The sequence below is a fragment of the Staphylococcus sp. GW823-FHT05F06 genome (genome assembly GCF_058795495.1).
The window spans coordinates 1-43,237 of sequence record NZ_JBXAHW010000015.1 but is presented as its reverse complement, the minus strand read 5'-3'; the positions used below and the strand labels follow the sequence as shown (position 1 = coordinate 43,237).

The window sequence follows — 43,237 nt, the reverse complement described above, 5'->3', positions numbered from 1 at the left end:
ATAAACAAAATTAACGAGGTGCCTTATGTATAAAGACTATAACATGACTCAACATACTCTACTAATGGAAACTTCAGCTCTTATCCCCGCGAATGATATTTCACGACATGTAAATGATATTGCAAAACAATTCCCGATACTGAATTCGATGAATTCAGACATTATCGTTGCTTAATATAATAAAGTAAAAGCTCAACGAGCTGAAAATAATAAAAAAATTTAAAAAAGACAATTTCTATATTATTTCAATAGAAATTGTCTTTATTTACTTATCGTGGACTTTTTTGTCCCAACTTCTATATTTTTTTATCATCACAATATTATGCCAACTCTGATACATAATCTTATGTTAGAATAGCATATGTAATTTTAAAAAGGTGGCAAAGCTAATGAACAATAAACTAAAAAAAGAAATTATAGACTTTGCTCATTCTATAGGCATTGATAGTATTGGATTTACTACTGCAGATCCTTTTGATGAATTGAAACAAAAATTAGAGGAATACCATGCAAAAGGGTATGCATCGGGTTTTGAGGAATCAAATATATCATTACGTACAGAACCTAAACTAAGCTTACCTAGCGCACGTTCTATTATTGCAATAGCTGTGGGTTATCCTAATAAACTTAAAGGTGCACCAAAAAGTGTTAAAGGTGATCGTAGAGGCATGTTTGCAAGAGCATCATGGGGCCAAGATTATCATAGCATTATGCGTAAGAGACTTGATAAATTAGCTGATTTCATCAAAGAAAAAGTACCTGATGTCGAAATCCAATCGATGGTTGATACCGGTGTATTGTCAGATAGAGCAGTAGCAGAAAGAGCTGGATTAGGATTCACGGGTAGGAATGGATTTGTGATTTCTCCTGAATTAGGGACTTGGTCTTACCTAGGTGAAATGTTAGTAAGTATACCGTTTGAACCTGATGATCCTTTATTAGATAGTTGTGGTGACTGCACAATTTGTGTTGATCGCTGTCCAACAGGTGCACTTGTTGGAAATGGTCAGTTAAATAGCCAAAAATGTATTAGTTTTTTAACTCAAACTAAAGGTTATCTTCAAGATGAATATCGATATAAAATTGGAAATAGATTATATGGGTGTGATACATGTCAACAAGTTTGTCCTAAAAATCGTGGTATTAATACTCAGCATGATGATATTGTCTTGGAACCTGAAATTTTGAAACCACGTCTTGTACCTTTACTTCAAATGAGCAACAAGAAATTTAAAAGTACATATGGGCATTTGGCAGGTGCTTGGAGAGGTAAAAAACCAATACAAAGAAATGCTATTATAGCTTTGGCACATTTTAAAGAAGAAAGTGCTATACCAGAACTAAAAGAAGTTGCATTAAATGATCCAAGACCTATGATTAGAGGTACTGCATATTGGGCAATTGGACAAATTTTAGAGGATGATGCTATATCTTTTATTGATGAGCATTATGAAAATGAGATTGAAGAAGTGCAGCTCGAAATGAAAAAAGGTTTGCAAATGAGGAGAGAACAAAAATGACAAATCATATTGTACTATATCAACCAGAAATACCAGCAAATACAGGAAATATTGCACGTACTTGTGCGGGTACTTTAACCCATCTTCATCTAATTAAACCACTCGGCTTTAGTACGGAAGACAAAATGTTAAAACGTGCAGGACTTGATTATTGGGAGCATGTTAATATTACATATCACGATAGTATTGAGGAATTTTTTGCTAATACAGAAGGTCATTACTATTTATTAACAAAATTTGGTAAACAGACCTACAGCGATTTTAATTTTTCTAATACTAATGAGGATTATTATTTTATCTTTGGTAAAGAAACTACTGGTCTTCCTGAATGGGTTAAGGAGAAATATGCAAAAACAGCTTTAAGAATTCCAATGAGTGACAATATACGCTCTCTTAATCTTTCTAATACTGCTGCTTTACTGATTTACGAAGCTTTGAGACAACAAGATTATCCTAACCTTTCATAATTAACGCTAATAGATAAAGTAAATGCAAGATAAACCCAAGAAATGTTATATTAATTGTGAGCCAATAAAAAATAATAGTTTGATAATTAATACAAAGGGTATACTTTAAATTAAATCGACTTAAATAAAAGAGCAAACTTAGAGGAGTGTAGTTAACATGGCAATGAATTTTAAAGTATTTGATAATAGTGAAAAAGTAGCAGAATATACTGCAGATATTCTACGTAAGCAATTTAATAATAATCCAACTACTATTGCAGGATTTCATTTGAGCAAAGAACATGCACCAGTGTTTGATGAACTTAAGAAAAATGTAGAAAATCATACAGTTGATTTCAGTCAAATAAATATTTTAGATTATGATGATAATCATTCTTATTATGAGGCTTTGGGTGTGCCAACAGGCCAAATTTATTCCATTTCTTACGAAAATGATGCAATTGACTTTATCTCAGATAAGATTAAGACTAAAGAAAATAAAGGCAAACTGACAATGCAAGTCCTTACGATTGATGAAAATGGTAACCTTGACATTAGCGTTCGTCAAGGTTTGATGGAAGCTAGAGAAATTTTCTTAGTTATTACTGGTGCTAATAAACGCGATATGGTAGAAAAACTTTACCGTGAAAATGGTAAGACTAGTTTTGAACCATCGGATTTAAAAGCACACCGTATGGTCAATGTTATCTTAGATAAAGAAGCGGCTGCAGGCTTACCTGAAGACGTAAAAGAGTACTTCACTGCACGTTTTGCATAAAATAAGTTTGTGAGGGATAAATGATGGCGAACAAAAAAGATTCCAAATTAAATTATCATGAAGAAGAAAATGCTATGGTTACCGACTTAGATGATTTAAAAGAATTAGGAAAAGAAATGGAACAGATTTCACAGGAAAATGATGAAGAAAAATTAAATCAATCTCATGATAACGAAGTTCGTTCAGATTTAAAAAAACAGTAAATAGATTTCATAAAAATCCAGTAACTTATCAGTATGTTAAGTTATTGGATTTTTGCATTGTATTATCTTTCACATGATTTGTTGTAAAAATATTCACTCCTTTTGATTGGTTATGATATGATACTTACAGTCATTAACACAAGGAGATTAATTAAATGTTAAGAAAATACTGGATTCACTTTGTCATAGTTACTGTTATAGTGAGTTTGATATCTATAAAAGGTTTTCCACTTGCTTTAGGCGCTTTATACTTGCCACTACTGTTCAAAATTGTACAACTTCAGCTTAATTTATCAAAAGGTCTTATTGATAATGTCAATGTACATACATTTATAAAAAGTAATCAGTCTGGTGTGGTGATCAGTGTGATTTGTTGTCTATTAATAACGGGAGTTTTGACATACACCTTGGATGATTTTTATAATGAATTACCAGGATTTTTAGGTATTTTAGTAAGTATAAGTCCTGTTACTCTCACTATAGGCGTGATACTATTTGTTTTAACTGCAATTGCTATTGTTCAGGCTACTAAAGCAAAATATCAACAATCTAAGAATTAAATAAGTAAGAAATAATTTAATATATGAGTCATAAATGAACATGAAAAAAATCATTTAGGACTCATTTTTATTTTAATAGGAAAAATTTTCTTTTAAATGTAAACGGTTTATTTCAACATTGCTCATACAATTTAAATAGTGCTATACTACAATTAAACAAAGAACAATAGGGGGAGCGATATAAATGTCAGTCAGAATTGAACATGATACATTTGGAGAAATTGAAGTACCAGAAGACAAATATTGGGGTGCACAGACTGAAAGAAGTAAACGAAATTTTCCAGTCGGCAAAGAGCATATGCCTATACAAGTCATTTACGGATTTGCTCAACTAAAAAGAGGTGCAGCCTTAGCAAATCATGAATTAGGAAAATTGAGTGATGAAAAAAAGAACGCCATCGTTTATGCTTGTGATCGTATTTTAAATGGAGAACTAGATAATCATTTTCCACTTGTGATTTGGCAAACAGGTAGTGGTACTCAAAGCAATATGAATGTAAATGAAGTCGTAAGCTATGTAGCTAATGAATACCTTAAGAAACATGGAAGTAAGGAAACTATCCATCCAAATGATGATGTAAATAAATCTCAAAGTTCAAATGATACATTTCCTACAGCTATGCATGTCGCATTGTTCCATGAAGTTGAAACTAAGTTAGAGCCAGCACTTAACCATTTACGTCAAACTTTTAAAGAAAAAGAAGACCAATATCAATCAATCATTAAAATTGGACGCACACATTTGCAAGATGCAACGCCTATTAAACTAGGTCAAGAGATAAGTGGTTGGCGCTATATGTTAGAAAAATGTGAGCAATTACTATCAGAATCAAAAAAGCATATTTTAAATTTAGCAATTGGTGGAACTGCAGTAGGAACGGGAATTAATGCTCATCCAGAATTTGGTCATAAAGTAGCCAAATATATTTCCCAAAACACAGGGTATGCTTTCGTATCATCTGAAAACAAATTTCATGCTTTAACTTCTCATGATGAAATTGTACAATTACATGGAACATTAAAAGCGCTAGCGACAGATTTAATGAAAATTGCAAATGATATTAGATGGCTAGCCTCTGGACCGCGTGCAGGTCTTGCTGAGATTTCAATTCCAGAAAATGAACCTGGATCTTCTATTATGCCAGGAAAAGTAAATCCAACACAATGTGAAATGTTAACTATGGTAGCAGTACAAGTCATGGGGAATGATACGACGGTAGGTATCGCAAGTTCTCAAGGTAATTTTGAACTAAATGTATTTAAACCGGTAATTATGCATAACACTTTACAATCTATTTACTTATTAGCAGATGGAATGAATACCTTTAATAAAAACTGTGCAATTGGTATTCAACCGATAGAAGAAAATATTAATAATTATTTAAATCAATCATTAATGCTAGTTACGGCACTGAACCCTCATATTGGATATGAGAAAGCAGCTCAAATAGCTAAAAAGGCACACAAAGAAGGACTTACTTTAAAAGAATCTGCAATAGAAAGTGGATATGTAACTGAATCACAATTTGAAGAGTGGATAAAACCAGAAGATATGGTAGACCCACATTGATTTTCTAGATTATAAAAATTGCATATAAAAACAAAGTATTTTGGCGAGACTCTTGAGGGAACAGGACAAGCTGAAGCTGTCCCCTAAGAAAGCGACCCAACAATACGAATTATTGTAAATAAACAAGCCAGTAAATGAATTTATAAAAAACTCATTTACTGGCTATTTTGCTAGGAATTATGCCCCAGCCTCTATATTAGTAGTTTGGCAATGAGAAAGATGAAATTAGGTGTTATGTTGACTTTTTTAATAAAACATTCTGTCCTATTTCATTAATTAATAGTTAAAATAATATAGTTTTTAATTCGATATTTAACTTAATGTTAATGATAACATCGACATATTGCTATTTATCATCTAGACTTACAGAAATAATTTCTTGAGTCAGTGGATGAGTAAATTCAATTTGATGACTATTTAGCTCTAATTGTCGTAATGTTGAAGTTCCATAAAGTGGATCCCCAATAACTGGATGGCCAATCTCAGCAAGGTGCACACGAATTTGGTGTGTTCGACCTGTATCTAGTTTAATGTCGAGTTGACATACACCTTCTTTAATCATTTTAGAGTTAATAATGTGAGTGATTGCACGTTGACCTGTGTTGGAAATTCTTCGTTTGTTTGAATGAAATTTATCTTTACCAATAGGCATATCTATCGTTTGTGGCTTAATAGGTAACAACGCTTTGACATTTGCTTTATATATACGCGTAATTTCATTATATTCTAACATTCGGTCTAAGATTTTTTTCATAAGCGGATTTTTAGCAACTATCAATAAACCTACTGTTTCTTGATCTAGTCGATGTATGGGCTCAACATATTCACTATCAACAGTGTAAATCACATGGTTCATAAGTGTGTTGCTCTCTTTTAAATCATTGGGATGCGTTTTAACACCTTTTGGTTTCATGACAATGGCCAAGTCATCATCCTCGTAATAAATTTGAGCATATCGATAACTTGGTAAATAATTACTTACTTCATTAGGGGTTGGTATCTCAACATGATCACCAGTTTTAACATTATTTAATAATGTACCGTACTCTTTATTAATTAAAATTTCTTTAGACATATTCAGTTGATGTAAGTCTTTTTTAGGTAATTTTAAATATTGGAAAATCTCTCTCAATGTATAATCGTTAAATTGTTTAGGTATTGTAAATTTCATTTTTTCCTCCTATAAACTCAGTTCTATCATATCATATATTTGCACGACTCTATAACTTGTTTTATTTTGAAAGTTTTAATAACATCGACATTGTGAGTTTTTAAAAACAAAGAATGAGATGTATAATAATGATAAAATGCTAAATTTGAGGGGATAAAATGGAGAAACCAACTAGACTTGCATTACTTAAGGAAATAGCCGAATTTCTAAATGAAGAAACTGAAATATATAGCATGATGCAAGGAGCTTTGCGTTTACTTATAAATGGGAGCGACTTTTCAACTGGTTGGATTTTCTATATTGATGAAGAGGGGCACCATGATTTAGTTTCCTCTGTAGATTTACCTGAAGCTTTATCTAAAAACCATTGTTACTATTTGACAAATGGTTCTTGTTGGTGTGTGCAAGCATATCAAAATCATAAATTAACTAAAGCTTCTAATATAATAAATTGTTCTAGAATCAATTTAGCTAATCATGCTTATGATAAAGAAACGAATCATATTACTCATCATGCTACTGTTCCATTGCAGTCTGGGAGCGAAAGATTCGGTTTGCTTAACGTAGCATCTCCTAACAAAGAACATTATAGTGAAGAAGACTAAGAACTATTAGAATCTGTAGCATTTCAAATTGGTTCAGCTATAAAGAGAATTCAGCTAACTAATAAAGAAAAAGAAAATGCCAAAATTAATGAACGTAATCGACTAGCTAGAGACTTACATGATTCAGTAAATCAAATGTTATTTTCTTTAAAATTAACGGCTCACGCTGCAAAAGGGATAACTACTGACGAGCAAGCGCAAAGAGCTTTTAAGACTATTGAGGAAACAAGTCAAAATGCAGTAAATGAAATGAGAGCACTGATTTGGCAACTAAAACCAGTTGGATTAGAACAAGGCTTAATTCATGCATTACACTATTATAGTAAAATGTTAGGATTAGATTTGAAAGTTACTATTAATGGACTAATAGATTTATCTAATGATATCGAAGAAAATGTATACAGAATTATTCAGGAAGCAATGAATAATGTTATTAAGCACGCTAAAACTAACAAAGTTTATCTTGATTTATCACAAAATGTTGATTATCTTGAGGTAGATATTAGAGATAACGGTCAAGGTTTTGACACGCAATCAATTAATACGTTTTTATTTAATGGTTTAAAAAACATAAAGCAACGTACACAGTATTTGAACGGTAAAGTTACTATAGAATCAAAAATAAATCAGGGCACTCGGATTTATATTAAAATTCCATTGAAGTTAAAGGAGCATCCTTATGCATAAAGTCATTCTCGTCGATGATCACTATATTGTAAGGCAAGGTTTAGAGTTTTTATTATCAACTGTAGATGATTTATCAGTTTTAAAGGGTTTTAAAGATGGCGCAACATTTTTATCTTATTTAAAAAACAATGAAAGACCGGACATCGTGCTTTTAGACTTAGTAATGCCAGAGATGAATGGTATAGAAATTACTGAAATACTCAAACAACAATATCCTGAAATCAAAGTATTAGTACTTACGAGCTATGTAGATGATGAACATGTTATTTCAGCTATTGATAAAGGAGCTGATGGGTATGAAATGAAAGATGTTGAACCTCAAAAGTTAATTGAGACAATTCATAAAGTTTTGCAAGGTGAACGTATCATACATCCTCAAGCTAAAAGCGTGATTAAGGCCGTATCAAAAAAACCGCATTATACGAATAAGTTATCTAAACGTGAAAAAGAAGTGCTTAAGGAAATGGTTAAAGGTAAAACAAATAAAGAAATTGCAAGAGCATTGTTTGTATCAGAAAAGACAGTAAAAACACATGTGAGTCATATTTTTAGCAAACTAGAAGTCTCCGATAGAACTCAAGCCGCTATTTATGCAATGGAAAATAAATTGATTTAAAAATTACATTGATTTTTATGAGTGTAATTGTGTTAAGTTGAGTTTTAGCCAATAGCACTTACAGCAATTAAATTTCTGCTTGTAGATTAATATCACTGTCTAATTATTTTGATAATTATGCCTATTATAAAAATAGACTCAAAAACGTATTTACTCTTTTATTTTTATTGAAAATATATTAAGATGTAATTTGTGTTTCAAGAAATGTGTATTATTGCAATTTCTTGTGTCCGGATAAAATATTTCCAATGAGAAAGGTAGATAAATAGAATGGATAGACAGAGTTTCACAGATTTAATTCAAACAAAATTTAAGATGGTCCGTATAGAAGCAGGCTATACTCAAGATACAATGGCACAAACCATTGGACTTTCCAAAAAAACATTGGTTCAAATTGAAAAAGAAAGAGTTCTACCAAACTGGACTACATGCGTATCAATTTGTGCTTTATTCAGAGATTCAGATGTATTAAATAGTACATTCGGTTGTGATCCGCTCGAAATTGTACAAACAATTTCTAGAAACCATTGTGCTTATCCAAATCACTCAACAACAAGTGATATTTACTGGAATACTATTGATACACGTAATGGTTTCATTTTACAAAGTAATAAAGTAAGTAACATTTATCGTGTTCTCAATAATGAAAAACAGCCAATCTTTGGTACTTCAAAAATGAGGGAAGCTGAAACTTACTTCAATAGAAATGCTAAAGAAGAATTAATACACGTATAAACATAAATACATAAGTGATAGAAGAATCATTTTATGATTGAATCACTTTGATCTAATATCATAAAAAATATAGGAGCATAAGTGTTAGACGATGAGACAACTTTTTGGTTTCATCGTTTTTTTATAAGTGAGTAAAATGAAATAGTTTTGAAACATTTTCTATTTAAAGGGAGTTTATATGATGCATACCATATTATTAGTAGTTTTTATGATAATTTTAGGAGCAATAATTGGTGGAGTAACTAATATGATTGCAATTAAAATGTTATTTCATCCATTTAAACCGTATTATATTTTTAGGTTTCGTATTCCATTCACACCAGGTTTGATCCCAAAACGTCGTGAGGAAATCGCCAGAAAAATTGGACAAGTTATTGAGGAACATCTTATTACTGAAGAACTAATTCGACAGAAGTTAAATCAACCGCAATCGAGAAATATGATACAGCAATTAATCCATAAACAAATAAGTAAATTAAAAAATGATGATGTGACAATAAAAAAAATAGCTGGATTTTTAGGGATAGATGTTAATGAGTTGGTAGATTATAAATTGACTACTAAATTTCTAAATAAACTAAACTTTTGGTATGAGTCAAATAAATATAGAAAGTTAAGTGAAATATTACCTCAGTCTTTCTTAGATCAATGTAAAGGTCAAATAGAATATATTACTGACTTCCTATGTGAAAGGGCTAGAAATTATTTAAGTTCTGAAAAAGGTGAACGTGATATTTATGAAATGTTAGACACATTTTTCAATGAAAAGGGACGCATCATTGGTTTACTACAAATGTTTATGACAAAAGAAAGCATTGCTGACAGAATTCAACATGAGTTGATTAGACTAACTCAACATCCTCAATCTCAAAAAATAATTACTAAAGTATTAAATGATGAGTATGAAACATTTAAAGATAAGAACTTAGATGAGATCATTAAAGAACAACAATTTAAAAATTATAGTCAATTAGTACTTAATGAATTAAAAACTTATTTAAATCTAAAAGATAAAACAGAGAGACCTATCAAACAAGTTGTTCCGCAGTTTATTCAATTCCTAGAAGATGATACATCAAAACGTATGACTGATTTTATTATTAAAGGTACTTCAAAACATTTAACAAACATTATGAAAAAGATTAATTTACGTCAATTAGTTGAAGAACAGATTAATACATTTGACTTAAAGTATATTGAAAATCTAATTATTGATATTGCCAACAAAGAATTAAAATTAATCATGACATTAGGGTTTATATTAGGAGGTATCATTGGATTTTTCCAAGGAGTGATTGCAATCTTTGTCTAATGGTGACAGATATGTTAAAGTATTCTGTGAGTGGTTAAAAACACAAATTAACTCAAAGGAGTGCAAAGACTTATGGCAGTAAATTTATATGATTATGCAAATCAATTAGAACAAGCTTTAAGAGATAGTGATGAATATAAAGCTATTAAAGATGCATTTGCTAAAGTAAAAGAAAACGAAGAATCAAAAAAATTATTTGATGAATTCCGTGAAACTCAAATGAGCTTCCAACAAAAACAAATGCAAGGGGAAGAAATTCCTGAAGAAGATTTACAAAAAGCTCAAGAACAAGCTCAAGCTATAGAAAAAGATGAAAATATTTCTGAATTAATGAATGCTGAGCAAAAAATGAGCCAAGTATTCCAAGAAATTAATCAAATCATCGTAAAACCTTTAGATGAAATTTACGCTGACTAATAGTTAATCAATATCTACTTTGATTGAGCCTGGGACATAATAATTGTTCCAGGCTTTCTTATTTATATTTTATTATTTTTAAATCCATGGATTCTTCATCGACTGTCAACAAACAGATATGGTAAAATGAAAGAATATAAGGTAAAGTTATTTCTCATCATTCATACTGTAAAATTTTAGTTTATATACTTTATGCATCACATTAATGTATAAACAATCTTGTACATTTTTTCAATTAACTTTGCAGATATTCTAAGGAGAATCAAACTTATGGTTAAATTTATACACTGTGCTGATTTGCATTTGGACAGTCCTTTCAAATCTAAAAGTTATCTTAGTCCAAATATTTTTGAAGATGTCCAAAAGAGTGCATATGAAAGTTTTAAAAACATAGTCGACTTAGCTTTAAAACAGGAAGTCGATTTTATTATTATAGCAGGTGATTTATTTGATAGTGAGAATCGTACATTGCGTGCTGAAGTCTTTTTAAATGAACAATTTGAAAGATTAAGAAAAGAACAAATATTTGTTTATATTTGCCATGGCAACCACGATCCTCTTACTTCTAAAATAACAAGTCAGTGGCCTAATAACGTATCCGTATTTTCAAATCAAGTAGAGACATATCAAGCTATCACTAAATCAGGAGAAACAATTTATATTCATGGATTCAGCTATCAAAATGATGCGAGTTATGAAAATAAAATAGACGCATACCCATCAAGTCAAGGTCAGAAGGGCATACATATTGGTGTATTACATGGAACTTATAGTAAATCTTCGGTGAAAGACCGTTATACTGAATTTAGGTTAGAAGACTTAAATCAACGTTTATACCACTACTGGGCATTAGGACATATACACCAACGTGAACAGTTAAGTGACATGCCAGTCATTAACTATCCAGGTAATATCCAAGGAAGACATTTCAATGAATTAGGAGAAAAAGGTTGTCTATTGGTCGAAGGTGATCATCTTAAACTCACTACACAATTTTATCCTACTCAATTTATTAAATTTGAAGAAGCTACAATTGAAACTGATCATACATCTAAACAAGGACTTTATGATGTTATTCAATCTTTTAAAGATAAAGTAAGAACTGAAGGGAAATCATTTTATAGATTGAACGTACGCATTAATAGTGAAGACATTATTGCACCACAAGATTTAATTCAATTAAAAGAAATGATTACTGAGTTCGAAGAAAACGAAAATCAATTTGTTTTTATTGAAGATTTAAATCTTCAATATGTTCAAAATGACGAAATGCCAATAGTTAAAGAGTTTTCACCAGAATTACTTGATGATGCGTCACTTTTTGATTCGGCAATGACTGATTTATATCTTAATCCAAGGGCTTCTAAGTTTTTAGATGACTATAATGAATTTGATAAAGTTGAGTTAGTCAATCATGCAGAAAGACTTTTAAAGGATGAAATGAGAGGTGAACAAAATGATAATTAAATCATTAGAAATATACGGATATGGCCAATTTGTTCAACGTAAAATTGAATTTAATCGTCAATTTACTGAGATATTTGGTGAGAATGAAGCTGGTAAATCTACTATTCAAGCATTTATTCACTCTATTTTGTTCGGATTTCCTACTAAAAAGTCCAAAGAACCACGTTTAGAACCAAGATTAGGTAATCAATATGGTGGGAAATTATCACTCATTTTCGACGATGGCATTGAAGCAGAGGTTGAGAGAATCAAGGGAAGTGCTCATGGAGATGTCAAAATTTATCTTAAAGATGGTACTATTCGAGATGAAGTTTGGCTAAATAAAAAACTTAATTACATTTCAAAGAAAACATATCAAGGTATATTCTCTTTTGATGTTTTAGGTCTTCAAGATATTCATAAAAATCTAGATGAAGAGCAACTACAAGATTATTTATTAGAAGCAGGTGCACTTGGATCAACTGAATTTACAAGTATGAGAGATAGAATTGGACAAAAGAAAGAAGAATTATATAAAAAATCTGGAAAAAATCCAATTATTAATCAACAAATTGAGCAACTTAAACAATTAGAAAATCAAATTCGAAATGAAGAAAGTAAACTTGATACATATCATCGACTTGTAGACGATAAAGATAAATCATCAAGAAGACTAGAAAATTTGAAGCAAAATTTAAATCAATTATCAAAAATGCATGAGCAAAAACAAAAAGAGGTTGCTCTACACGATCAAACACAAGAATGGAAAAGGTTAGAACAGTCGCTTAATATAGAGCCTATAAATTTTCCTGAAAAAGGGATAGATAGATACGAAACTGCTAAATCTCACAAACAATCACTTGAACGAGATAAAAGTTTGCGAGAAGAAAGATTAAGCATATTAAATAAAGAGGCGGAGTCCATCAATCCAGTAGACCAAAAGTATATTGATTCGTTTAATAGCCTTTATCAACAAGAGACTGAAATTAAACAAAAAGAATTTGAGTTACGTTCAATAGAGAAAGATATTGCTGATAAGCAACGTGAACTAGAAGCTCTTCAATCTAATATAGGTTGGCAAGAAGTGTTTTACGACGCAGACAGTACTGAAGCGATGAAAAGTCATATGAGTGATTTAGTATTAGGCAAGCAAGAACAAATTGCTTATATCAATCAGTTAGAACGTGGACTTGAAGAAAATAAAATTGAAAGAAACTCTAATTCTAATGAGATTAATCAAGTTGAGAATGAGCTTGTTCCTGACGAAACCTTTGAAAAGAAAAAGGAATATACACAACAAGTTTTAGAATTACATGAAAAAGAGAACTTGTATGAAAAGTTAAAAGAAACTTTTGAAGAAGAACAAACACAAAAAAATAAAAGACAAAAGTTTTTGAGAATAGGATTTATTGTTTTGACTATTCTATCAGCAGCACTTTCTATTTTTTCTTTTTTCACTGCAAATCTTATTTTTGGTATAATATTTGCTCTATTAACTGTGATTTTTGTAGTAGGTATCATTTTTTCTAGATCTAAAGCAGTAGATTATAGCACAGCAATAAGTCAGGAAATTAATGATTTAGAAAACCAACTCACGCAACTTGAAAAAGAATATAATCTTGACTTCGATTTAGAATATCAACAACAAGTTCGTGAACAATGGCGTCATGCTAAAAAAAATAAAAAAATACTTGAAGAAAAACATCAATATATCAATCAATCATTAACGACTGCAAATGAGCGATTAGATAGTTTAAAACATAGCATTATTGAAATAAAAAAAGAGTTACGTTTATCAGAAAAACTTTCTGATGAATTAGTGGTTGAAAGTATCTCAACCATTGGTCAAATTAAAGCGCATGATAAATACATTATTGATTTAAATCAACAACGCAATAATCTGCTAAAAGATATCAATCACTTTTATGAACGTGCACAATCTGTAACTGAACCACATTTAAAACTATTTAATCAGATGTCTTTCTTCCATGATGTGAAACAGTGGTTAAAAAATGCAGAAGAACAAAATGAGGCTTGGAATAAAAATCAAACTGAAACGCAATTACTCAATAATGAATTAAAGCAATTGAAGTCACGCTTAAGTGAAACGAATCAAATGATTAAGCAATTATTTGATTATGTTGATGTAGATAATGAAGAAGATTATTATACACATCATCATCATTTTGAAACATATCAAAGTGATTTAAATCGATTTAATGATTTAAATCAATATTTAGAAAATCAAAATTACACTTATGAAATGAGTTCGCAATTAAGTGAGAAAACTACTGCTCAACTAGAAGAAGAAGATCATAGATTGGCTAAACAAGTTGACGATTACAATGATCAATTTTTAGAAATGCAAGCAGAAGTTAGTGATTTAAATGCTCAGATTAATCATATGGAAACAGATAGAACTTTAGCACAATTAAGACATGAATATTATAGCTTAAAAAATAGACTTAACGATATTGCTAAGGATTGGGCAAGCTTAAGTTATATGCAAGCTTTAGTGGAAGAACATATCAAGCAAATAAAAGATAAGCGTCTACCACAAGTGATTAATGAAGCTGTATCTATTTTTAAAAATTTAACAAATGGTACTTACAATATGATTCATTATACTGAAAATCATAAAATACATGTAAAGCATTCTAACGGACAAGTATTTGAGCCAGTTGAGTTGAGTCAATCTACAAAAGAATTATTATATGTGGCTTTACGTATTAGTCTTATTAAAGTATTAAAACCGTATTATCCATTCCCAGTGATTGTAGATGATGCATTTGTTCATTTTGATAAATATCGTAAAGAACGTATGTTGAAATATTTGAGAGAACTATCAGAACATTATCAAATACTTTATTTTACTTGTACAAAAGATCATGTCATACCGGCTAAAGAAGTATTAACTTTAAATAAATTACAGGAAGGCGGGAAAAAATGAGAAATGTAGAAAAATTAAATCCCGGCGACTCAGTGGATCATTTTTTCTTGATCCATCGTGCAACTCAAGGTGTTACAGCTCAGGGTAAAGATTACATGACACTATTTCTGCAAGATAAAAGTGGTGATATTGAAGCTAAATTATGGACTGCTACGAAAGATGATATGCAAACTTTAAAACCAGAAACAATAGTTCATGTCAAAGGTGATATCATCAATTATCGTGGACGCAAACAGATGAAAATACATCAAATACGTCTTGCACAAGCTGAAGACAAAGTGTCAACTAAAGACTTTGTTGACGGTGCGCCAATGTCACCTACAGAAATACAAGAGGAATTATCGCATTTTATGTTAGATATTGAAAATGCTAACTTACAACGCATTACTAGACATTTAATTAAAAAGTATCAAGATCGTTTTTTCACTTATCCAGCAGCTAGTTCTCATCATCATAATTTCGCGAGTGGATTGAGTTATCATGTTTTAACAATGTTGCGTATAGCAAAATCTGTATGTGATATTTATCCTCTGTTGAATAGAAGTCTATTATATAGTGCTATCATTTTGCATGATTTAGGTAAAGTAAGAGAATTGAGTGGTCCAGTGGCGACGACCTATACTGTTGAAGGAAATTTACTTGGTCATATCTCTATAGCAAGTGATGAAGTTGCTGAAACAGCCAAAGAGTTAGGCATTGATGGAGAAGAGGTTATGTTACTTAGACATATGATTTTAGCGCATCATGGTAAAATGGAGTTTGGATCGCCTAAATTGCCTCATTTAAAGGAAGCTGAAATACTTTACTTTATAGATAATATTGATGCTAAAATGAACATGTTTGATAAAGCTTTCAAAAAAACAGAAAAAGGTCAATTTACAGAAAGAATTTTTGGTTTAGAAAATAGACAATTTTATAATCCAACAACACTTGATTAAATTCAGGTTCAATAGTACAAAGTTACTTTTAATGAATAGATAATTTTAAAGAAGTATCTATTCTTAGAGTCTTTGTACTTTTTTAATGTTTTTTAAACAACATGTTATAATAAATTAGTCGCCTAACTTTACTTCTCAGGCGTCGTATGACGAAGGGAAGGAGGTGCATATATGATTTTAGATATCTTTGTACACATCATCACCACTGTTATTAGTGGTTGTATAGTTGCGTTGTTTACGCATTGGCTACGTCAACGTAATGACAAACATCGATAGGCGACATTTTTTAAATTTAGCCACACTAAAAACCCCCTTACTACTGGCATAGTAAGGGGGTTAGTGCATATATGATAGATATCTTTGTTAAGTATATTATAACATGAGTGATGAATATTTCAATTAAGGACAATCAAGTTTGAAAGGAATTAAGAACCTGAATTAGTTAATCCAGAACCACCTTGTGATTGTTGTTGCTGTTGTTGTTTGATTTTATCTGGATCAAGAATAGAATCCTCAATTGCTTTTTTAATATCTCTATCTTTGTAGTCTACTTTATACTCTTTTAATAATTCTTTGTATGCATCAGTTAATAATTTAGGTTTCTTCTGTACCTTTTCTTCGATTAATTTTTGTTTGATATTTGATTTTTCACTATTAAAATCAGTTTCTTTATCTGCTTTTATAATGTGATAGCCATAGTCTGTTTTTACGACTTTAGAAACTTCTCCTTCTTTTAATTTAAATAGTGCTTTTTCGAAGCTATCTACCATTTGACCTTTAATCACATAACCTAATGAACCATCTTTCTTAGCTGAAGAACTGTCCATTGATTCTTTTTTTGCTATTTCTCCAAACTTATTTGGATTCTTTTCCACTTCTTTTTGAATTTTTTCAGCTTTTTCTTTCGCTTTTTTATCTGATAAACCTTCTTTATCGCTAGATTTAGATTTAACTTTAATTAAAATGTGTGATGTTTTTTTAGAGTTTTCTTTGATTTCTTTATCTGATACATTAACTTTATCTAGTAACAATTGTTTCTGATAAGCTGATAATTTCTTCTGTTCTTTATAATCATCAAGTGACATACCTTGTTGTTTTAACATGCTTTCAAATTGATCTTTACCGCCGTATTGTTTCTCTTCTTTTTTAATATCTTTATCAATATCTTTTGTATCTACTTTATCTTTATATTTATCTGCTAAAACTTTGTTTAATACAATGCTAAAAGATGTGTTAGCAATTTGTTCTTTGCCCATTTTTTTCATTACGTCAGCAACTTTAACATCACCAGCTTTAGAAGAAATAAGTGTGTTATCCTTCGATTCAGTTGCATTTGAACCACAGGCACCTAACAAAAGTGCACTTGCTGTTACAGGTACGATAATTTTATTCATTAATTTCATAAGTTGATAGCTCCTTTATGTATTAATCATCGTAAATATAACATATTATTAATCATCAACCAATTAGAAACCCCTTTCCTCAGACTATAGTATGACAAGGAAAGGGGGGTGTAACTACATAATTGATAGCGATTTAATTATGCATATTTTATTTATAAATATAAAGAATGTTGCATCTATTCTTTGTAAAGGATTTAAAAAATCAGTGTTGTATATAAGGATTGTCTACCTTGTTTAAAATATGAAGACCTGATTGATGTTCTTCGACATAATGTCCATCATTTGAAAATAGAAGTATCTTTAAATATAAAATATCCATCATTGAACAGCCTATGTTAAGTGATAATAAAAACATAAAATAATGTCCATATTGAGGTAAATATATACTTAGCATTATAAATATACCAGATAGGAAAAAGATGGGTAGAATGAGATTAATACAAAAATAAATTTTGTGAACAGGCGTATTAACATAAGTATTAAAATATGGTACCCATTTCTTACTAGATAATTTATGGATTTTAAAAGATTTATAATAAGGCAAAAAGAATAAAAGATGTACTATTTTATGAATAGGGTACATGAGCAATATAAACACTATAAGTACAAAAAAATATCTATCTGAGAGTGGTGTATCTAAAAAATAATACATCACTTCATAACTAACTAAAAATGTAAATATTGTCGCAACTAAACTTAAAAATGCAATTCTTTGAATACCGAACCGTGCATGTATATCGATTTGCCGAGTACATAAAAACATAATATATGCCTCTTCTCTATGTTAATATTCGTTACGTATTATCTATGTCTTTTGCTCAATAGTCAATAGATATTGCTGATATTTGTTGGTTTTACTGAGTGAAAAGTTTAAACTATCTAAGATTTAGAAGTAAAAAAACTATGGCTTAGTTGCCATAGTTTTAAACTACTTATCGTTTGAAAGGTTATTACTAATATCTTCGCCACGATTTTGTAAATTTTCAATGTGGCTTTGTAATTTTTCGATGTTTGGATTAATATCAGATTTAAAATTACCAATCAATCCTTTAAACTCTTCGCCAATTGAACTTCCAAATTCAATACTTTCATTCTTGATTTGTGAACCGTAATTAAGAATATCATTGAAGGATTGTTTCATATTCTCTATTTCACGTTGTAATTCTGATTGAGCTCCAGTGGGTTGACTAGCATCAATCGTATGATTTTTTACGCTTTGGTTATCACGATGTCTTAAAGCAACTGCAAATCCTGCAACAGCACCTACACCTAAACCAAATAATATTCTTGAGACTTTCATTATGATTCTCCTCACTTTATTTGTCGGATAATTGTAATAGTTATTTCATACCCAGTATAACAAGAAATATGCATGATTAAGATATTTGTGCTTGAATTTGTGTTGCTATTTTTTGTTTAGTTTCATCATCGATTACATCTTCATGTGTTTCCCATTTATAGCCAAATCCGTCTATATCATTTTCATATCTCGGTATTAAATGGAAATGAATGTGAAATACTGATTGATCGGCATATTCACCATTATTTTGAATAATGTTTAAGCCGTCAGGGTGAAATGCGTTTTTAATTGCATTTGCTACTTTAGGTAAAGCAACCCCTATATGTTTCATTGTTTCTTCATCAGTTTCAAATATATTTGCTGAAGGTTTTTTAGGTACTAATAGCGTATGTCCTTTTGAAACTTGAGATATATCAAGGAATGCATAAACATAATCATTTTCATATATCTTAAAACTAGGAATCTCACCTGAAATAATTTTACTGAATATCGTTTCTGACATAATAATGACACTCCTCTACAAATGTTTGTTCATATTATATCATTCATTTTTTAAAACTACATCATTGTAAAGATTATTTTTAGGTCTATATAATTTTTTTTGATACAATAAAGTCAATGGAGGTGCCTTATGACAGTAAAAGTTGAACATCTTACAGGGGGATATGGAAAAAAACCTGTAATTAAAGATTTGAATTTTGAATTAGAAAAAGGTGAAATTGTAGGTTTAATAGGTCTAAATGGTGCTGGGAAAAGTACTACAATTAAACATATGCTAGGATTGATTAATCCAATGGAAGGCAAATTATCAATTTCAAATATTAAAATTAATGAAGATATTGAAAATTATAGAAGAAAGTTATCTTATATACCTGAATCACCAGTCATCTATGATGAACTAACTTTAGAGGAGCACATTGAAATGACGGCGATGGCTTATCAATTAAGTAGAGAAGAGGCTATGCGTAGAGCTAAACCATTACTTAAAGTTTTTAGATTAGAAAATGAACTTAAAGTATTTCCAAGTCATTTTTCTAAAGGGATGAAACAAAAAGTGATGATTATTTGTGCATTTATAGTTGATCCAGAATTATATATTATTGACGAACCTTTCCTCGGTTTAGATCCTTTGGGGATACAGTCTATGTTAGATTTAATGGTAGAAAAAAGAAATGAAAATCGAACAGTATTAATGAGTACACATATTTTGGCTACAGCCGAAAGGTATTGTGATAGATTTATTATTTTAGATAAAGGTGAAATTGTTGCATTTGGTAATCTTGATGAGTTACGGGAACAAACAGGATTAAAAGATAAAACTTTAGATGATATTTACATCCATGTCACACAAGGTAGTAGTGCTTATGAATAACGAGGCGTTAACTTTGTTTAGAAAACGACAACAAGCTATACGTAAGGAGAAAAACTATTATAATAAATTTATATTTAATGGTCACTTTACAGTTTTTCTACTTATACTATTAGGAGCATTTATATTTGGATATGGCGAATGGTTAAGTCACATTCCTCCCCAAATAGACTATGCACTATTTGCTAGTATAGCATTAGCTGTTGTTTCATTATTCCCAATTCGTACACTCTTAAAAGAAGCGGACCAAATCTTCTTACTACCTTTTGAAAGACACATGAAAAATTATATTAATGCAAGTCTGTTTTATAGTTATATTTCAAGAATCAGTTTACCGTTCATTTTGCTAATCGTATTCTTTCCATTGTTTTATAAATTAAGTCACAATCATTATGGATTTTATATCGCATTTTCTATAAGTACATTGCTATATCCATATTTGGTATTACTCATCAAATGGCAATGGGTTAAATTAAATAAAAATGTGTTCATTATCAACATATTATTATTTATACCTTTAGCAGTAACGCATTACATGATTTTAAGATTTCATAACTATTTAGCTTTTTTAATAATGATTATATTATTTGTAATTTATTTAGTCCTAAAGACTAAAGCAGATCACTATTTACTTCCTTGGGAAAAAGTGATTGCAATTGAACAACAACATCACACAAATTATTATAAATTCGTTAATATGTTTACAGACGTAAAACACCTAAGAGAATCAGCAGTACGTCGTAGTTATCTTGATTTCTTACTACCCGTTCCTAAAGGTGCCAAATTTAATGAGAATCGGATGTATTTATATTTATTTATAAGAAGTTTTGTCAGAGGACGCGATGCTTTTTCTATTATTTTAAGATTAGTTATTATCGCTATTATATTAATGGTATGGTTATCACAACCGGTTGTTTCATTAATTATCGGTAGTTTGTTTATGTATATTATTTTATTACAAATGTCTCAATTTTATACGCAACAAGCATACGGTTTATGGCCTCAAGTTTGGCCTGTATCTGATACAAAAGTTATTGCGGGATATCAGCAATTTTTAAATCGCTTGATGATTATAATCGCTATTACATTTACGATTGTTTATGTAATCAAACACCATGACTTATTCTTTTTTGCTGTATTATTCTTTATAGTAGGCTGGCTAACCATTCGAAATGCAGTTAAAAAATTAAAATATCAAGAAACATTATTACGTGACTAAATCAAATTTAGTTAGAGTAAAATTTATTTTAATTTATTAAAGTCAAAAGAGGGATTGAATGTTTGAAACGATAACGACAGCCGCCATCCTGTATATTGCTACAGCGGTTGATTTATTAGTTATATTATTAATATTTTTTGCAAGAGCTAACAATTATCAACAGTATAAAGATATTTATATTGGACAATATCTAGGGTCATTAACTTTAATTTTTGTAAGTTTGTTTTTTGCTTATGTACTTAACTATGTACCAGATAAATGGATTTTAGGATTGCTTGGTCTTATACCAATTTATTTAGGAATTAAGGTTGCTATATTCGATGATTGTGAAGGGGAAAGAAGAGCTAAAGATGAACTAAATAAAAAAGGATTATCTGAGTTATCAAAATCTGTAGCAGTAGTCACATTAGCAAGTTGTGGTGCAGATAATATAGGATTATTTGTACCATATTTCACTACCATAAATAATTATGAATTAGTTATCACTTTAATCACATTTGTAATCTTAATTTTTATTCTTGTCTTTACCGCTCAAAAATTGGCTAATATACCTGGCCTAGGTGAAGTCATTGAAAGATTTAGTAGGTGGATAATGTCAATAGTCTATATTGGTTTAGGACTATTCATTATCATTGAAAACGGAACAGTTCAAAAACTCTTTCATTTTGTTTTTTTAGTGTAATGAGATTATATTACAACTATAATTCATTCGGTAACTTCCATAGTAAATATGGTGGTTGCCGTTTTTTAATTCAACAAACATAATCAATTGAGATGAGTTTGAGGATGAAATGCCATTTAATTAAAGCTATAGCTAAGAGGTAATACATCATGGCTAAATTAAAGATAGAATAAAATCGGTGTTTTAATCAATGTAAATTAGAATAAGTAAAAGTATTTAACTATATACAAAAAGATGCCTATGACCATATGTAATGTCACAGGCATCTTGTCGTATAAACAATTGCCATAAATAGAAAAATGCACTTAGAAATTCTTTAGAAAATGCAATTTGAAAGATGTAAAAAATTAATGGATATAACAATTAATCAAATTTATTATCTCACTACATCAATCACTCTGCTTAGTATAGTTCCTTTTACAGGCAACAGATTAACCTAAAATTTGATAAATCTCTATCAACGGTTGAAATGTCTTTTAACATCATTCCATATAATTTATAAGTAGACTAAATAACTGTGTTCATATTTTTTGAATATATAATTTGTATTGACGAATTAATGATCTTCTATTGGATATAAATATCTTTCAAAATAGCTGGAATGTTGACCACTAGCACCAAAGTATTGGCTCAATGCATCTTTTGAAAAGTTTTCATTAAATATATCAGAAGCTTTGAAATCTTCATATGCTGTTCGATTTGCAAAACCAAAGTAAATTTTGTAGGTAGACCCCTCAGTGGGTTTTAATAAACGATAGCTTTTAAAACCACCAAAATTACTTAAAGGTACGTCTACGTGTAATAATTTTTTCTCTAGCTGTTGACGGTGATCTTCAGATGTAGGGACAAAAATAGCACTATAAAAATGATGTTCGCTAAATTCACCTGTGCTATCAATCACTTGATATGCACTAGGATGTTTTAAGATTGATTTTCCCTCAGACTCTTCTAAGATTATTGAGGAATCATTAGTGGAAAATTGAAATAAATTACGTTCTTGATGATTAAGTTTAATTTGATTTAAAAATTGGTAAGTCCCATAAGATGTATATAAATACATGGCTCATTCCTCCTTTGTTTAAATTTATTATACGAGCCTACTGTTCTATATACAAATAAAGTTGATTAATTTGTATAAAAAAGTAATTTATTTTTAGATGACAAATTAAGAAAAATCATAAATTATTTAATATTAGTCATGTAATTTAATATCTATCCAACTTTTAGTAAATAAGAGATATCTTATTAAAGAATTTTATCCACTTGGTACAGTCAAATGTAGTGTGTCTTTTTTGTGACATTTAAGCATATTAAAATACTTAATTAAGTGCAATATGCTATCATTGGTAAGAATGATTCAATTGTGGGGGGACTCAAGGGTGCGCAGCAAAAACGATACAATTTTAAAAGCTATAAAAGGAGAAAGTACGTCACATACACCTGTTTGGTTTATGAGACAGGCTGGACGTTCTCAACCTGAGTATCGAAAATTAAAAGAAAAATATTCTCTATTTGAAATCACACATCAACCGGAATTGTGTGCATATGTGACACATTTACCAGTAGATAATTATCAAACCGATGCGGCTGTATTGTACAAAGATATTATGACACCACTCAAACCAATTGGTGTAGATGTCGAAATTAAATCAGGAATAGGACCTGTAATTTCCAATCCTATTCAAACTGTTAAAGATGTAGAAAGGCTATCCCAAATAGATCCTAAAAGAGATGTCCCATATGTATTAGATACAATTAAGTTACTCACTGAAGAAAAACTTAATGTACCTTTAATAGGTTTTACAGGAGCGCCATTTACTTTAGCATCTTATATGATTGAGGGAGGGCCTTCAAAAAATTATAATTTTACTAAAGCGATGATGTATAGAGATGAGGAAACATGGTTTGCTTTAATGAACCATCTCGTCGACATTTCTATTGATTATGTTGTAGCACAAGTGGAAGCAGGAGCGGAAATCATTCAGATTTTTGATTCCTGGGTTGGTGCACTCAATGTGAAGGATTATCGCTATTATATTAAGCCAGCCATGAATAAATTGATTTCTGGCATTAAAGCTTATTATGATGTACCTATCATTCTTTTTGGTGTCGGTGCAAGTCATTTAATTAATGAATGGAATGATTTACCGATAGATGTACTAGGCCTTGATTGGAGAACTACAATAAAGCAAGCTGACAAAATGGGAGTCAATAAAGCAATTCAAGGTAATTTAGACCCATCTGTACTGTTAGCGCCATGGGATGTCATAGAATCACGACTCAAAGACATATTAAATCAAGGTTTAAATCGTGGAAAGCATATTTTCAATTTAGGTCACGGTGTATTTCCAGAAGTTAAACCAGAAACTTTGCGAAAAGTGACTGAATTTGTTCATAATTATACAGCGAAATAGTTTTTAAAGATTTGGTTAGATTCCAAACCTTACTTCATTGATTCAAATTAAAGATTTAAAAGGAAGGTTTTTATTAATGACTAAAACAATAGGCTTATTAGTAATGGCGTATGGTACACCATATAAAGAAAGTGATATAGAGCCTTATTACACTGATATTAGACGTGGAAAAAAACCAACTGAAGAAGAACTGCAAGATTTAAAGGATAGATATGAATTTATTGGTGGGCTTTCTCCTTTGGCAGGAACAACCGATCGTCAAGCCGAAGCATTACTCGAAGCATTAAATAAAGAACAAGATGATGTGAATTTTAAACTTTATCTCGGATTAAAACATATATCTCCATATATTGAAGAAGCAGTAGAGCAAATGCATAATGATGGAATTAAAGAAGCAGTAACAGTTGTTCTTGCGCCTCATTATTCTAGTTTTTCTGTTGGCTCTTATGATCAACGTGCTCAAGAAAAAGCAGATGAATATGGCATCCAGTTAACACATATTAAACACTATTATCAGCAGCCAAAATTTATTAAATATTGGACGGAAAAAATTAATGAAACATTAGAACAAATACCTAATCAAGAACATGATGAAACTGTATTAGTAGTTTCTGCACATAGTTTACCAAAAGGGTTAATTGAAAGAAATAATGATCCATATCCTCATGAATTGCATGAAACAGCGGAAATTCTTAAACAGGAATCTAACATCATCCATGTTGCTGAAGGGTGGCAATCAGAGGGGAATACTGGAACACCTTGGTTAGGCCCAGATGTCCAAGATTTAACTCGTGATTTATATAAGGAACACCAGTTTAAGCACTTTATCTATACGCCAGTAGGTTTTGTTTGTGAACATTTAGAGGTGCTTTATGATAATGATTATGAATGTAAAGTGGTTTGTGACGATATTGGGGTAAATTACTATCGTCCAGAAATGCCTAACACACATCCATTATTTATCGGTGCTATTGTTGACGAAATTCAATCACATATATAAATGAGTCTGTCATCCAAACCTATTAAACAAAACAATTCCTCCATTTTAATAGGGGGAATTGTTTTTATAATTTTTTCTTTTAGAGTCGGTATATGGCGTATTTTAATAAATTTTTAAGCAATTCTGAAAGGAAGCGTGGAAAAGTGAGTAAGAAAGTGGCAATTATTGGAGCGGGAATCACTGGTTTATCTAGCGCATATTTCATTAAAAAACAAGACCCTTCTATTGAAGTAACTATCTTCGAAGCCTCAAATAGAGTAGGTGGAAAGATTCAAACATATAGATCAGATGGTTACACAATTGAGTTAGGCCCTGAGTCTTATTTAGGTCGTAAGACAATTATGACTGATGTGGCAAAAGATATTGGATTAGAAAATGACCTTATAACAAATACTACTGGCCAATCTTATATTTTTGCTAAAAATAAATTATATCCTATTCCTGGTGGCTCAATTATGGGAATTCCTACAGATATTAAACCATTTATTAAAACAAGACTCATTTCACCTATTGGTAAATTAAGAGCGGGGCTTGATTTGTTTAAAAAACCGATAGAAATTGAAGATGATATTTCTGTTGGTAGTTTCTTTAGACAACGATTAGGTAATGAAGTATTAGAGAACTTAATTGAACCACTAATGGGTGGTATTTATGGCACTGATATTGATCAATTGAGCTTAATGAGTACATTTCCTAACTTTAAGGAAAAAGAGGAACAATTTGGTAGTTTGATTAAAGGAATGAAAGACGAAAAAGAACAACGTATTAAGAAACGTCAATTATATCCAGGTGCTCCTAAAGGACAATTCAAACAGTTTAGACACGGATTGAGTTCTTTTATAGAGGCTCTTGTTAAAGATATTGAAAGTAAAGGTGTCCACATACGATATAACACGCCAGTCAAAGATATATTGATTTCGCAAAAAGATTATGAAATTTTATTAGAAGATGACAGTAAAGAGAAATTTAATGGCTTACTTGTAACAACACCACATCAAGTATTTCTGAACTGGTTTAGTCACGATCCAGCATTTGATTACTTTAAAAACATGGATTCTACTACTGTCGCAACAGTTGTTTTGGCCTTTGATGAGAAAAATATTACCAATACGTACGATGGAACTGGCTTTGTTATTGCAAGAACAAGTCAAACGGATATTACTGCATGTACTTGGACATCAAAGAAATGGCCATTTACTACTCCAGAAGGTAAAGTTTTAATTCGAGCATATATAGGAAAACCAGGTGATACTGTAGTAGATGATCACACCGATGAAGAAATAGTATCAATTGTTAGAAAAGACTTAAGCCAAATGATGACCATCTCAGGGAATCCTGATTTTACAATTGTAAATCGGTTACCTAAGAGTATGCCCCAATACCACGTGGGTCATATTAAAATGATTAAAGAAATTCAACAACATATTAAAACAACTTATCCTAGATTACGTGTTACAGGGGCACCGTTTGAAGCTGTCGGTTTACCAGACTGCATACAACAAGGTAAGAATGCAGTTGATGAAATATTAGAAGAGTTATAATAATATAATGACACTTTAATTAGAAGAATGTAATAAGTTAGATTTACGCTATAAATATATGGCAAGGAAACTTATTCGATTTCTTTTTAAAGTGTTTTTATTTACAATAGAATTAATAAAGGAGTGAGAGGAAAGATGACAGACATTATAATTGTACACTCAAAACATGGTAATTCTAAAAATCATTGGTATGAATGGTTAAGGCATAATTTAACTTTGGAAGGGTATGATGTTTCTTTATTCAATCTTGAAGCAAATGATCATGCTCAAATTGATGAGTGGGTTAATGAAATGAAACAACAACTACATATCCGTAAAAAAGATACATATTTTGTGACCCACGGATTTGGCTCAATCGCTGCTTTAAAATTTCTTGAAGAAACGCATCATCACATTGAAGGTTTCTTTAGTATCGCAGGATTTAAAGAAGATGCACAAGATATAGACGAAGATGTAGATTTAAAAGGGGTAACCATCGATTACGATAAAATAAAAGAGCAAGTAGATAAATTTTATGGACTCACGTCTAAAGATGATCAATATGTTTCATACAAGGAAACACAAAGGCTGATGAATTCACTTAATGGACATACACGTGTAGTAGAAGATGGGGGACACTTTTTAGAAGAGGAAGGTTTTGTAACATTTACTTCTTTAATTAACAGAATGCAAGGATATATGACTAGGTAGGATGTTTACACATCTATCCTAGTCTGTACTTTCAAACATTAAATATTATTGATAATAATTCATATCATTTAGTAATTTAAATTATAAAATGATATATGAAGTAATTTTTTACACAAATAAATCGAAAAACGATATTGACTATTATGGCTTAAGTTTATATACTTAATAGGTAATTGTTTAGAGGGCGTTAAACCTTAAGTGTTACATTTATTTTTTAATGACATTTAAAGAAATTGTTAAAATAATTTAAATAAAGTGTTGACATCATTAACTATTTAATGATATGATTAATAGGTAGTCAAAAATAATATTGGCGCGGGATGGAGCAGTTCGGTAGCTCGTCGGGCTCATAACCCGAAGGTCGGTGGTTCAAATCCGCCTCCCGCAATACATGTTTTATTAGGTCTCGTAGTGTAGCGGTTAACACGCCTGCCTGTCACGCAGGAGATCGCGGGTTCGATTCCCGTCGAGACCGCCATTACAATTATGGTTCAGTAGCTCAGTTGGTAGAGCAATGGATTGAAGCTCCATGTGTCGGCAGTTCGACTCTGTCCTGAACCATTCGCTATTTTTGGCGGTTGTGGCGAAGTGGTTAACGCATCGGATTGTGGTTCCGACACTCGAGGGTTCGATTCCCTTCAACCGCCCCATAATCGTATTTCATTAAGCGGGTGTAGTTTAATGGCAAAACCTCAGCCTTCCAAGCTGATGTTGTGGGTTCGATTCCCATCACCCGCTCCATTTTATTTATCCACAGTAGCTCAGTGGTAGAGCTATCGGCTGTTAACCGATCGGTCGTAGGTTCGAATCCTACCTGTGGAGCCATGGCTCCTTGGTCAAGCGGTTAAGACACCGCCCTTTCACGGCGGTAACACGGGTTCGAGTCCCGTAGGAGTCATACAAACAGAAGTGAAATATCGCTTCTGTTTTTTTATTATTATATTCTATCATGGAGAGTTGTCCGAGTTGGCCGAAGGAGCACGCCTGGAAAGTGTGTAGGCGTCACAAGCGTCTCGAGGGTTCGAATCCCTCACTCTCCGTTATTTGTTTGTACCTCGTTAAATCTCGTGAAACAAAACGTTGATTTGACGGGGTTTTGTTATATCTTATTAACTTTCGTTAAACCTCGTAAGTCAAACTAAACGTTCCCGTAACATTCCTCTATATTGTTAAATTGATAAAAACGTCCCCGCAAAATTAAATTACGTTCCCGTTCATATTTTCCAATACATTCACTGTTTTTTCTCTTTCTGTCTGCTCTACTTCATCTAATAGATGCGAAATATGCATCCATAGTAGTTTTAATATTTTTGTAACCTAATCTCTTTGAAGTGTAATAGATAGATACGTCATTGAGTAGTAAATAAGAACAATGCGTGTGTCTTATACTATGCAAAGTATATTTACCTATTTTATTTTCTAAACAAAATTTTTGTAACACTTTAGATACAGCATTGTGTGTAATCAATCCTACACCTGTACTGAATAATTGATTTGATAAACTCACTGGCATTTTAGATAATGTTTTTCTTAACATATTCATATCTGCAGCAGGTATATCTACAGTTCTATCTGAAGTTTCTGTTTTCGTTCCTGGTAAGTGTATTGTATTATTTTTATAATCTAAATCACTTCTACTTAGTTTTTGAACTTCTCCAAAGCGACCTCCAGTGACGATTAAAATATAAACAAATACATATGATTGAATAGGGGGATCAGATACATACTTCTTTAAATTTACAAAATTTTCTATGCTCATAAACTTTTCATCTTCTTTTTGTGCAGGTGTCTAGGTAAGATGGTTGGTAAATTAGAGGTGTGACACCTAGAAACGATTTGTTAAATGCTAATATTACCGGACAACTTAATTTAAATTATAGATTAATTTAGTTAGGTTTCATCACTAGTAAAAAAGACATGGACTATATAACTAAGAACATCAACAGTTTTACTAAGAGACTTGCAGAGGCTATCAATGGTAGACAAATAAACGCACTAAAAAGCAACCCATCTAGCAAAAAGATAACTTGGAACTGGGGAGGTACTTTCTACCCTAACGCACCTAAAAGTGGTATTAGAGTTAGAAGGTCGCTAGGTATCAATGGCGCTATTGTTGAAAGTGGCTCGTGATTATACAGAAAGACAGATTGGGTTAAATTCGACCAAGTTATTAAAAAAGATGGATATTGGTGGCACCACTTTAAATATCAAGCACCAGGTTCAAGTAATAAACATTTCTATTGAGCCGTTAGTAAAATTATAAACAAACAACAAAAAATAAAAAATGAGTAATATTGGGGTAAAATAGACTGGAAATGATATAATTAAATTACCAGGTCATTGTACAAGGGTAGTCGCTATGGCTACCTTATTTTTTTATACAAAAAAAGCGACTAAAAAGTCGCTTTTAAAAGTGTTATTTCTTTTTATTAAAATACATTAAAGTGATTATAATTGAATACGTGAAAAGAAATATCATTATAAACATTGCCATGTAATCACCTTTTCCTTATTTACAAATATAGTTGGTTGCACCAGTACAGCCTAGAGAGCTTATCAGACCACAAATTGTAGCTAATGAAAAGCCTCCCCAACCAGTAGTAATACCTAAAGCTGTAGCAGTTGCCCAACAACCTGCAGCTCCACCGGTACCACATAAAGCTCCTACTGCCCATTCACACCAACCACGCTCTTTAGGTGGTAAGTTTTTAGCAGAATCTTTTTCGATTTCATCTTTAGAGGTATGTTTAAAGTTTTTATCGTAGTAATGACCTTTCTGATCTATATTAAATTCATAATAAGGTTTGCCATTTAAAATGCCTTTCATATTAATATATTCTTTATTATTATATTTAACAAATTTTGAATACATCATATGATTGTAGAAAACTTCATTGTTTGCTTCGTTATATTTTAATTCAATCATTGCAAGGTTATCATTCATTTTAGCTAATTTTTTACCAAATACATAGTTAATAGAATATACATTGGTGTTTTTACCTTTATCCAAATGAACAATAATATCGTCATCTTTTATTGAGTCAATAGAAGTTGAATTAGCGTGCTTTTTATAAGCATTAGATTTTTTTATTTTTTTAATAATATTTTGTTTAGTTTTACTATCCACATTACTTTGAGGTTTGCTCACCTCATTATTTGCAGCATTAACGTTTTGAAACCCTGTTGCAACACAAAAACTTGAAATTATTATAATAGATAAAATTGATAGAAATAATTTTCTCATTAGAATTCCTCCTTATTGTGTTCTATACTCATACTATCATTTTAACTAATTAATATAACGATAATTCCTATGTGTTTATTATCATTTCGTAGATGTCGATATCAAAATTTTAACCATTTTACTAAAAGGTATGTTTTTTATTTTGGCAGAAATCTGTAATAGTCTGTTTAAAACATTTTGTATATGTTTCATATCTTTTATAGCAATTGAAATGATTTTATTAGCTGATTTTGTCATAGTACTTCTTAAATGAATAGTACTATTGATTTAATCTATATCGTTATATTGTAATTTTATACCTCTCCAAAAGGTCCACCTGCAGCTATAAGTATAAAAATTGCTAAATATGATAATTCATTTTTACAAGTTGAGAATTATTTTAATTTCCTGTATTCAGTTAAAGACATGAATTTATCTTCTTCTTTTTTTGTAGGTTTCCTTTCATAGATAGGGTCGTTCCAAGTTTGATCACGTTCAATTATTTCCTCATTTAACGCATCTTTAAAAGCTTGTGAAAAGCAATTATTTAATTTTTGAACACTTGCTTTCGTATGTCTTTTTTATGTCCACCAATAATGTGACCTTCTGCATACTCTTTTAACATTTCGCTATATTTAAGTTGTGAAAAATTTTTAATAGCTGTATTGCCAAACTTTTCATCAAAGATATTTAATGCATTATAATAACAGTTTAAAGTTGATTGTGATATTTTGTTCTTTTTATTAATTTTTATACAATCTTGAAAGTTTTCTAGAAACGGTGTTTCAGACGAAATGAGTTGGTTCTTATTTATTTCATTGTATTTAAGTTGCATTGTCTTATACGCTACTTTTTAGTTTTATAACCTCTTTTACGATAGCTCTTATTTTACATCTAAAATCATAAGACCATGTTATATTAATTTTTTCACATTCATTCTCGTTGTTCTTCTCTTGATGCTAAAAAATAGGACGAGAAAGTAACTCGTCCGTAAACTTAATTATCCAAATGCTCAATAGCATATTTTGCTTCTGATTCTGTAAATTTTTCACCGTAGTTAGACACCAAAAGATCGTAAATTGAGTCATTAGACATATGCATATCTTTGGCATATGATTTTGCTTTCTCAAGTGCATTCTTTTCATAATCAGCCTCTAGATGATCTATAGCATATTGTGCATCTTCTTTATCAAATTTTTCTCCATATTCAGATGTTAAAATATCATAAATTCCTAGTTTAGACATGTGAAAATCATCATAATATGACTTTGCCTTTTCAAGCGCAGAGTTCTCCAATCGTGTTGCAGATTCATTTTCTTTTCCAGGTTCTTTAGTATTTTCTTTGGTGGAGTCATAATTAGTTTTTGTTTCTTCTACTGCAGTTTTATGATTTCGCTCGTCTTTATCATTTACATTATTCTCTGTAGTTTCTTTAGTTTCGTTATTTGAATTTGATGTTGCTGGTACAATCATTTGTAGATTACCATAATAGGTAATGCTTGCTAATACGATAACTGAAATTGCAACAGTAATGATTGTTCTTGCAATAGATGGCCACTTGCTAAATTTCCACATGAGAAATAAACCTAGTGGAAAAATGAATAAAAGTGATAAAACTATAAACCATTCTTGTTTGTACCATGATGTCGTTTCTTGTTGCATAAAACGTCCTCCTGTGTATCTATTTGATGAAAAGTAGCAGGTTTAATTTTTAATATATTGAAAAAAGCAAATTTGTATATTTAAGGTTATAGAATCACATTGTTAGAAATAAATGTGTAGTAGGTAAGTTAAAGTAATTACTCAAGTCTTGAAGTGTTTTGCAATCGTGAGCGTTGATTGCTTTTTCAATTTGATTTAAAGAGATTAGTGCGTTAGTTAAATTACTTTTCACATAGTACATAGTAAGTGTTGATGTCTTCTCTCACATAAGAACTTGATGATAATTTACTGTTAACATATAATTCACTACCTAAAATGACTCATTCTAATTTATTTGGCATTTCAATATATTTAATATCTATATCATCAATCAACTCCTTATATTGATGCATAATTCTCACTCCTTATTTAGTTTTAGAAATTGCATATTGATTATATTTATAAAATCAACTCCTATATGAAGGTTTAAATTATGCGTAATTTTATATATAAAAAAGAGACGTAATCATACTAAAGTGTAAATTAGTAATATAAGCGTCTCTCTTTATTTATCGCTATTTTTCTTTTGTTTTTATTAATCCATAAAAGCTATAATTTCTCTCATTTCATCTTCAGTAACATCAGGTGTAATATAAGTGATAATTTGATTGTTTTTCATTACGAAGTTTTATTCTGTTAATTTAGTAACATTAAACATTATCAGTTACAGTTTAAATTCTCTTTATTCCTATTGGAATGTTAGAATGAGTGAGTTTTGTAGCTTCATCTATTTCCCTTCAATCTATAGTTTATTATTCGGTGAAATATCTCGGAAAAAGTATTTAACAATTTCGGTACTCATATAAAACCCCATAGTGTTATATAAAGTAATTTAAAAATATAACAAACTAAACGGTGTTACAATATTATATAAATAAAATATATTAAACAATGAATTCATGAGGTGATTCTTTTTGAAAAGAGAACGATTCTTATAAAAATGTATATATAGTTAATAATAGAATGATTGATGAAAATAAATAGAGCACATTATTAATTGAAATGTGATAATGAAAGTTGCGTAGGTTACTAACTTAAAAGCATGATTACATTAAAGACTTATAGTTGACGCATGTAGTCCACATTTTCAATAGGGGATTGACTTTTGGACGTATTACTTTAAGTTGAAAATAACATATTAAGCTCAACTACTGATATTTAATAAGCAAGTAGGTATAATTATACGTGTATATAATTTGGAGGAATGCATTGTGAATTTTTGGTTACAGGAACAAGCTCAATCAAATGGAAATCGATTAGCGATTGTTACAAATCAGTTATCTTTAACGTACGAAGAATTATATCATCGTGCAAAAACAATCGCGGAATATTTAACTTCTTTAAATCAGAAAAGGATTGGTTTATATATAAGCAATGATATTGATTCAGTTGTTTTGATTCATGCTTGTTGGTTAGCTCATATTGAAATAGCTATGATAAATACACGTTTAACGCGACATGAGATGATAAATCAAATGAATTCAGTCGACATAGCAACGATTGTACACACGTTGCCTTTAGAATTAGAAGGGTTTAATTTATATCATTTTAATGATTTAACACAATTAGATAAACATGATGTTTCAGGTTACAAATTTAATTTAGAATCGATTGCATCAATTATGTTTACGTCTGGAACGACGGGACCTCAAAAAGCTGTGCCTCAAACGTTTAATAATCATTTAGCCAGTGCTAAAGGCTGTAAACAAAGTTTAGGATTCGAACAAAATACTGTGTGGCTTTCGGTCTTACCTATATATCATATTTCTGGGCTCAGTGTTATTTTGCGCGCAGTGATAGAAGGATTCACTGTCAGACTTGTTAAAAAGTTTCAAACTGATGATATGTTAACACAAATAAAGACTTATCCAATCACCCATATGTCCCTTGTTCCACAAACGTTAAAGTGGTTAATGGATGCAGGATTGACTCAACCATTTTCTTTAGAAAAAATTCTGCTAGGTGGTGCTAAATTATCACCACAATTAATTGAGCAAGCATTGACTTATCGTTTACCTGTATATAATTCTTTTGGTATGACAGAAACTTGCTCTCAGTTTCTAACAGCCTCACCTCAAATGCTCAAAGAACGTTTCGATACTGTTGGAAAACCAAGTGAAAATGTCGAAGTGAAAATAAAAAATCCCAACGCATATGGACATGGAGAGTTATTAATTAAAGGTGAAAATGTGATGAATGGTTATTTATATCCCAAATATTTAAAAGACACATTTGATAATGATGGGTATTTTCAAACTGGAGATATAGCTGAAATAGATGATGAAGGTTACGTCATAATATATGATCGGCGCAAAGATTTGATTATAAGTGGTGGAGAGAATATTTATCCTTACCAAATTGAAACAATCGCAAAAGACTTTGAAGGCATTGAAGATGCCGTATGTGTAGGAATATCAGATGATACTTGGGGTCAAGTACCAATATTATATTATGTGACAAATCAAGATATTAATCAAACTGAATTAATAGAACATTTTGAGAATCATTTAGCTAGATATAAAATTCCTAAAAAATATTATCAGGTCAAATCTTTACCTTATACATCGACAGGTAAATTACAACGTAAAAAGGTCAAAAGTGAAGACTTGAATGAGGGAAAGAATAATGAAAGTTAAGGCAATCAATCTATATACTTATAAGGAACCTTTTAAATCACCAATTTCAACACCGAAAGTGAAGTTAACGCATCGAGAAAGTTTGTTTACGGAAATAGTAACTTATAGTGGAGAAACTTATTATGGAGAATGTAATGCATTTTTAACTAATTGGTATGATAAAGAAACAATACTCACAGTCGTAAACAGATTAAGACAGTGGATACCGCAAGTACTTCATAAAGATATGACATCTTTTGATTCATGGTTACCTTACCTAAATCAAATGAATGATGTGCCAGCTGCTAGATCAATGGTTGTCATGGCTGTTTATCAAATGTATAACGACTTGCATGATTTTGAAGTACAATACGGTGCTACAGTTAGTGGCTTAACTAATAGTCAAATTGAAACATTATTAGAAACAAGACCGAAACGTATAAAACTTAAATGGTCAACATCACTCATCAAAGATCTTGAAACTATACGTTTATTAAATTTTGATTGTGATATTGCTATAGATGCAAATGAATCATTAACAAAGCCATCATTTTTACAATTAGCCAACGTAAATACATCAGATATTATATATATTGAAGAACCTTTTAAAATTCTAGAAGATTTAAATGATATTGATATGTCTATTTTTCCTAGAATTGCCATCGATGAAAAGGCACTTTCTATAGAAAAAATACAATCAATAATTCAGCAATATCCCATACAAGTCGTCGTGTTAAAACCATTTAGACTTGGGGGAATAGATAGAATGTTAAACGCCATGAAAATTTTGAAAGAAAAAAATATAAGGTTTGTAGTTGGGGGCATGTATGAGTTTGGTCTAAGTAGATATTTTACAGCAATGTTAGCTAAAGAAGGAAGTTATCCGGGTGATATTACGCCACACGGTTATTATTTTTCTAACGATATCGTAGAGACAAGTGGCATATTAAAAGGGGGAATGATTTATTTCACTCCCCCTAAAGTCAAACGTTCTTTACTTAACAAAGTTTAATGATGATGTGTGGTTTTAGAATTTTTATCTTTTTTTAATGGAACAGGATCAAAGCCACCTTTATGCAATGGATGACATTTAAGTATGCGTCGTACACCGAGATAAAGTCCCTTTAGTGCACCATGGTATTCGATGGCTTCTCTAGTGTATTGTGAACATGTTGGATAAAATCGACATGTTGGTGGTGTAAGTGGCGAAATAAAACGTTGATAAAATACAACTAGAGATAATAATATTTTTTTCAACATTGATAAAGGCCTCCAACTAAATATTTAATAATTATATTTTAACACAGGATGAGAGGAAGTGAGGAACGTGGAGTTTGAGGATAAAGATGGAAGGATTGTAACATTGAACTATAAAAATGAAAATGATATGCCTAATGGCAATCACGTTCTTGCAATTCCGGTATACAATAATCAGTTATTATTTACAAACCATCAACATCGTGGGATAGAGTTTCCTGGTGGTAAAGTTGAAATAAGCGAACAAAGTAAAGAAGCAGTAATTAGAGAACTATACGAAGAGACGGGGGCAATCGCAAAATTTATCTATTATTTTGCACAGTATAGTATAAAAATGGAGCATGATGAGCCGTTTATAAAGGACGTTTACTTCGTTGAAGTAAGTCATTTGGAATATGTAGATACCTATTACGAGACTTTAGGCCCTTGTCTTTATCATCAAATTAATGATATTCCTTTAAATAAAAGAAGTTTTTTAATCAATGATAAGGCGATTCTTCATTGTTTGGAAAGGGTGAAAACACTTGGATTTTATTAAGGAAAAGCGCATGCCAATCGAATATGAAACTCATTTTTTTAATGAAGTAACATATCTTGTAGATTATTTAAAAGTCAAGGCTCTGATGATGATTCCGAAAAATAAAAAAGATATCAAACGTATCGTTATATACTTAAGAGGTGGTAAAGGGCAAGTTGGAAGAGTGAGAGCTGCAAGACTTATGCAATTTGCAAATGAATATACTTTAGTTATAGGTCCTTACTATAGAGGAAATAATGGAAGTGAAGGAAGAGATGAATTTTACCGCGGTGATTTAAATGATGTAACGCATTTGATTCGACTTTTAAATCAAAACTATCCTTCTGCATTTATACATATGGTAGGATTTTCACGTGGAGGTCTACAAGGATTACTTACTTTTAATGATTTGCCTGTAGATAGTTATATGATTTGGGGTGGCGTATCTGATATACATTTAATGTATGAAGAACGAGTTGACTTGAGAGGTATGCTACGACGAATGGTTGGACATCCAAAAAAAGATGCGAAAGCTTATAAAAGCAGAGATGCAATGCAATTTATAAAAAAAGATAGTCCTCCTATTCTCATTATTCATGGTGGCAAAGATATTCAAGTTGGAATACATCAAGCTTATGATTTAGAAAAAAAATTAAAATCCAAAGGAATTTATTATCAAACCTATTATCAATTGGATGAAGGTCATGTACCACGACCTCCTGCGATGAGAGACGTAATTCGATATATACATCAATGGATGAACGACGTCGAAAATAAAAATTTAAATATATAGTGACAATGGATTATACAAGTTGATGATAGCAATGTAGATATTAGGAATAATTAGTTATTAAATAAAGAGACTGTTTGAAACTCTAGAAATGTATTATCATATCCAGATATCCTCAAATAAATGTATTATTATTTCCATCGTCATTTAAATAAAAATTTAAGTGCCCGAGATATTAAAAGCTTTCTCAGGCACAATGCTTTTAAATTTAGCGTGATAAATGTGTATATTAATTATTGATTAAATGCACCTTTGTTGGCAATATGTTCAACTTCCTTGCCGAATTTTTTAAAGTTATTATTAAAGCGTTGAATCAAATCGTAAGCTTGTACTTTGTAGTTATCTTTATTGTTCCAAGCATTGATAGGATTCAGAATAGTTGTAGGTATACTGTCAATCTGAACTGGAATATTTAAGCCAAATGTATCATCTTTAATATATTTAGTATTTTTTAATTTACCTGATATAGCTTGATCTACCATTTCACGAGTATAGTGTAGACTAATTCTTCGCCCTATACCATATTTACCACCTGTCCATCCAGTATTTACTAGATATACATCTACATCATGAATATCGATTAAATTTCCAAGTAAATCAGCGTACTTTGTTGGACTTAAAGGTAAGAATGGTGCACCAAAGCAAGTTGAAAACGAAGGTTGAGGTTCAGTAACACCACGTTCTGTTCCAGCTAGTTTAGACGTGAATCCACTTAAGAAATGATACATTGCTTGATCTTTAGTTAGCTTAGAAATAGGAGGGATAACTCCAAATGCATCAGCGGTTAAGAAAATAATCGTATTCGGATGTGCTGCCTTTGAAGGTGTAACAATATTCTCTATATAGTCAATAGGGTAGGCGGCGCGAGTGTTTTCAGTATAGGTGTTATCATCAAAATCTACCGTACCGTCATCATTTGTAACTGTGTTTTCTAATATTGTTCCGTATTTAATAGCATTATAAATTTGAGGCTCTTTCTGTTTAGATAAATGAATTGCTTTTGCATAACATCCACCCTCAATATTAAAAACGCCATTTTTATTCCAACCATGTTCATCGTCACCAATTAACTTACGTTTTGGATCGGCAGAAAGCGTCGTCTTACCAGTTCCTGATAATCCAAAGAATAGTGCTACATCTCCTTTTTCTCCAACATTAGCTGAACAATGCATACTCATGATATCCTGCATTGGAAGCAAATAGTTCATTACAGAGAAAATACCTTTTTTCATTTCACCAGCATATTCTGTGCCACCAATTAAAATCACTTTATGTTTAAAAGATATAATGACAAATGTTTCACTATGTGTCCCATCTAATTTGGGATTAGCTTTAAAGTGAGGTGCTGAAACAATTGTGAAGTTGGGTTTTATATTTTGAGCTTCATCTATAGATTCTGGACGAATAAACATGTTACGAGCAAATAAATTATGCCAAGCTAATTCATTTATCACCTTAAGTTTAAGACGTGACTCTTTATCGCTCCCTGCATATCCACTAAATATGTAAAGTTCCTCTTTCTGATTTAAATAATCGAGTACTTTATTGTAAAGTTTTAGAAATGTTTCTTCATCCATGGGCTGATTGATATCTCCCCAATTTATATTATCCTTATACGATGGTTCAGTGACTATAAATTTATCTTTAGGTGAACGACCAGTGTACTTACCTGTTTTAACATTTATTGCCCCCAGTTCAGTTAACTCACCCTCATGATTTTTTAAAATTTTTTTGTATAATTGTGTTGATGATAGTTGAAAATGTGATGTAGCTTTTTCTATTAGCTGATTTATCTTAAGTGTTTCTGTGTATGTATCTATAGACATACCCAATCCCTCCATACGATAATTTATGTAAGCCCTTACATTTAGATAGTATAACATACCGATTGAATTTATCCACTTTAAAATAGAAATAGTGACAATGTATAAAATTGACAACATACTTTGAATTAGATATTATTAAGTTTAACGGATTCTCTTATCCTGAGTGGTGGAGGGACATGGACCCAATGAAACCCAGCAACCTCTTTATTTAAAGAAAGGTGCCAAACCGTTTGCAGACAAATATGGTCTGAACGATAAGAGCGAATGGACGTTTAAGAGCCTTCTCTCTATCTATATAGTGAAGAAGGCTCTTTTATTTAGCTCTCATATTTAAAGAGAATTTTCGTAATTTATTTAAAGGAGAAAATGATGACATACAATAAACGATTATTTACCTCAGAATCAGTTACTGAAGGCCATCCTGATAAAATTGCTGACCAAGTTTCAGATGCCATTCTTGATGAAATATTAAAGGATGATCCCAATGCTCGTGTAGCATGTGAAACAACAGTAACAACAGGAATGGCACTTATTTCTGGAGAAATCTCAACAACTACTTATGTAGATATTCCTAAAGTGGTGAGAGAAACGATTAAAGATATTGGTTATACTAGAGCAAAATATGGTTATGATTCACAAACAATGGCAGTGTTAACTGCGATTGATGAACAGTCTCCTGATATTGCACAGGGTGTAGACAAAGCTCTTGAGTATCGAAATGATATTTCTGAAGAAGAAATTGAAGCAACAGGTGCAGGTGACCAAGGATTAATGTTTGGATATGCAACTGATGAAACTGATACGTATATGCCTCTACCTATATTCCTGTCGCATCAACTTGCTAAACGATTGGCTGATGTACGAAAAGATGAAATTTTAGATTATCTTCGTCCAGATGGAAAAGTACAGGTGACTGTTGAATATGGTGAAGATGACAAACCTAGACGTATTGATACCATTGTAGTTTCTACACAACATGCTGAAGATGTAGAGTTAGCACAAATTGAAAAAGACATTAAAACGCATGTTATTTACCCAACTGTAGATAAAGCTTTATTAGATGATGAAACTAAATTTTACATTAACCCGACTGGACGTTTCGTTATTGGAGGACCTCAAGGAGATGCTGGTTTAACTGGACGTAAAATTATAGTTGATACGTATGGTGGTTATGCCCGTCATGGTGGAGGTTGTTTTAGTGGTAAAGATCCTACTAAAGTAGATCGTTCAGCAGCTTATGCAGCAAGATATGTAGCTAAAAATATTGTTGCAGCTGGTTTAGCTAAACAATGTGAAGTACAACTTGCATATGCAATTGGTGTAGCAGAACCCGTTTCCATTTCAATTAATACGTTTGATACTGGAAAGGTTTCAGAAGCACGTTTAGTTGAAGCTGTAAGAAAGCATTTTGATTTAAGACCAGCAGGTATCATTAAAATGTTAGACTTAAAACAACCGATATATAGACAAACAGCAGCGTATGGTCATTTTGGACGTACAGACGTATTGTTACCATGGGAAAAATTAGATAAAGTCAATGTTTTAAAAGATGCTGTTGAAATTCAATGACTTGTAAAATAGAAAATAAATAATTATAAAATATATGTCGAAAATAAGCCTTTTTTCTATTATAATTAGAGTTATTGAAACTGATAAAGGAGCGTTGTTTTAATGGATTTTTCTTCACCGACAGTAATTGGCTTAATTGTTGCAATACTTGTGGCTGTTTTATTCTTTATACTCTTCTTAATAGCGAACCATAGTAAGAAGAAAGTGAAGAATCAAACAGAAGCACATTATAAAGAAAAAGAACAACATCTAAAAGAATCTCATGAAGAAGCTTTAGAAAAAGAGAGAGTTGAGAATAAAAAAGTTGTTACAAAACAAAAAGAAGATTTTGACGTGACAGTTAGTAACAAAAATCGTGAAATTGATGCGTTGAAACTATTCTCAAAAAATCATAGTGAATATGTTACAGATATGCGATTAATTGGTATTCGTGAGAGACTAGTAAATGAAAAGAGAATACGCCCTGAAGATATGCATATTATGGCAAATATTTTCTTGCCTAGTAATGAGTTAACTAATATTGAACGTGTGAGTCATCTTGTACTTACACGAACTGGCTTATATATAATTGATTCTCAATTATTAAAAGGCCATGTTTATAATGGTATTAGTGGTGCGCAATTTAAAGAATTACCTACGATGTCACAAGTTTTTGACACGCTCGACTTAGATTCATCACAGCCACAGACATTGGTCTTAGATCAAAATGAAGATCAACATTCATTATCTTTTGTTAATTATTCAGATAAGATTAAACATATTGAAAAATTAGCAGGAGATTTACAAAATGAATTGAATACCAAATATACGCCTACATCAATACTGTATTTTAATCCTAAAAAGGATAATGATGTTACAATTTCTCATTATACGCAGTCATCAAATGTTAAAGTTTTAGTTGGTCCTGAACAATTAGATGAATTCTTCAACAAGTTTGTTTTCCATGGACGCATACAGTACAATGTGGATGATTTACAAGATATCATGGTTAAAATCGAGTCATTCAATTAAATTATTAAAGAAATACTTTATTTTTCATATGAGTGCTTATTATAGTCTTCAAAACAATTACTACAAATTAATTGTTTTGAAGGCTTTTTTGATTTGATAGTATTACTTTTTTAAATAGTAAAAAGAGGGTATGTATTACTAGTAAACTTTTCAATTACAATGATTAAAGGAGAGATTATATGGAGACGGTTCAATTTTATAACGGAAGAACAATGCCGAAAATAGGGCTCGGAACTTATAGAGTAAAAGATGGCGATGAATGTAGAGAATCTGTAAAATATGCTATCGAACGGGGTTATAGAAGTATAGATACGGCAATGATTTATGGTAACGAAGAAACGGTAGGTCAAGGTATTAAAGAAGGATTAGAATCGACTGGTTTAAGTCGTGAAGATTTATTTATAACTTCTAAATTATGGCTAACTGATTTTGGACGTCAAAATGTGGAAGATGCCTATCGACAATCTGTTGCAAAATTAGGACTGGATTATTTAGATTTATATCTGATGCATTGGCCAGGTACAAATGAAGCGGTAATGATTGATACTTGGAGAGGTATGGAAGACTTGTATAAACAAAATCAGGTGAAAAATATTGGTGTGAGCAATTTTACTCCAGAACATTTTGAAGCATTGCTTGCCCAAGTTTCTATTAAACCGGTCATTAACCAAGTAGAATTTCATCCTTATTTAACACAAAATAAATTACGAAAGTATTTAGAAGCTCAAAATATTATCATGGAATCATGGTCTCCATTAATGAATTCACAAATTCTCCATGATGAAGTCATAAATGAAGTAGCTAATGAAGTAGGAAAAACTCCAGCCCAAGTTGTAATAAGATGGAATATTCAGCACGATGTTGTTGTTATACCTAAATCCGTAACACCACATCGCATAGAAGAAAATTTAGACGTATGGAATTTTGAATTAAGCGACAACCAAATGGAAAGAATCGATCAATTAAATCAAGATAAAAGAATTGGACCTAACCCTCTTGAATTTGACGGTAAGTAAATCAATAGTAAAATGAGGTTGGGACATAATTCCTAGCAAAAAAGTCAGTAAATGAGTTTTCAGAAATTCATTTACTGGCTTCTTTATTTACAATACTTCGTATTGTTGGCTCGCTTTCTTAGGGGACAGCTTCAGCCTGT

41 protein-coding genes, 8 tRNA genes, 2 pseudogenes and 1 riboswitch are annotated in these 43,237 nt (G+C 31.0%); of the genes and pseudogenes, 39 read left to right on the top strand and 12 right to left on the bottom strand.

What is annotated here, in order from left to right; translation table 11 throughout:
- Positions 1 to 25: 25 nt before the first annotated feature.
- The 7 genes from AC1Q7N_RS09810 (at position 26) to fumC (ending at position 5,077) form a co-directional block, all read left to right on the top strand.
- Complete coding sequence (locus AC1Q7N_RS09810) at positions 26 to 175, top strand: hypothetical protein (RefSeq protein WP_002468809.1); 150 nt, start codon at positions 26 to 28, stop codon at positions 173 to 175.
- 214 nt (positions 176 to 389) lie between these two features.
- Positions 390 to 1,520: a tRNA epoxyqueuosine(34) reductase QueG gene (gene queG / locus AC1Q7N_RS09805; protein ID WP_001829814.1), complete on the top strand. Its 1,131-nt coding sequence runs from the start codon at positions 390 to 392 to the stop codon at positions 1,518 to 1,520.
- Positions 1,517 to 1,987 carry a tRNA (uridine(34)/cytosine(34)/5-carboxymethylaminomethyluridine(34)-2'-O)-methyltransferase TrmL gene (gene trmL / locus AC1Q7N_RS09800; RefSeq protein WP_001829836.1) on the top strand — a complete coding sequence of 157 codons (471 nt, stop codon included), beginning with the start codon at positions 1,517 to 1,519 and terminating at the stop codon, positions 1,985 to 1,987. Before queG ends, trmL begins: the two co-directional genes overlap by 4 nt.
- 157 nt (positions 1,988 to 2,144) lie before the next feature.
- Entirely contained in the window at positions 2,145 to 2,744 is a 600-nt protein-coding gene (locus AC1Q7N_RS09795; protein ID WP_002486232.1) for a 6-phosphogluconolactonase, read from the top strand.
- A 23-nt stretch (positions 2,745 to 2,767) separates the two neighbouring features.
- Positions 2,768 to 2,947 carry an SAS053 family DNA gyrase inhibitor gene (locus AC1Q7N_RS09790; RefSeq protein ID WP_002468490.1) on the top strand — a complete coding sequence of 60 codons (180 nt, stop codon included), beginning with the start codon at positions 2,768 to 2,770 and terminating at the stop codon, positions 2,945 to 2,947.
- Between the two features lie 155 nt (positions 2,948 to 3,102).
- A complete protein-coding gene (locus AC1Q7N_RS09785; RefSeq protein WP_002485605.1) occupies positions 3,103 to 3,507 on the top strand; it encodes a hypothetical protein in 405 nt (134 codons plus the stop codon).
- Between the two features lie 184 nt (positions 3,508 to 3,691).
- A complete protein-coding gene (gene fumC, locus AC1Q7N_RS09780; protein ID WP_001829862.1) occupies positions 3,692 to 5,077 on the top strand; it encodes a class II fumarate hydratase in 1,386 nt (461 codons plus the stop codon).
- 346 nt (positions 5,078 to 5,423) lie between these two features.
- On the opposite strand, the gene AC1Q7N_RS09775 is transcribed toward fumC, so the two are convergent.
- The gene (locus tag AC1Q7N_RS09775; protein ID WP_001829804.1) at positions 5,424 to 6,248 is read right to left on the bottom strand and encodes an RluA family pseudouridine synthase; all 825 of its coding nucleotides are present in this window, start codon (positions 6,246 to 6,248) and stop codon (positions 5,424 to 5,426) included.
- 158 nt (positions 6,249 to 6,406) lie between these two features.
- On the opposite strand from AC1Q7N_RS09775, the pseudogene AC1Q7N_RS09770 reads away from it, so the two are divergent.
- The 9 genes and pseudogenes from AC1Q7N_RS09770 (at position 6,407) to AC1Q7N_RS09730 (ending at position 16,230) form a co-directional block, all read left to right on the top strand.
- Positions 6,407 to 7,540 (top strand): annotated as a pseudogene (locus AC1Q7N_RS09770) (GAF domain-containing sensor histidine kinase).
- On the top strand, positions 7,533 to 8,156 hold the full coding sequence (locus AC1Q7N_RS09765) for a response regulator (RefSeq protein ID WP_001829810.1): 624 nt from the start codon (positions 7,533 to 7,535) through the stop codon (positions 8,154 to 8,156). Before AC1Q7N_RS09770 ends, AC1Q7N_RS09765 begins: the two are co-directional and overlap by 8 nt.
- Positions 8,157 to 8,426: 270 nt before the next feature.
- On the top strand, positions 8,427 to 8,891 hold the full coding sequence (gene xdrA / locus AC1Q7N_RS09760) for an XRE family transcriptional regulator XdrA (protein WP_001829807.1): 465 nt from the start codon (positions 8,427 to 8,429) through the stop codon (positions 8,889 to 8,891).
- Between the two features lie 181 nt (positions 8,892 to 9,072).
- Positions 9,073 to 10,203 carry a DUF445 domain-containing protein gene (locus tag AC1Q7N_RS09755; protein WP_002485606.1) on the top strand — a complete coding sequence of 377 codons (1,131 nt, stop codon included), beginning with the start codon at positions 9,073 to 9,075 and terminating at the stop codon, positions 10,201 to 10,203.
- A 72-nt stretch (positions 10,204 to 10,275) separates the two neighbouring features.
- Positions 10,276 to 10,620: a YlbF/YmcA family competence regulator gene (locus AC1Q7N_RS09750; protein ID WP_001829805.1), complete on the top strand. Its 345-nt coding sequence runs from the start codon at positions 10,276 to 10,278 to the stop codon at positions 10,618 to 10,620.
- A 270-nt stretch (positions 10,621 to 10,890) separates the two neighbouring features.
- Entirely contained in the window at positions 10,891 to 12,087 is a 1,197-nt protein-coding gene (locus AC1Q7N_RS09745; RefSeq protein ID WP_001829843.1) for a metallophosphoesterase family protein, read from the top strand.
- On the top strand, positions 12,077 to 15,016 hold the full coding sequence (locus AC1Q7N_RS09740; RefSeq protein ID WP_002486231.1) for an ATP-binding protein: 2,940 nt from the start codon (positions 12,077 to 12,079) through the stop codon (positions 15,014 to 15,016). The genes AC1Q7N_RS09745 and AC1Q7N_RS09740 overlap by 11 nt, the downstream gene beginning before the upstream one ends.
- A complete protein-coding gene (gene yhaM, locus AC1Q7N_RS09735; RefSeq protein WP_002456351.1) occupies positions 15,013 to 15,954 on the top strand; it encodes a 3'-5' exoribonuclease YhaM in 942 nt (313 codons plus the stop codon). Before AC1Q7N_RS09740 ends, yhaM begins: the two co-directional genes overlap by 4 nt.
- 171 nt (positions 15,955 to 16,125) lie before the next feature.
- On the top strand, positions 16,126 to 16,230 hold the full coding sequence (locus AC1Q7N_RS09730) for a type I toxin-antitoxin system Fst family toxin (protein WP_002440288.1): 105 nt from the start codon (positions 16,126 to 16,128) through the stop codon (positions 16,228 to 16,230).
- A gap of 149 nt (positions 16,231 to 16,379) precedes the next feature.
- Here AC1Q7N_RS09730 and prsA read toward each other — a convergent pair whose 3' ends face one another.
- The 4 genes from prsA to AC1Q7N_RS09710 form a co-directional block, all read right to left on the bottom strand.
- A complete protein-coding gene (gene prsA, locus AC1Q7N_RS09725; RefSeq protein WP_002456352.1) occupies positions 16,380 to 17,357 on the bottom strand; it encodes a peptidylprolyl isomerase PrsA in 978 nt (325 codons plus the stop codon).
- 202 nt (positions 17,358 to 17,559) lie between these two features.
- A complete protein-coding gene (locus AC1Q7N_RS09720; RefSeq protein WP_145376529.1) occupies positions 17,560 to 18,120 on the bottom strand; it encodes a DUF3267 domain-containing protein in 561 nt (186 codons plus the stop codon).
- Between the two features lie 165 nt (positions 18,121 to 18,285).
- Positions 18,286 to 18,657, bottom strand: coding sequence for a YtxH domain-containing protein (locus AC1Q7N_RS09715; protein WP_002456353.1), 372 nt, complete (start codon positions 18,655 to 18,657; stop codon positions 18,286 to 18,288).
- A gap of 76 nt (positions 18,658 to 18,733) precedes the next feature.
- Positions 18,734 to 19,159 carry an HIT family protein gene (locus AC1Q7N_RS09710; protein WP_001829828.1) on the bottom strand — a complete coding sequence of 142 codons (426 nt, stop codon included), beginning with the start codon at positions 19,157 to 19,159 and terminating at the stop codon, positions 18,734 to 18,736.
- A gap of 129 nt (positions 19,160 to 19,288) precedes the next feature.
- Here AC1Q7N_RS09710 and ecsA point away from each other — a divergent pair, with 129 nt between their 5' ends.
- Genes ecsA through AC1Q7N_RS09695 form a run of 3 tightly spaced genes read left to right on the top strand, consistent with a single transcriptional unit; the run spans position 19,289 to position 21,927 of the window.
- Positions 19,289 to 20,029 carry an ABC transporter ATP-binding protein EcsA gene (gene ecsA, locus AC1Q7N_RS09705; protein WP_001829855.1) on the top strand — a complete coding sequence of 247 codons (741 nt, stop codon included), beginning with the start codon at positions 19,289 to 19,291 and terminating at the stop codon, positions 20,027 to 20,029.
- Entirely contained in the window at positions 20,022 to 21,245 is a 1,224-nt protein-coding gene (gene ecsB / locus AC1Q7N_RS09700) for an ABC transporter permease EcsB (protein ID WP_002470395.1), read from the top strand. Before ecsA ends, ecsB begins: the two co-directional genes overlap by 8 nt.
- A 58-nt stretch (positions 21,246 to 21,303) precedes the next feature.
- Positions 21,304 to 21,927 carry a CadD family cadmium resistance transporter gene (locus tag AC1Q7N_RS09695; RefSeq protein WP_002468833.1) on the top strand — a complete coding sequence of 208 codons (624 nt, stop codon included), beginning with the start codon at positions 21,304 to 21,306 and terminating at the stop codon, positions 21,925 to 21,927.
- Between the two features lie 556 nt (positions 21,928 to 22,483).
- Here the strand turns inward: AC1Q7N_RS09695 and traP are convergent.
- Complete coding sequence (gene traP, locus AC1Q7N_RS09690) at positions 22,484 to 22,987, bottom strand: signal transduction protein TRAP (protein WP_002468814.1); 504 nt, start codon at positions 22,985 to 22,987, stop codon at positions 22,484 to 22,486.
- Between the two features lie 292 nt (positions 22,988 to 23,279).
- Here traP and hemE point away from each other — a divergent pair, with 292 nt between their 5' ends.
- From hemE to AC1Q7N_RS09630, 12 genes are all read left to right on the top strand, one after another.
- Entirely contained in the window at positions 23,280 to 24,341 is a 1,062-nt protein-coding gene (gene hemE / locus AC1Q7N_RS09685) for a uroporphyrinogen decarboxylase (RefSeq protein ID WP_002456355.1), read from the top strand.
- A gap of 76 nt (positions 24,342 to 24,417) precedes the next feature.
- The gene (gene hemH, locus AC1Q7N_RS09680) at positions 24,418 to 25,341 is read left to right on the top strand and encodes a ferrochelatase (RefSeq protein ID WP_001829846.1); all 924 of its coding nucleotides are present in this window, start codon (positions 24,418 to 24,420) and stop codon (positions 25,339 to 25,341) included.
- 143 nt (positions 25,342 to 25,484) lie between these two features.
- The gene (gene hemY / locus AC1Q7N_RS09675; RefSeq protein ID WP_002469574.1) at positions 25,485 to 26,882 is read left to right on the top strand and encodes a protoporphyrinogen oxidase; all 1,398 of its coding nucleotides are present in this window, start codon (positions 25,485 to 25,487) and stop codon (positions 26,880 to 26,882) included.
- 135 nt (positions 26,883 to 27,017) lie between these two features.
- Positions 27,018 to 27,572: an RBBP9/YdeN family alpha/beta hydrolase gene (locus AC1Q7N_RS09670; protein ID WP_001832974.1), complete on the top strand. Its 555-nt coding sequence runs from the start codon at positions 27,018 to 27,020 to the stop codon at positions 27,570 to 27,572.
- 314 nt (positions 27,573 to 27,886) lie between these two features.
- Positions 27,887 to 27,960 (top strand) — tRNA-Met (locus tag AC1Q7N_RS09665).
- A gap of 14 nt (positions 27,961 to 27,974) precedes the next feature.
- Positions 27,975 to 28,050, top strand: a tRNA-Asp gene (locus AC1Q7N_RS09660).
- Between the two features lie 10 nt (positions 28,051 to 28,060).
- Positions 28,061 to 28,133: transfer RNA gene (locus tag AC1Q7N_RS09655), tRNA-Phe, on the top strand.
- A 13-nt stretch (positions 28,134 to 28,146) separates the two neighbouring features.
- A tRNA-His gene (locus tag AC1Q7N_RS09650) sits at positions 28,147 to 28,222 on the top strand.
- Positions 28,223 to 28,239: 17 nt separating this feature from the next.
- Positions 28,240 to 28,313 (top strand) — tRNA-Gly (locus AC1Q7N_RS09645).
- A gap of 9 nt (positions 28,314 to 28,322) precedes the next feature.
- Positions 28,323 to 28,397, top strand: a tRNA-Asn gene (locus AC1Q7N_RS09640).
- A gap of 1 nt (position 28,398) precedes the next feature.
- Positions 28,399 to 28,470 (top strand) — tRNA-Glu (locus AC1Q7N_RS09635).
- 53 nt (positions 28,471 to 28,523) lie between these two features.
- Positions 28,524 to 28,612: transfer RNA gene (locus tag AC1Q7N_RS09630), tRNA-Ser, on the top strand.
- Between the two features lie 224 nt (positions 28,613 to 28,836).
- On the opposite strand, the gene AC1Q7N_RS09625 is transcribed toward AC1Q7N_RS09630, so the two are convergent.
- Positions 28,837 to 29,331 (bottom strand): site-specific integrase, encoded by a 495-nt coding sequence (locus AC1Q7N_RS09625; protein ID WP_002456422.1) that lies wholly within the window; start codon positions 29,329 to 29,331, stop codon positions 28,837 to 28,839.
- A 158-nt stretch (positions 29,332 to 29,489) separates the two neighbouring features.
- Here AC1Q7N_RS09625 and AC1Q7N_RS09620 point away from each other — a divergent pair.
- A pseudogene (locus AC1Q7N_RS09620) lies at positions 29,490 to 29,816 on the top strand (amidase).
- A gap of 265 nt (positions 29,817 to 30,081) precedes the next feature.
- On the opposite strand, the gene AC1Q7N_RS09615 reads toward AC1Q7N_RS09620, so the two are convergent.
- The 3 genes from AC1Q7N_RS09615 to AC1Q7N_RS09605 all read right to left on the bottom strand — a co-directional run bounded on the left by AC1Q7N_RS09615 (position 30,082) and on the right by AC1Q7N_RS09605 (position 32,457).
- Positions 30,082 to 30,816: a halocin C8 precursor-like protein gene (locus AC1Q7N_RS09615; protein WP_002456424.1), complete on the bottom strand. Its 735-nt coding sequence runs from the start codon at positions 30,814 to 30,816 to the stop codon at positions 30,082 to 30,084.
- A gap of 526 nt (positions 30,817 to 31,342) precedes the next feature.
- Entirely contained in the window at positions 31,343 to 31,630 is a 288-nt protein-coding gene (locus AC1Q7N_RS09610) for a hypothetical protein (protein ID WP_002456426.1), read from the bottom strand.
- 161 nt (positions 31,631 to 31,791) lie between these two features.
- Positions 31,792 to 32,457, bottom strand: a complete 666-nt coding sequence (locus AC1Q7N_RS09605) for an Ltp family lipoprotein (protein ID WP_002456427.1) — start codon at positions 32,455 to 32,457, stop codon at positions 31,792 to 31,794.
- Positions 32,458 to 33,707: 1,250 nt separating this feature from the next.
- Between AC1Q7N_RS09605 and menE the strand changes: the two genes are divergently transcribed.
- A complete protein-coding gene (menE, locus tag AC1Q7N_RS09600; RefSeq protein WP_002456429.1) occupies positions 33,708 to 35,132 on the top strand; it encodes an o-succinylbenzoate--CoA ligase in 1,425 nt (474 codons plus the stop codon).
- Positions 35,122 to 36,123, top strand: a complete 1,002-nt coding sequence (menC, locus tag AC1Q7N_RS09595) for an o-succinylbenzoate synthase (protein ID WP_002486229.1) — start codon at positions 35,122 to 35,124, stop codon at positions 36,121 to 36,123. Before menE ends, menC begins: the two co-directional genes overlap by 11 nt.
- Here the strand turns inward: menC and yidD are convergent.
- Entirely contained in the window at positions 36,120 to 36,368 is a 249-nt protein-coding gene (gene yidD / locus AC1Q7N_RS09590; RefSeq protein WP_002457867.1) for a membrane protein insertion efficiency factor YidD, read from the bottom strand. The two genes, menC and yidD, sit on opposite strands and share 4 nt — an antisense overlap.
- Positions 36,369 to 36,438: 70 nt before the next feature.
- On the opposite strand from yidD, the gene ytkD reads away from it, so the two are divergent.
- Positions 36,439 to 36,906 carry an RNA deprotection pyrophosphohydrolase gene (gene ytkD, locus AC1Q7N_RS09585; protein ID WP_002468782.1) on the top strand — a complete coding sequence of 156 codons (468 nt, stop codon included), beginning with the start codon at positions 36,439 to 36,441 and terminating at the stop codon, positions 36,904 to 36,906.
- Positions 36,893 to 37,678, top strand: a complete 786-nt coding sequence (locus AC1Q7N_RS09580; protein ID WP_002456431.1) for an alpha/beta hydrolase family protein — start codon at positions 36,893 to 36,895, stop codon at positions 37,676 to 37,678. The genes ytkD and AC1Q7N_RS09580 overlap by 14 nt, the downstream gene beginning before the upstream one ends.
- Before the next feature lie 230 nt (positions 37,679 to 37,908).
- Here the strand turns inward: AC1Q7N_RS09580 and pckA are convergent, their stop codons facing one another.
- Positions 37,909 to 39,501, bottom strand: a complete 1,593-nt coding sequence (pckA, locus tag AC1Q7N_RS09575; protein WP_145376532.1) for a phosphoenolpyruvate carboxykinase (ATP) — start codon at positions 39,499 to 39,501, stop codon at positions 37,909 to 37,911.
- Between the two features lie 151 nt (positions 39,502 to 39,652).
- Positions 39,653 to 39,762: riboswitch (SAM riboswitch) on the top strand.
- Between the two features lie 108 nt (positions 39,763 to 39,870).
- Here pckA and metK point away from each other — a divergent pair.
- From metK to AC1Q7N_RS09560, 3 genes are all read left to right on the top strand, one after another.
- Complete coding sequence (gene metK / locus AC1Q7N_RS09570) at positions 39,871 to 41,070, top strand: methionine adenosyltransferase (protein ID WP_001829830.1); 1,200 nt, start codon at positions 39,871 to 39,873, stop codon at positions 41,068 to 41,070.
- 102 nt (positions 41,071 to 41,172) lie between these two features.
- Positions 41,173 to 42,081 carry a hypothetical protein gene (locus AC1Q7N_RS09565; protein ID WP_001829840.1) on the top strand — a complete coding sequence of 303 codons (909 nt, stop codon included), beginning with the start codon at positions 41,173 to 41,175 and terminating at the stop codon, positions 42,079 to 42,081.
- Positions 42,082 to 42,260: 179 nt separating this feature from the next.
- Complete coding sequence (locus AC1Q7N_RS09560) at positions 42,261 to 43,097, top strand: aldo/keto reductase (protein ID WP_001829832.1); 837 nt, start codon at positions 42,261 to 42,263, stop codon at positions 43,095 to 43,097.
- Positions 43,098 to 43,237: the final 140 nt, after the last annotated feature.

What these genes read in the sequence shown, in the direction of transcription:
- AC1Q7N_RS09715 (WP_002456353.1), bottom strand. Translation starts at nt 18,657, where the DNA reads ATGAAAGTCTCAAGAATATTATTTGGTTTAGGTGTAGGTGCTGTTGCA.
- AC1Q7N_RS09790 (WP_002468490.1), top strand. Translation starts at nt 2,768, where the DNA reads ATGGCGAACAAAAAAGATTCCAAATTAAATTATCATGAAGAAGAAAAT.
- trmL (WP_001829836.1), top strand. Translation starts at nt 1,517, where the DNA reads ATGACAAATCATATTGTACTATATCAACCAGAAATACCAGCAAATACA.
- AC1Q7N_RS09740 (WP_002486231.1), top strand. Translation starts at nt 12,077, where the DNA reads ATGATAATTAAATCATTAGAAATATACGGATATGGCCAATTTGTTCAA.
- AC1Q7N_RS09560 (WP_001829832.1), top strand. Translation starts at nt 42,261, where the DNA reads ATGGAGACGGTTCAATTTTATAACGGAAGAACAATGCCGAAAATAGGG.
- AC1Q7N_RS09785 (WP_002485605.1), top strand. Translation starts at nt 3,103, where the DNA reads ATGTTAAGAAAATACTGGATTCACTTTGTCATAGTTACTGTTATAGTG.
- AC1Q7N_RS09565 (WP_001829840.1), top strand. Translation starts at nt 41,173, where the DNA reads ATGGATTTTTCTTCACCGACAGTAATTGGCTTAATTGTTGCAATACTT.
- hemH (WP_001829846.1), top strand. Translation starts at nt 24,418, where the DNA reads ATGACTAAAACAATAGGCTTATTAGTAATGGCGTATGGTACACCATAT.
- AC1Q7N_RS09695 (WP_002468833.1), top strand. Translation starts at nt 21,304, where the DNA reads ATGTTTGAAACGATAACGACAGCCGCCATCCTGTATATTGCTACAGCG.
- ecsB (WP_002470395.1), top strand. Translation starts at nt 20,022, where the DNA reads ATGAATAACGAGGCGTTAACTTTGTTTAGAAAACGACAACAAGCTATA.
- AC1Q7N_RS09745 (WP_001829843.1), top strand. Translation starts at nt 10,891, where the DNA reads ATGGTTAAATTTATACACTGTGCTGATTTGCATTTGGACAGTCCTTTC.
- pckA (WP_145376532.1), bottom strand. Translation starts at nt 39,501, where the DNA reads ATGTCTATAGATACATACACAGAAACACTTAAGATAAATCAGCTAATA.
- AC1Q7N_RS09720 (WP_145376529.1), bottom strand. Translation starts at nt 18,120, where the DNA reads ATGTTTTTATGTACTCGGCAAATCGATATACATGCACGGTTCGGTATT.
- AC1Q7N_RS09765 (WP_001829810.1), top strand. Translation starts at nt 7,533, where the DNA reads ATGCATAAAGTCATTCTCGTCGATGATCACTATATTGTAAGGCAAGGT.
- AC1Q7N_RS09730 (WP_002440288.1), top strand. Translation starts at nt 16,126, where the DNA reads ATGATTTTAGATATCTTTGTACACATCATCACCACTGTTATTAGTGGT.
- yhaM (WP_002456351.1), top strand. Translation starts at nt 15,013, where the DNA reads ATGAGAAATGTAGAAAAATTAAATCCCGGCGACTCAGTGGATCATTTT.
- queG (WP_001829814.1), top strand. Translation starts at nt 390, where the DNA reads ATGAACAATAAACTAAAAAAAGAAATTATAGACTTTGCTCATTCTATA.
- AC1Q7N_RS09775 (WP_001829804.1), bottom strand. Translation starts at nt 6,248, where the DNA reads ATGAAATTTACAATACCTAAACAATTTAACGATTATACATTGAGAGAG.
- AC1Q7N_RS09615 (WP_002456424.1), bottom strand. Translation starts at nt 30,816, where the DNA reads ATGAGAAAATTATTTCTATCAATTTTATCTATTATAATAATTTCAAGT.
- AC1Q7N_RS09610 (WP_002456426.1), bottom strand. Translation starts at nt 31,630, where the DNA reads ATGCAACTTAAATACAATGAAATAAATAAGAACCAACTCATTTCGTCT.
- traP (WP_002468814.1), bottom strand. Translation starts at nt 22,987, where the DNA reads ATGTATTTATATACATCTTATGGGACTTACCAATTTTTAAATCAAATT.
- hemE (WP_002456355.1), top strand. Translation starts at nt 23,280, where the DNA reads ATGATTCAATTGTGGGGGGACTCAAGGGTGCGCAGCAAAAACGATACA.
- AC1Q7N_RS09710 (WP_001829828.1), bottom strand. Translation starts at nt 19,159, where the DNA reads ATGTCAGAAACGATATTCAGTAAAATTATTTCAGGTGAGATTCCTAGT.
- fumC (WP_001829862.1), top strand. Translation starts at nt 3,692, where the DNA reads ATGTCAGTCAGAATTGAACATGATACATTTGGAGAAATTGAAGTACCA.
- menC (WP_002486229.1), top strand. Translation starts at nt 35,122, where the DNA reads ATGAAAGTTAAGGCAATCAATCTATATACTTATAAGGAACCTTTTAAA.
- metK (WP_001829830.1), top strand. Translation starts at nt 39,871, where the DNA reads ATGACATACAATAAACGATTATTTACCTCAGAATCAGTTACTGAAGGC.
- ecsA (WP_001829855.1), top strand. Translation starts at nt 19,289, where the DNA reads ATGACAGTAAAAGTTGAACATCTTACAGGGGGATATGGAAAAAAACCT.
- AC1Q7N_RS09670 (WP_001832974.1), top strand. Translation starts at nt 27,018, where the DNA reads ATGACAGACATTATAATTGTACACTCAAAACATGGTAATTCTAAAAAT.
- AC1Q7N_RS09625 (WP_002456422.1), bottom strand. Translation starts at nt 29,331, where the DNA reads ATGAGCATAGAAAATTTTGTAAATTTAAAGAAGTATGTATCTGATCCC.
- AC1Q7N_RS09750 (WP_001829805.1), top strand. Translation starts at nt 10,276, where the DNA reads ATGGCAGTAAATTTATATGATTATGCAAATCAATTAGAACAAGCTTTA.
- prsA (WP_002456352.1), bottom strand. Translation starts at nt 17,357, where the DNA reads ATGAAATTAATGAATAAAATTATCGTACCTGTAACAGCAAGTGCACTT.
- AC1Q7N_RS09795 (WP_002486232.1), top strand. Translation starts at nt 2,145, where the DNA reads ATGGCAATGAATTTTAAAGTATTTGATAATAGTGAAAAAGTAGCAGAA.
- xdrA (WP_001829807.1), top strand. Translation starts at nt 8,427, where the DNA reads ATGGATAGACAGAGTTTCACAGATTTAATTCAAACAAAATTTAAGATG.
- AC1Q7N_RS09755 (WP_002485606.1), top strand. Translation starts at nt 9,073, where the DNA reads ATGCATACCATATTATTAGTAGTTTTTATGATAATTTTAGGAGCAATA.
- AC1Q7N_RS09810 (WP_002468809.1), top strand. Translation starts at nt 26, where the DNA reads ATGTATAAAGACTATAACATGACTCAACATACTCTACTAATGGAAACT.
- AC1Q7N_RS09605 (WP_002456427.1), bottom strand. Translation starts at nt 32,457, where the DNA reads ATGCAACAAGAAACGACATCATGGTACAAACAAGAATGGTTTATAGTT.